The organism is Flavobacterium subsaxonicum WB 4.1-42 = DSM 21790 (genome assembly GCF_000422725.1).
GTDB classification, from domain to species: domain Bacteria; phylum Bacteroidota; class Bacteroidia; order Flavobacteriales; family Flavobacteriaceae; genus Flavobacterium; species Flavobacterium subsaxonicum.
Map to the genome: position 1 here is coordinate 57,672 of NZ_AUGP01000018.1, position 57,671 is coordinate 115,342.

Consider the following 57,671-nt stretch of genomic DNA (forward strand, 5'->3'; position numbering starts at 1 on the left):
AAACTGCAACTGAAACTACTACAGATACTGTAGTTACTGAAACTGTTGAAGCTCCTGTAGCTCCTGCAGCTGATACTGTAAGTACTACAACTACTGTAACAACAGACACTGTAACTGAGAAAAAATAATCTTTAAAAAATATTTATCATGAAAAAACTAATTGTATTAACAGCCCTTGTACTTACAGCAACTTTTAGCTTAACAAGCTGTGGTAAAAAAGAAGAAACTACAACTGAAACTACTACAGATACTGTAGTTACTGAAACTGTTGAAGCTCCTGTAGCTCCTGCAGATACTGTAGCTGCTCCTGCTGCAACAGATACTGTAGCTGTACAAAAATAATCAGTTATACTGTTATAATTTAGAAACCCTTTAGCGAAAGCTAAGGGGTTTTTTGCATTATATAACTTTTTTTGTTTTTTCTTAAAAAAAATAAAATTACTTGTTAAACCTTTTGCTTTAGTTGTAGTCTTAAATGCAATCAGTCGGCTAAAGGTGTTTTTCTTTAGGCCGTATAATAAACACACAATATGGGAATAGGTAATCAGCTATGGTCGCGCAGAAAATTTGTAACCACCCTAACCGGGGCAGGTGCAGTTATAGTATTAAATCCGCCCCTTATGTGGGCTTTTGAAAACGAAGACCCGCGGGTGGCTGCCATTGTAGCCAGAACAATGGGTATAGACACACACAATCATGTTGACGTTCCGCTTAACGCGGATGAGCTTCCCGGCCCAAAACTGGACCTGGCTGCGGAGATGAAAAAATCGGGCCTTTCGGCAATATGCGCCACCTTTGCGGTAGATTACCAAAAGCTGACCAATCCCGGCGATGCCTATAACCGCTTTATAAGCGGATTGGATGCTATGGATGCGGTGTTACAAAGCAATAATATTAAACGCTCTTTAAATTTAGCCGACGTAAAAGCGGCCAAAAAGAGCGGTACACCAACCATTATACAATCGGTAGAAGGATGCCACTTTTTAGAAGGGCAGGCAAGCAGGGTACAGGTTGCCTACAACCGTGGCCTGCGCCATTTAGGATTGCTGCACGATAATGATGCCTCGGTTCCCCTGGGCGATGTATATACCAATACCGCTAAGTATGGCGGGTTAACTGCATTGGGTGCTGATGTTATTAAAGAGTGTAACCGCCTGGGTATTTTAATAGACCTTGCCCATGCCAGTAACGATACCATTAACGCGGCATTAAAGGTAACCACCAAACCAGTGGTTATATCGCACACGGGCCTTGATACGCAATTGGGGCAAAACCCTTTTATGGCTAAAATGATGAAGCCAAGGCTTATTAGCAAAGAGCAGGCTAAAATTGTGGCCGGTGCCGGTGGTATTATTGGGGTGTGGACACATTTGGCCGAAACCCCGCTGGAATATGCCCAAAACGTGCGTGCTATGGTAGATGTTATTGGTATAGACCACGTAAGTATTGGTACCGATACAAAGCTAACCGCATCGTACAGGTCGCCTAACGATCAGGGCAGGAAGCCGGATGGCGATAAGCAGGGCCCTCCTCAAAATAAAGAAAAGGGTGGCCCCGAAGGTGGAAAGAAAGAAGAAGGCAAAGGCGGCGGCAGGGTTGGCGAACGTACCAACGAAGCGTGGAAAGACCAAAAGGTTGGCTTTTATTACGCCGTGGTAGATGCCCTGCTAAAAACAGGCTTTACCGAAGAGGATATTGCCAAATTTGGCGGCGGTAACTTTTGCCGCGTGTTTGATGCAGCTACTAAAGGATAACAAATTACAACAGAAAGCTTCAGTTTTTACTGAAGCTTTTTTATTACAGATCAGTAAGGGTTTTTGATTGGTATGCCAATTTTTTATTTATGTTTGCAGCAACCATCCAATTAGAATAATAGTTATGAAACCAAACAAATTATCAGACCTGACCCTTGAAGAATTAACCAAACAAAAAAAGCAGATGTCCGGAATTGTAGGCGCCACTATAGCGGTACTGCTTATTTTTCTTGGAGCCATGATTTTTTTAATTTACAGGAAACAAAACTTAACGTTGCTGGCTATTTTGCCTTCTGCCGGTTTAGCGCTGTTACCGGGCGTAATAAGGCTAAACCAGCTTAACGCCGAAATTAAAGCGCGCGGAGGTAAGTAATTCTACAGTTTGAGATTTTAAAAATCCTCCACAACTTCAAAACCCATCATTTCTCCCGTTAAGGGATGTGTAAATTCAAGAAAGGCGGCGTGTAAATGTAATCTTTCGGCAGTGGTTCCGTATAAGGCATCGCCAACAATAGGTGCGTTAAGCCCCAGTTCGTGGGCGGCATGCATGCGCAATTGGTGGGTGCGCCCGGTAAGTGGCCAAAAGTGTATTTTAGTAGTGTTCGCGTATTTTTCTATTACTTTCCATTTGGTAATTGCTTTTTTTCCGAAGTCGAAACACACCAGCTGCCTCGGCCTGTTGTCCAGGTCGCCACGCAGGGGGAGGGATATTTCGCCTTCCGTTGCTTCAATAACTTTAGAGAGCAACGCGGTGTAGCGTTTGGTTACCGTGCGCTTTATAAACTGCCGCTGAATATGCTTGTGCGCTTCTTTGGTTTTGGCGACCACCAGTAGCCCCGATGTTGGCATATCCAGCCTGTGTATAATAAGTGGCTCAACAGTACCCAATGTGGTCTGAAGCCTTGTATACACCGAGTCCTGTATTTGTATACCGGGAACTGATAGCAAATCGGCGGGTTTGTTAACCACCACAAAGCTATCGTCTTCATAAATAATTTCGAGTGTTTTGCCTTCGCCCGTGTTCTTTAAAAGCGGGTTATCGTCTAAGGCAATGCCTTCCAGCATATGTTCCAGTATGGGTTTGCATTTGCCGGTGCAGGCGGGGTAAAACTGTTTGTGTTTCCGTATTTCCGATTTTGGCGGTACACCCCACCAAAACTCGGCCATTGCCAATGGCTTGTAGCCGTGTAAAAAGGCTTGCTGCAACAGCTTGGGTGTGGCGCATTCTCCGGCGGCGGCGGGTGGCTTGCCAAAAACGGTATCGCTAAAAATAGCGTATAAGCTTTTCTTTTTACGGTCTTTGTTTAAAAACACATACTGCTCAAAAATTTGCTGCTGCAACGCCGCCGATTTTTCTTTGCGTTCTTTTTTTAAGGCTTCAATATCAGTATCAAATTGTGCCATTGCTACTTGCAGCCTGTCAATGTGCTGCTTCCATTTATCCAATAAAACAGCATACAGGTGCTTATCGTATAAACTATGGCGCACTAAATAGGCCTCAAAAAAAGCATAATCCAATTCGGTCAGGATGGTTTTTTGTTCGGTGCGAACGTGCTTCCGTATTTCTTTATTGCTTTTTAACTGGTTTTTAAGGGCTGCTATTTCTTGGGCCGACTGTACGGTTGCCTGTTTCAATTCCTGCTTAAGGCCTGCGTAAGTTTCGTTAGCCTCTATAATCTTAACCTGTTTGTTAATGGTGTTTAGTAGTTCCTGACCTTGTAAAAAGAAGCTATCTTCGGCCAGCATATCAAAAACCGGCGGCACAAACTTTTGATGCGTATTAGAGCCGGCCAACTTACCAGAAAAAGCCGACAGGTACCCTAATTTACCCTCGGTATCTTCAACAACCAAAACGCCAAACATTTTGCCAACACCCAATTCCTTATCCTTTTCGGTAAGCCCAAAATTATGGTCCAGGTCGGTTTGCGTTTGTAAATAGTGTTGCAATTCGGCCGTGGCAATTTTAGTCAGCGTGTGCGGTTCATAATAAAACGGAAACGTAAAACGCTGCGGCAACGCTATGCCGTTTATGGCATTTGCAGAAAAATAAGTAATGCTGTTTTGGTTGATATTCGCCAACGCTTTGAGGTATTGTTTTTTGTAATGCGAAAGTAGTAGATATTTATGTGTGCGTTAAGTGTAAGAGAAACAATTTATGTTATTTTAGCTGCAAACTATTAACAAATAAATTTGTGAAAAATAAATTACTTATTGTTTGCTGCCTATTTATGCAGTTTGCTTTTTGCCAGGAATCTACCTGGACGCTCGTACAGGCCGGAGAAGACATCTACAACGGGCAGCTAGAATCTCAGGATTGGCCAAACCGATGGGATTTAGAGTCGCTGGATATGAAACCTGTAGTTGGCGGTTTTCTTACCTGTGGGCATTATAATGATGAAATATTTGACTCTACAGATGGCAATGTATACGATCTTACAAATAAAAATGGTGCTTATCTTGCAAAATATAACTTTGATGGCGAGCTACAATGGTTGGTGCGCACAGAAAAAGCAGCCGATGAAGAACGGAATGTAATTATGTCTATCGCTACAGATTCTCAAAATAATATTTATATAATTGGCCATTCTGATGGCACCTTGTATGATACTAATGGTAACTCGCAAGCAGTATCGCCTCAATGGCCGTCAGGTAATTCGTCGTCTTTTCTAATGAAGTTCGATGAAAATGGCGGGTTTTTATGGAAAACGCTTATTTACAGTGTAGAGCCTAAACGTGTGGCTATAGATAAAGAAGACAATATTGTTGTTTGTGGCAGCTTTTGGGGGCAGAACGGAGCAGAACTATTTCATAATGACCAATATGCAGGAGAATATACAAATATTACTAACAATGATGTAAACTATTATATTGCTAAATATGCCCCTAACGGAATGCCTTTATGGGATGCTGGAGTTTACATTGATTCTGTTAATGCAGAATTTCTTGAGGGTATAACTTTTGATGGCGATAATAATATTTATCTTAATGGTATATTTGAAATGAACCTTAAAGTTTATGATGCAGATGAACAGGATTATATAGAAAAAGTCTGGTCTAACCAATATGGAGGAAGCATGTTTATTGCAAAATATACACCTGATGGCGATGGGCAATGGATTGTTAATAGTGATCAGACATTATTATCTAAAATAATTACCAATGATGATGGCAGCCACTTTGTTACAGGCAGTAACACTGTTAATTATAGTAGTGAGTCGCAAATTATGACTAATGCAGACGGTACGATAATTACCCAAAGCGCCTATGGTCCGTATTATTTTGCTAAAATAAGTACAGAGGGTAATTGGGAGTGGGTTACAGGCTCAACCGGCACTTATTCTGGCGGAGGTCAGGATATGGTTAAATATAACGACAAAATAAGTATAATTGGTGCTCTTCTAAGTAATGCGTTTAATACCCCTGCTACCGGAGCACTATATGGAACTACCGGTTTTAGCCCAATTACTATTAATGCTGACGATAGTTTTATAGCAACGTATAATCTTGATGGTAGCCTTGTTAGTATTAGTAAAAGCGGTAATAATGTACATAATTTGGTGGGAAGAAGAACATCAGGTTTTATAAGAGGGGAAGATGACGCTTTCTATGTTCAGAGAAACTTAGGTTTTTTAATAGATGGTGGCCCACACACTTTCTATGGGCAAACTATTGGTCCTATATCAGGAACAGATGCTACAATTACAAAATTTTATGAAGCCGACGGCGAAATGGTAATGTCTGCTAAAGAATCAAATGGCATTGGGGTAGTAACCCTTGCTCCTAACCCAACCGAAAAAGATTTTATTATTACCTTTAACAATACCTATGCACACGTAAATTTAATTATAACTGATATTTCCGGTAAAGCCATACTGCAAAAAGACTATAATAACGTTAGTCAGGTTCCTGCCGAAATTATTGGTTCTGCCGGAGTTTACTTTGTAAAAGTTATTGCCGATGATAATTTACAATGGTTTAAGATAATTAAAAGATAGCAACTCTAAACCCGTATAAAATACGGGTTTTTTTATGGATTGTCTTTTCTGTAAGGTAATATTTTCTGCTAAAAGTGTGCCAACGGTTGGGCTTTTTATCCTCATAAAAACATACATTTGTTAGTTATTGATTACCTATAAAAACATAATTGTATGGATTATGATAAATTTATTTTCTGCCTCGAAGCTGTAGACGATGTAGAAACAGAAACCACTACAGTAGTGGTTAAAAACTTAGAACAATTGGCGTTTGAGCAGGGTATAGACAGCATTTACAAAACCTGCGATACCATTGAGGGCCTGGAAGAAAGCCTGAATGCCTTGCTCTACGAAGATCATAATTTTAAGAATTATGAAATTATTTACCTGGTTATGCAGGGCGAAGAAAACAACATTGAGCTTAACGGATATTACTACAGCTTAGAAGAAATAGCCGAACTTTTTGAGGGCAGGATGAAGGGCAAGATTCTGCATTTTGCCAACGCAAAGGTGCTGGACTTAACCGAAGAAGAAGCGCAATATTTTTTAGATATTACCGGGGCAAGGGCTGTGTCGGGCTACGGACTGGCGTTTAACGAGGTTACCAGCAGTGGCCTTGATAAAGCTTTTTTTAGCCTGTGCCAGGACGAGGATGATGTGGTGGAAATTGTAGAAGAACTGCACGAAAAACATTATACCCTTTGCAAAATGCTGGATTTCAGGTTGTATTATTAGCCAATATAATTGTGTTAAAATAAATTTTGTTATACATAATTAAAACTTACATTGCGCTCTTAAATTAAATATTAAATGAAATCGTTACGACTATTTGTAGTGTTGCTTGTATTAGTAACCACTAATTTAAGGGCTCAAAGCGGAATTGTATTGTCTCATAGTATAGGTAATGACCTTTTGCCTGATGGTAAAATATTTGCCTGCTCAGGTGGTGGGTTACGATGGGCAAGAACCTTTGTGCTTGAAGATTTTGGAATTGAGCCTGATAAAGATTTTGTAATTACGTCAGGAGATATGGGAATTCATTCCGTTAGCAGTTTTGATACCAATATAAAATTTAATATTTACATTATTGACCAAAATTTTCCTGAATCTTTACCAAGTGCTACATTATTAGGTAGTAGTCAGGTATATCCACTTTATTATTCTTCGGGTTTACCCCAAATAAAAACAATAACATTTGATACGCCGGTAACCGTTCCTGCCGGTACAGAGATTATACTTGTAGAGGTGGAGCAGGTACAGCTTTATGGTAACAGTAGCCCCGCGATATTTGCTGCATCTACCGCCGAAGATAATGATGTTTCCTGGTTTAAAAGTTGCGTTGCACCCGGCTATATGGATACCGTTGATGTTAACTATCCTGATGCAAATTTTTATATTACTGTAACAGGAGATATTACTGCCAGTACAGAGAATTTTGTGTACAATTATATTGATGTATATCCTAATCCTGCAAGGGATAATATTAATATTAAAACTCATAAAAATCTGAAAAGTTATGAGATAACAAGTTTATTAGGGCAGGTATTTACAAAAGGAAGTTTTCAGTCTGGCCAATCGATAGACTTAGGAAATCTTAATACGGGAGTGTATCTTTTAAGTATGTACGCAGATGATGGGAGCACAATAAGCAGGAAAATTGTAAAGGAATAAAATTATGGAAACATCAGATCTTGATAAACTTATAGAGCGATCTTTAGCTATTCGCGATAAATACCACGAACTGGAACTGGAGCACCACGGCAGTAAATGGACGGTGGAAGAAGATGCCCTGGCTTTTTTAACCGATGCCGGCTTAGTGGGCCGCCTGACTATGAGCCAGCAGGGCCGCTGGCCGAAAGGGGAGGGCACTGTACCCGAACTTAAACACAAACTTGGCGAAAGCATGTGGTGGCTTATGGTTTTGGCCGATAGGATGGATATTGACCCAAAAGAGGCGCTGGAGGCGTTTTTAACCAAAACCGAAAAGTTATTCTAAATACAAAAAGCTTCAGCGTAAACTGAAGCTTTTGTTTTAGTATTCAATAGTATATCTAATTAAAAGACTGCCTGAACTCTAAAGGAGAGAGGCTGGTTTTTGTTTTAAACAGTTTGCTGAACGACTGCGAATGTTCGAAACCCAGCTCAAAAGCAATTTCGCCTACTGTCAGGTTGGTGGTAGACAGTTTTTCTTTGGCCTTTTCTATCAGCTTGTCGTGTATGTGTTGTTGCGTGCTCTGGCCGGTTAGCACCTTTAGCAGCGCACTTAAATAACCGGGAGAAGTGTTTAGCGTCTCGGCAATGTAGTGCACGGTTGGCAGGCCATTGGTGGCTAAGGCATCGCTGTTAAACGATTCGGTTAGCAGATTTTCCAGTTTGGTTAATATCTTATGGTTGGCCGCTTTACGGGTAATAAACTGGCGGTTGTAAAACCGTTCGGCATAGGTAAGCAACAGCTCAAACTGGGCAAGCATAACATCCTGGCTAAAGGTGTCTATGTTAGAGCGGTACTCCTGCTGAATGTTTTGCATAATGCCTGCCAGTATAGTCTCTTCTTTTTCTGAAACATGCAGCGCCTCATGCACCGAGTAATTAAAAAACTCGTACTTTTTTATGGTTTTAGCCATGTTGGTATTCCACAAAAAATCTGGGTGAATAAGCAGGAACCATCCTTCGTGCCGCGACTCACTGTTAGATGCTATAGAAAAAATCTGCCCCGGCGCTATAAAAAACAAGATGCCTTCATCAAAATCATATTCCTGCTGGCCGTACCTCATTTTGGCGTTTACACACCTTTTAAGCGCAATAGAATAAAAATCGAGCATCAGGCTTTTAGGCTCGTCATCGCCCAAAAATTTCATGCTCTCAAAATTTACCACACTAATTAACGGATGCTCGGGCTTGGGCAAACCCCTTAACTGGTGGTATTCGCTTATCGTTCTTATCCTGAGTGGTTGTGTGCCTGCCATAATTAAAGGTACTAATTTTGTTTAAAAGCTGTAGCAAATTCTTTAGCAAAATCGGCCAGTTTTACCTTGCCCATAACGGCAGGCCTGTTGCGTACATAATCTTCAGATAGTAAACCTGTATAAAGGCTACCATACATTTCTACCAGTCCGGCAGCAATTTGCGGTGCCATACCAATGCTTGTAAGGCCATTCAGCGTTTCTTCGTCCGATATTAAAACCCATTGTAAGTCGGGCTTGCCAATAGCAGCACCTAAAATAGCGGCACTCTCATGGCCGGTAAGTTCTTCGCTGGCTACGTAGCGCACTTTTCTGCCGTCAAAAGGCGTTACCAATTCTTCCGCTACAGCGGCAGCAATATCAATGGGCGAAACCCAGGGTATCATTCTGTCGGCACCATAATTTGCTGCAATAACACTTGCATTCTTAATCATATCGGTATAACCGTATAAATTGTAGTAAAACGATACCGGGCGCATGTGCGTAATGGCAACATAGGCCGGTAGTGCGTTGAGTATCTTCTCTACATTATGGGCTCCAAACAAAATACCCGACCCTTTTTCTAAATGCGCCCCAATGGTGCTAAGGTTAACCACACGCTTAACGCCCGACTGGCTAATGGCCTGTGCATAGTTAGTGCCAAGGCCGCGGTAATAAGCAAGCAGGTCCAGGCTGTGGTTAAAGTAATTGTTGGGCGGCACCATGGTGTAAACGGCATCGGCACCGGTAAAAGTTGCAGTTAAAAAATCAACATCTCGTAAAGAGCCAATGGCGGCGGTTGCGCCAAGGGCTTCAATATCTGCTTGCCTTTCTGCATTACTGCTAATAACAATAACGTTGTGGCCCTCGCTAATAAGTTGTTGCGTAAGGGGTTTGCTAATGTGGCCTATAGAGCCTGTAACTATAATTTTCATAATTCTGTTTATTTGATACTGCAAAGTTGCGCAACAATAAACAATCAGATGTAGGCTAAACTACTGTTGTTGTAGCCTAATATAATATTGGGTCAATATTGCTTATAGTTTAGCCTTAAGTACTTTAGCAGCCCTTGTATAGCCACCATCGGCGCCATCTACAAAATGAATGTGGCCATCGTCCAGGTTTCTGACATAGCACGACATTACCGATGCACTACTAATATTAAGGCCGTAGATAATTTCGCCATCGTTTTCCATTTGGTCTAATAATTCCTGTAAGGAAGCACGTTGTTGTGCGTTGCCCGATATTACCGTGTTTATTTTACCGTCGATTACAAGCGTGTCCGACATTTCTACCATGCTTTTAAGGTATTCTTTGCCGCCGCGGGTATTAAAATAAATGTGCCCGTACAGGCTAATAAACCAGGTGCGAACCAGTTCGAACCACTTTATTTTGCCCAGGCGGGCACGCATCTCTGTACTTAATTTATTAAAGGTGCTTTGAAATTTTAGTTTGGCTACCGATATAGGCTGGCGCTTTTCGGGCGTGCCATACAGGTCGTCCATCTTTTGGAGCACTTTTTTAAATGCCTCGGCCTGTCCGTTTACATTTCGTGCCACAACCAGCAGTGTAACAATTTCTTCCTTATCCTCAGGGGGTGCAATTTTATCCCAACGGCATTGCATGCCACTAAGGTCGAGTTCTTCATTATTGGGCTCATGGCCCGATAGCAGGTAGTTTTCGCCTTTAATGATCTGCTCGGCATAATTTAGTCCGTTACCCAAAACAATAGGAATAGAAAATGATACCGAACTGCTGAATTTTGCAATATGTATCTTATGGCCTTCGGTATAGATATCTTTAACGGATACGGTACCCGTTCGCAGGTCCAGATTAAAATTGTTTAGGGTGTTAATGCGATAAAGGGCAAGGGCCGGCATAACCTTAACTAATACCTCGGGCGGCACAATAAACGTGGCACCATCTCCGCCGAAAAAAAAGGGCACGGTAATATTCATGCCATAAGCAATATTAAGCACCGTAACAATACTGCCGGTGGCAATAAGGTTAACATCCTGATGGCGGCCTGTAAGTGTTGCCTGGGTAGAGCCGGTAATATCTGTAATAATAACATGCCAGTCCTGGGGCACGGCACTAAACAGGTTTTCTTTAATTAAAAGGTCGCTTAGCGGTAGGGTGCTTAGCGGCAGGTTAGCATAAAAATGTTCGTTATCAGTAATAGTTGGCATCTGTGCAGCTATGTTTTATCGCATATAAAAATAAGCAATTAGCAGTAACTTAATTCTTAAACAGCTGTTATTATTATGTTTAAGGTTACAATAGTATATAACAAAAAAGAGAGACCGCTAAGTCTCTCTTTTTTAGAAATAAGTGTGCGCTTAATTAAGCTGCAACTTCTTTAATAAATTCGCCATTACTTTTAAAGTAAGCAGCTACGTCTTTACCATCTTTGGTAAGTACTAATTTATATTGGCTACCGTCTTCGGCTACAAGGGCTTCCACTAACGAAAATCCTTCATATTTAGCAACGGCTGGTTTAAGTACGTCCATTGCAATTTCTGCCTGCGATATTTTTTTAAATGCTTTATCGTCCTGATTTGCTGCTGTTGCCGGTGCTGCCTGGTCTGTGCTCATGGCTTGTGCCGGAGCTGCCTGGTCTGTGCTCATGGCTTGTGCCGGAGCTGTAGTGGCAGTAGTTTGTGCAGCTGTATTAGTGGCCGGTGATTGAGTTGGTGTAGTTTGAGTTTGTTCTGGTGTCTGTGCAAATGATGCTATTGAAAGCATTAAAGCTGCTGATAAAAATAAATTTTTCATGATATTATATTTATTGTGTTTATACTAATACATACTGAAAGAACCGTACCATAACTACCAATGCCTACTTTCTATCCGTTATTTTGTTGTTTTACAGGTTTTTATGTTTTTTATCGGAAATTCCCAATTTGTAGAAGTCCACATTTTTTGGGGAATTATCCACAGTAAAATGGCATGTTTATGGGTAATTTAGATGGTATATAGACCTAAGATTATTTTGTGGGATATAAAATACCTATTAATGGGTATATTTTTGTGGTATCATTACTTATACATTTACATTGCTTTTAGTTTGCTGATTATAAGTATTTTAATATTTTTTTTTAACTTAAAACACCTTATTAGGTTTAAAAATAATTTTATGGAAAACCAGGAAAATACATTTCATGCCGGTATTTGTATGGCGGGGGCAGTATCGGCCGGGGCGTATACCGCCGGTGTTATGGACTATATACTCGAATCGCTGGAGCATTGGGAAAAAGCCAAGCAGCTACAGCGGGAAGGGAAGCTTACCGGCGTGCCCAAACATAATTTTATAATAGATGTGCTGGGCGGGGCTTCGGCCGGTGGAATGACGGCTGCTATTACCGCCGCTGCCGTACAGCAGGACTTTGAAGCCGTAACGCAGGATAATGTTGCTGATGCCGCCATAGCATCGGGCAATGCGCTGTACAACTCCTGGGTAAACTTAAAAGAAGATGCAGGCAGGGATATGATGGATTACATGCTCTCTACCGATGATATTTTAAACGATGCATTTAACAAGTCTAAAGAGGTTAGGGCGGGTTTTAATTCGGCTTTTGTAAAAGACCTTGCCAGTGCTGTTCTCGATAAAAGGGTTACAGAAAGGTACACGCGCCCTTATATTTCGGCCGACCTGGATATTTTTACAACCATTACCAACCTTAGGGGTTTTGCCTATAAGGTAATTTTTGATACCAGTACAGGAACCAGAGAGCATCGCATGAAAATGCACCGCGATTACGCCTTTTTTAAGCTAAGCGATACCAAGGCCGAAGAGCCGGTTACAAGAGATGTTGATATTAAAGAAACTACAGCTTCTACAGAATTGCCCAATGATGGCCGTATACCGGTAAACTTTGCTACCGGAGAAAACACTGATGTTTTAAAACAGGCCGCCATGTCTACAGGCGCGTTTCCGGTAGGGCTGGAGAGCAGAGACCTGAACAGGAAGAGCAAATACATTCAGCAAAATAAATATTTGAACCTTATTTTATCTGGGCAGAATTCTGATAAGATCCAGTACGATTTTCTGCCTGAAGGCGATGACTATCTATCTTTAAACGTAGATGGTGGTGTTATAAATAACGAACCTTACGAGATTACACAGCAACTGCTGGACGACAGGCAAAAAAATACTATTACTGATAATGCAGCCCGTTTGGCTTATACTCCTAAGACCAAAGCGTCGGAGTTTGACTCTGTCGTGCTTATGATAGATCCTTTTCCTAACGACGAAGAGGCAGAAGCCACTACTTTTGTACCCAAAAAGGCATGGATAAACGTACTGCCGTCTATACTTTCGGCCATGCGCGGCCAGCTGATGATGAAAGACGACCAGGTTAAAAGGGCTTACCTAAGCGATGATTATACGCGCTTTCTTATAATGCCGGTACGCGAAAAAGAAAAGTACACTATTGCATGCGGGTCGTTGGGTGGTTTTGGAGGGTTCTTCTCTAAAGATTTCCGTAAGCACGATTACTTTTTAGGCCGCCGTAACTGCCAGTATTTTTTAAAGAAACATTTTACAGCTCCGCAGTCAGCGGGTAACCCTATATTGAAATTTGGTTATGAGGGTGTTGATAAATGGGGTATTGTAAATGGATACCTGGCACTATTGCCCGATTTGCGTGTTGTTGGAGATGAGGTTAATGGCTATAGCCTAACCGAATCTAAAGAAGAGGTTTTATATCCATATCCTCAAATTAAGCTTAGCTATATTCTTGGCCTTAGAGATAAAATGGAAAAGCGTATTAAGTGTGTGCTGGATAATGTACAGAATTATGAGGGCAGGGTTGTGCGTAACCCTAATGGACCGCATCCATCCGGAAGTGCTATCCTGACAAGGATACGTAAAAAATCATGGTGGGGCAGAAGTGTTGGATATTTGAAAGGTAAGGGCACAGATGCTTACCTATGGCTTGGAAAAACACTCGGTAAAGGCCCCGCAGCCGAAATGCTTATAGATGCCATTATAATAGATATGGAAAAACGCGGTTTAATTAATGACGATCATCCAAAGGTGTAATGTCTTGTACTACATATAAACAAAAGGCTCCCAATAGTATTAGGAGCCTTTGTTTATATGTAGAAATGAAGGGTTATAGTAAATCAAGTGTGCGCTCTAAAGCCATACCTCTCGACCCTTTTATAAGTATATTTTTATTGATAAATTTTACATCGGCCAGGTAGTTTTTAAAATCATCAAATGTTTTGTAAAAAAACAAATGAGGCTGCTCGACCCTGTTGTTGTAAAAATCGTTACCAATAAAATAGGTTTCAATATCCGTTTCCGGAACAAGCAGGCCAACTACTTTGGCGTGCTCTTCAGGGCTTTCGGGGCCAAGCTCAAACATGTCGCCCAATATGGCTACTTTGCCGGTAGCGTCTAATTGGGCAAAATTAGCAACAGCTGCGGCTATGCTGCTTGGGTTGGCATTGTAGGCATCCAGTATTATTTTGTTACCGTTTTTTTCTAAAAGTTGCGAACGGTTGTTGGCCGGTATGTACGCTTCTATTGCCTCTTTAATACTGCTGTCTTCTACCTTAAAGTAGTTGCCAATAGCAATGGCGGCACTTATGTTGGTAGCATTGTAAATGCCAATAAGGTGCGATTGTATGGTTTGGTCGTTATAATACAGCCTAACCATAGGGTTGGCGGTTACATCGTCAATACGCACATCGCCATCATAACTGTCGGTTGCAAAGGTAAAGCGGGGCAGGTCTTTTGTTTTTTGATTTTGGGTATCATCATCAAGATTAACAAAAGCCATCTTGGTGTTTTGTTCAAGGTAGGTGTACAGTTCGCTTTTGCCTTTTATTACACCTTCAAAACCACCAAAACCTTCCAGGTGGGCCTTACCAAAATTGGTAATGTAGCCAAAGTTAGGCTCGGCAATGGTACATAAAAATTCTATTTCTTTTTGATGGTTGGCACCCATCTCTACAATGCCAATTTCTGTAGCGGTAGTAAAAGACAATAACGTAAGCGGAACCCCAATATGGTTGTTGAGGTTGCCAACGGTAGCTTTGGTATTATACTTTTTTGCGAGTACAACATTAATAAGTTCTTTGGTGGTGGTTTTGCCATTGCTGCCGGTTAGGGCTATTATTGGCAAACCCAATTGCCTGCGGTGGTATTGCGCAAGTTGCTGTAGTGCTTCAAGGCTGTTGTTTACCAAAAGCATTTTATCGCCGGTTTTATAGTCGGCATTGTCTATAACAACATATTTTGCACCTTTTGCAAGGGCTTCCTGTGCAAAAGTATTGGCATCAAAATTATCGCCTTTAAGGGCAACAAATAACGAGCCGGGTTCAATTTTACGGGTATCTGTAGCAATGCTGCTGCACTCTAAAAAATAATTGTAAAGTTGGTTGGTTTCCATACAAAAGGTAAAAGTATATAAAAAAATAAAAGCCCTAAATTAGGGCTTTTATTGATAATTTATATTGTAACAGAAATTTAATTTCTTGCAGTTTTTCTGCTGCTTTTTGGTCCTACTTTAGACATTGCACACCTAAAACCAATGTAGTCGGTTGCCATATCCTGAGGGAAGTACCTTCTTTGAGCCGGGTCTAACCAGTAAGCCCTGTCTCTCCAAGAGCCACCTTTAAATACCCTTACGTTATCGTTAATAAGCGTAGTTCTCTTAGCAGATTTATCGTACTCTCTTAGCATGTTACCAAGGCTGTCTTTAGCAACAAGGTGTTTAGGAGAGTCGTACATCCTTTCGGCATCTGTTAAACCGCTTGTTTCCTCATCGGTTGTACCAAAGTCGTAGTAACGGGTAGACTGCCTGTCGCCGTCTCTGTAGTTCCTGTTATCGCCTTTGTTGTAGTTTTGCCTAAGGTAGGTATCTTCTTTAGTAATTTGAGTTTGAGCAATTTGTCCAGGAAGGTTTCTGTACTGTATTCTACCATTACTTAAAGTATCGTACTCAATAGTTTCGGCAGTTACAAGCTCAGCACGTCCGTCTTCGCCAATTTTATTTTTCATGTAAACGTTACCCCTGTAGTAGTTAAAGTCGTTAGCTTCATCATCAACTATAGGGCGATAAACGTCGGCAACCCACTCAGCTACGTTACCGGCCATATCGTATAAACCAAAATCATTTGGTGGGTACGATTTAGCAGGGGCAGTAATATCAGCATTGTCATCAGACCATCCTGCAATTCCGCCGTAGTCACCTTTACCTTGTTTAAAGTTGGCTAACTGGTCGCCTTTAGTTTGTCTTTTACCGTTACGTGTGTACTGGCCTTTCCAAGGGTATTTTTTGTTACCTCTGTATAAGTTGTACTCACGGTTACCCACAAGGGCAACAGCAGCATATTCCCACTCAGCTTCGGTTGGAAGCCTGTATTCCGGTAAAATTAAGCCAGAAGTTCTTTGGGCATAAACGTTTTTAGCATCTTCTTTATTAGCAAGTTTATTTCTTGGGCCTTTAAGCACAATTTCTTCGTTACCACCGTAGCTTTTTGTAGGGCTTTCAAGGTAAGATTCTGTACTAAAAGTGCTTTCTGCAGTTACATCAGTAAGTTTAGCGTCCCTTTTAAGGTAGCCTTCCTGCTCAAGCGTATTTTCGTTAACACGGTCTGTTCTCCATTTACTAAATTCAACAGCCTGGATCCAGTTAACACCAACTACAGGGTAGTTAGCATAGCCCGGGTGCCTAAGGTAGTTGTTAGTCATGGTTTCGTTATATCCAAGAGCGCTTCTCCATACAAGAGTATCGGGTAGTGCGCCTACATAGATATTTTTGTAGTTTTCTTCTGTAGGAGGGAAAACTCTTTTAAGCCAGTCAAGGTACTCCATGTACATAACATTGGTAACCTCAGTTTCGTCCATAAAGAAAGACTGAACGTGCTGTTGTGTTGGAGTGTTGTTCCAATCGTGCATAACATCGTCCTGAACTTTACCCATGGTAAACGTTCCGCCTTCTACTTCAACCAGTCCAGGAGCAGTGGTTTGCGGTTTGTACCTGGAATTGTGCTGGAAACCACCTTTTCTGTCATTGATTTTCCATCCCGTAGCAGATGAGGTGTCGCCACCTGCACCTTTTTTGCTGCAGCCGGTAAAACCCACTGTTACCGCCATTGCAAGCAACACTCTTAAAGCCGTGATTTTGTTAACTTTCATCTTTCTGTAGGTAAATAAATTTCGTGGCGCAATATAATAATTAACCATTAAACTGCAACACGTTTTTAAAATTTTTAATAAAATTCCAAAATTATGTTAAATGTGTCTTTTAATAACGCTGTATTTAAAGTAATATTGCAACTTGTATCACAAAAAAAAATTACGCTCCTGTAATATATTGGCCGTATCTGCGTTGTTTGAATAATGAAAAATAGGTTACTTTTTTTTGCTTTGCTATGTTTTTTGGTGTCTTACGGGCAGCAAAGAACCGAGGTTGTTTTAAACTGGGTAGATAATGTATCTTCTGCTGTGGGTACATCTACCATTATTATGCCCCAGTTTACGGGCGGTAATATGGATTATAATGCCGATAAAAAACAACTGTTTTTTGTGTCTTCTGTTGCTGTTGGCGCTCCTGCCAATGCAAATTCGCTGCAATTATCTAACATAATATACGAGAGCATTACCCGCGAGCAGCTGGGCGGGCTGTCAATATCTGCCATACCGGCTACAGAAAGTGCCGTGCTTAGTTCTTATTTAGCGCGTGAGCAGTGGTATGTAAACCTAAAGTTATCTCCTATAATAAAAGATGGGGCTGGTTTTAAAAGAATCAAGTCGTTTTCTTACTCCTATATAACAGATGCATCCGGCAGTGCTTTGCGCGGTGCCTTAAATACCACTGCAGTTAGCAACTCTGTGCTGGCATCCGGAGACTGGTACCGTTTTTATGTAGAAAAATCGGGTGTTTATAAATTAACCCGCAGTTTTTTATCATCGCTGGGGCTGGATGTTAATACAGACCCCCGTAAAATAAAAATATATGGTAATGGCGGGCGTATGCTGCCGCTGCTTAATAGTACCGATTATCCTATGGACCTGGCCGAAAACGCGGTTAAGTTTGTGGGCGAAGAGGATGGTAAGTTTGATAACGCCGATTATATTTTGTTTTATGCAGAAGGTGTAGATAACTGGAATGCTGAGAGCCAGACAAACAATAACCTATTTGCCGATAAAACCTATTATTACGTAACCACGGTGGGTAATACAGGTAAAAGGATACAGCAGGCTATACAGCCAACGGGTACGCCCAATTTACAAACCGGTAATTTTGACGAATATCTTTTTCATGAAGAAGACCTTGTTAGTATTGCAAGGCTGGGCCGTAAATGGCACGGCGAGCAGTTTAATGTAGAGAATTTACAGGAATTTGACTTTAAATTTCCAGATGCCGAGGGGCCAATTACCGTAAAGGTTAGTGCGGCTGCCAATGCTACCACCGCAACATCTATGGAGGTTAAGGCTAACGATGCTACTGTGGGCTCGTTTTCTTTTCTGGCTAATGGTGATAGTGATATTGCTGCAAGAGATGGTGCCTTTACCGGTACATTTACCGGCAGTGGCGATATTACTATTGCGCTTAATTATAGCAATTCTGGCAATCCAAGTGCTAATGCGTGGCTGGATTATATAATATTAGAAGGTAAAAGAACATTAAAAGGCAACAGCAAGCAGTTTAGGTTTAGGCTTAATAGTGCCGATGACGACAACGGGGTTTTACAATATAATTTTACTAATGCATCCGGTATTGCCGAAGTTTGGGATATTACAGATATTTATAATACAACATCAATAACTAATACCGGCGGGCAGGCTAATTTTTCTTTTAAAGCCAACAGGGGCGAGATAAGGCAGTATATAAGTGTGGTGTCCGCCGATTATTATACGCCATTGCGCGATACAAAAACGCGTGTGGCCAACCAAAACTTAAAAGGCACCGTGTTTAATAATTCGCAGGGCGTATTTCAGGATGTAGATTATATAATTGTAACGCCCGAAATTCTTAACGCATCGGCCGAGACACTGGCTAATTTGCACCGCACCGGTTCGGGTTTAAATGTTAAAGTGGTAAACCTTGAGAGTATTTACCAGGAGTTTTCGTCGGGCAAGCAAGACGTTGGTGCTATACGAAATTTTGTAAAATACGTTTACAGCAATGCTTCTACTACGGCTAAACGAATAAAATACCTTAACCTTTTTGGCGATGCCTCTTTTGATTATAAAAACCGCATACCTAATAATACCAATGTAGTGCCTACTTTTCATGGGTTTGGCTCTGGTGTGCCCGACTATAGCGAGGTGTTAACGTTTGTTTCAGACGACTTTTACGGACTAATGGATCCTACCGAGGGGCCAATGACGTCTAACGACGGCCTTGATGTTGCGGTGGGCAGGATGCTGGTTAATGATAAAACCCAGGCAGACCAGATGGTTGCCAAGGTTGCCGAATATATGGGGCCTGAAGCTTACGGAAGGTGGCGTAATGAGTATATTATGATATCTGATGATGTTGATGCTACGAGCGATGATTTTGTGCCAACGTTAGAAGATGTTGCTCACGATGTAAATACCTACCGCCCTTTTATAAATGTAAGAAAGGTGTATACAGATGCCTTTGTGCAGCAATCAGCGGCAGGCGGGTTTAGGTATCCGGAGGCGCACGATGAGCTAATGCGGAATATAAATAATGGGGCATTGGTGGTTAATTATTTAGGGCATGGTGGCGAAAATGGTATGGCCGGCGAGCGTATTTTTGAAATAAGCGATGCTCAAAAGCTTACCAACAGGTATAAATACCCATTGTTTATAACGGCAACCTGCCAGCTTACCAAGTTTGATAATCCGTACAAAACAACGGCCGGCGAATATATTTACTGGAATACCAGTGGCGGTGCTATTGCCATGATTACTACTACAAGGTCTATTTTTATAAGTGTTGCGTTTAGTTTTAATAAAGACCTGTCCAGGCTGTTGTATAATTATACAGATAATACCGGGTTAGATTATCCTACAATGGCCGAGGCGTTAAGGCGAACCAAGCTGGTATCGTCTCAATATGTAAGGTGTGTGTCTTTTATTGGAGACCCTGCCCTTAAACTGGCTATACCTAAGCCAAAAATTGTGCTTACTACAATTAACGATGTGCCTGTTGCCCAGTCTACAGATGTGTTGCAGTCTTTATCTTATGTTAAGCTGGGTGGTCGCGTTACAGATGGTAATGGCAGCCAGCTTAGTAATTATAATGGCGAACTCGAGGTTAGCGTTTTTGATAAGCCTACGGCGCGTGTAACGTTAGGTAATGATGGAACTTCAAAAAATATAGGTACGCAGCTGAATCCTATTATGGTTCCGATAATTAATAATTTTAGTACCCTTGGCGAAACTATTTTTAGGGGCAACGTAAGTGTTACCAACGGGCAGTTTTCTTTTGGGTTTGTAGTGCCGCGCGATATACGTATACCGGTAAGCGAAGGGCGCGTTAGTTTTTACTCTAAACGCAATAATGTGCTCGAAGATCAAACCGGCCAGGATACCATTATTAAGATAGGTGGTGTAAATATTAACGCAGAGGTAGATAATATTGCGCCAACTGTAAAGTTATATATGAACGACGAATCGTTTGTGGCAGGTGGCATAACTAACGAGTCGCCTATATTGCTTGCTTTTCTGGCAGATGCCCACGGTATAAACACTGCCAGTGGTATTGGCCATGATATTATAGGGATACTGGATGGCGATGAAACCAATCCGTACCTTATGAACGACTATTACGAGGCATCGTTAGACGATTACACAACCGGTACGGTACGTTTTCCGTTTGTTAACCTTGCCGAAGGGCTGCATACCCTTACCTTTAAGGCGTGGGATGTTTATAATAATTTAGTAACAACCGAGATTCAGTTTGTGGTAGCCAGCAGCGATGAGCTTAAGCTGGAGCATGTGCTTAATTATCCTAACCCGTTTGTAAGTTATACCGAGTTTTGGTTTTCGCACAACAGGCCGTTCGAACTGCTTGATGTTCAGGTGCAAATATTTACGGTAACCGGTAAAATTGTAAAAACCATTAACCAGAGTGTTACTACAGATGGCTTTTTATGCCGCGATATTAAATGGGATGGACGAGACGATTTTGGCGACAAAATAGGCAAGGGAGTTTATGTTTATAAGCTCACTGTTAGGTCGTCTTCTACCAATAAAAGAGCAGAAAAGTATGAAAAACTTGTTTTGCTGTAAAAAATAGTATATTTGTGACCCTTAAATTATCAATAACAGAATGAAAAAAATACTTTTTATTGCCCTGTGTTTTGTAGGATTTCAATCGGCAAAAGCCCAGGATAACGATCGGGTAATAACTACGGGTGTACCGTTTTTACTTATCGCAGCAGATGCCAGGGCCGCCGGTATGGCAGATCAGGGTGTGGCTACATCTACAGATGTTTTCTCACAACAGTGGAATCCCGCAAAATATGCCTTCGCGCTTAAGTCGCAGGGCCTTTCTGCAAGTTATACGCCTTACCTTACCAGTATTGCTAACGATATTTCGCTTGGGCAGGTAACGTATTACAACAAATTCGACGAGCGTATGGCCTTTGCCGGTAGCCTTCGTTATTTTGGACTTGGTGATATTGAATTAAGAAACAGCCCGGATGATATTGGCGTAACCAGAAGGCCAAGTGAGCTTGCGGTAGATTTATCGTACTCGCTAAAGCTTGACGAACGCTTTTCGATGGCAGTTGCGGGTCGTTTTATCAGTTCTAACTTAAGGATTCCTGAAACATCGGGTGGAAGCTCTGATGCAAGTGCGGCTACATCATATGCGTTTGATATCGCAGCGTTCTACCAGTCTGAAGAAACAGCTTATGCTGATTTTGATGGTCGTTGGAGGGCAGGTTTCAATATGCAGAACTTAGGTCCTAAAATCAGTTATGATAATGATGATACAAGCGACAACTTTTTGCCATCTAACCTTAGGCTGGGTGCAGGTTTCGATTTTATTTTCGACGAATACAACACCGTTGGTGTAAACGTAGAGTTCGCAAAACTATTAGTGCCAACACCTCCGGCTACTATAGCGCCCGATGTTAACAACGATGGCGAGGTTACCGATGAAGAGCAGGCTGCTGCCACAGCAGAATACCAACAGAGGTTGCAGGATTATAACGATGTTAACTGGGTATCTGGTATCTTTAAATCGTTTGGCGATGCGCCCGATGGCCTTAAAGAAGAACTAAAAGAAATTACTTACTCTATTGGTGCAGAATATACGTATAACAACGCCTTTATGTTCCGTCTTGGTTATTTTAACGAAAATGAGCTAAAAGGAGCCCGTAAGTTTTTCTCTATGGGTGCAGGTTTTAAATACAATGTAATTAAAATAGATGTGTCTTACCTGTTCTCTGCTTCTAAAGTAAGAAACCCGTTAGAAAACACACTTCGTTTCTCGCTTACATTTAACTTTGGCGACGACTGGGACGAGTATTAGTAGGGTAGAACTTTTCCGGGTTAAATTAATCGGGGGTAGTATTACAACATAAAACAGTAAAGGAGATTTAGTTTTAAATCTCCTTTACTGTTTTATAACATTACGGTTTTAAAAATAAATAAAATACTTGGTTTAAATTTTTTAGTTATTAAATTGAAATAGTATTTTTGCATTTCGCAAATTAGTGTGAGGAAACTTTTTGCGTATCTCTAAATTTTTTATTTACACGAGCAACATAATTGAGCAATGAAAGAAATCACAAAAGAAGTCTACCTAAAATGGTATGAAGACATGCAGTTTTGGAGAAAGTTTGAAGATAAACTTGCAGCTTTATACATTCAGCAAAAAGTTAGGGGTTTCCTCCACTTATACAACGGCCAGGAAGCAGTACTTGCAGGAGCACTGCACGCTATGGACCTTTCTAAAGATAAAATGATAACTGCTTACCGTAATCACCCGCAACCAATTGGTATGGGTGTAGACCCTCGCCGCGTTATGGCAGAGCTTCTTGGTAAAGCAACCGGTACCTCTAAAGGTTTAGGTGGCTCTATGCACATATTTTCTAAAGAAAAAGGTTTTTATGGCGGCCACGGTATCGTTGGTGGTCAAATTCCTCTTGGAGCAGGTTTGGCTTTTGCCGATAAATATTTTGAAACCGGTGGTGTTACCCTTACTTATTTTGGTGATGGTGCTGCCCGCCAGGGATCGTTACACGAGGCATTTAACATGGCAATGCTATGGAAACTGCCTGTAGTATTTATTGTAGAGAATAACGGTTACGCAATGGGTACCTCTGTAGAGCGTACTGCTAACCACACCGATATCTGGAAACTGGGCCTTGGCTACGAAATGCCATGCGGGCCGGTAGATGGTATGAACCCCGTTAAAGTTGCCGAAGCTATGAGCGAAGCGATTGACAGGGCACGCCGCGGAGACGGGCCAACGTTTTTAGAAATGAAAACGTACCGTTACAGAGGCCACTCTATGAGTGATGCACAACATTACAGAACTAAAGACGAAGTAGAAGAGTACCGTAAAATAGATCCTATTACACAGGTGCTTGATATTATAAAAGAAAACAAATACGCTACAGACGAAGAAATTGAAACAATCGATGCAAGGGTTAAAGACCTTGTTGCAGAGTGCGAACAATTTGCAGAAGAGTCTCCGTACCCGGATCTTAGCGTTATGTACGACGTTGTTTACGATCAGGAAAATTATCCTTTTTTACCACATAAACTACAATAATAACCATGGCAAAAATTATTACCATGCCACGCCTTAGCGATACCATGACTGAGGGTACTGTGGCAACGTGGCTTAAAAAAGTAGGTGACACCATAAGAGAAGGTGATATACTTGCAGAAATTGAAACAGATAAAGCAACTATGGAGTTTGAGGCATTTGATGCCGGAACTTTATTATATATAGGAATCAAAGAGGGCGATACTGCCCCGGTAGATAGTGTTCTTGCTGTTATTGGTAAAGAAGGCGAAGACTACCAGGCGCTTCTTGACGGTAAAGGCGGATCATCTGAAGGTGCTTCTGATAAAAAAGAAGAAGCTCCTAAAGAAGAGAAAGCTGAAGCTAAAACCGAAGAAAAAGCGGCTGAACCTAAAGCTGAAGAAAAACCTACAGAAGATAAAAAAGCAGCCCCTGCGGCATTGCCTAAAGGTGTTGTTGTAGTTACTATGCCTCGCCTTAGCGATACAATGACCGAAGGTACTGTGGCTACATGGCTTAAAAAAGTAGGCGATGAGATTAAAGAAGGCGACATTCTTGCTGAGATAGAGACGGATAAAGCTACTATGGAGTTTGAATCGTTTAACGCCGGTACTTTATTGTCTATTGGTATTAAAGAAGGCGAGTCGGCCCCGGTTGATAGCGTTCTTGCCATTATAGGCCCTGCAGGTACAGATGTTAGCAATATTGGTAAAGGTGCTCCTGCTGCTGCCGAAAGCAAAAGCGAAGACAAACCTGCCGAAGCTAAAGCTGACGATAAAAAAGAAGAAACTAAAGAAGCTCCTAAAGCCCAGGAGGCTGCCCCGGCAGCATCTAACGATGGCGGCAGGGTGTTTGTTTCGCCACTTGCCCGTAAAATTGCCCAGGATAAAGGTGTTAGCCTTGACCAGGTAAAAGGATCTGGTGAGAACGGACGTATAGTTAAAAAAGACATCGAGAACTTTACACCGGCTGCCGCCGCTGCTCCTGCTAAAGAAGCTGCTGCATCTGCACCGGCTAAAGAGCAGGCTGCTGCTAAACCGGCTTATGTGCCAACTGGCGAAGTTGCTACAGAAGAGGTTAAAAACAACCAAATGCGTAAAGTTATTGCACGCCGTTTGGCCGAATCTAAATTTACTGCACCGGAGTACAGCTTAACGATAGAGCTTGATATGGACAATGCTATGGCAAGCCGTGGTGTTATAAATGCAGTGCCGGATACAAAAGTGTCGTTTAACGACCTTGTTATTAAGGCATGTGCTATGGCGCTTCGCAAGCACCCACAGGTTAATACCCAGTGGAAAGACGATGTTACCATTTACAACAAACACATAAGTATTGGTGTTGCCGTTGCTGTAGAAGATGGCCTTTTGGTGCCGGTACTTAAATTTACCGATAACATGAGCCTTTCTCAAATTGGCGGTGCTGTTAAAGACCTTGCCGGTAAAGCAAGAAACAAAAAACTTGCTCCTGCCGAAATGGAAGGCAGCACGTTTACAGTATCTAACTTAGGTATGTTTGGTATCCAGGAGTTTACTTCTATCATCAACCAGCCTAACTCGGCTATACTTTCGGTAGGTGCCATTGTACAAAAACCGGTTGTTAAAAACGGGCAAATTGTAGTGGGTAATACCATGATGGTTACTTTAACCTGCGACCACCGTACTATAGACGGCGCAACGGGTGCACAGTTCCTTCAAACACTTAAATTGTACATAGAAAACCCGGTTACTATGCTGGCATAAGCCACACTGCAACTGGTATAAAAATACCCGTCCTGATTTTTTCAGGACGGGTATTTTGTTTAAAATAAGTATGTTTGTAATTACAAACTACGTGGTATGGGCAGATTTAGAGAATTGTTTTTTGGCGAATTTAATAACCTAAGCAGGGCATTGCTAAAACCTGGGCGGGTAAAGAAATTACGTCTTTCATTTCCTGATAACCTGAATGATCATGGTGCTGAATTTTTAAAATTCACAAAGATACGATCGTTAAATATTCAGACGAACATTTATCATGCGCCTTATCTGCCAAAACAAATCGGGCAGTTAAAAACGCTTACAAAGTTAAGCATCCTCAACGTGCCTTTTGAGGAGTTTCCTGAATGGATACCGGGTTTAACCAATTTAGAATATTTAATGGTACGGGGTTGCGAAATTACAGAGATACCTCCCGGTATTAAAAACCTGCAAAAAATAAAAGTATTGCGTATAGAAAATTGCGAGGTTACCGCATTGCCTGTTCAGCTTGCAGCAATACCAAATCTAAAGTATTTATCGTTAACCGATACCAGGATTAAAAAGTTGGATGTTAGCAGCCTTCCACCCAATCTGGAAACGTTAGGCATTATTATGACATTAATTAATACCGATGAAAAGTTTAGGATAAAAGAACACAAACCTACATTAAAATTTGATTGAGTATTAAAACACAAAAGCCGGCAGAATATGCCGGCTTTTGTGTTTTAACGTATGTTGTGCCTTAACCGTTATAGCCAACGCGGTTGGCAATCTTGGCTACCTTCCAGTATCTGATAATGTCAGACATTAAGAGTTTGTACTCTGCATAGTCGTTAGGCTTTGTAAAATAACCCTGAATAGAAAGTCCGTAGGCTTTTTTCATCAGCTCCACATTATCTCCAGATGTGGTTAAAAAAATGTAGGGTATGCATTTATCATTTAAATCCTGGTCTTCAAATATTTGCTGCCTCAACTTAAAGCCATCCATGCCTGGCATATTAATATCAGAGATAATTAAAAAAGGCGACTCTGATGCAGCTCTCAGATAGCTTAGCACTTTAGAGCTGTCGTCGATCATCACAATTTTATTGTTATAGCCGTTATGCGCCAGTACCTCTACAATTATTTCATTCAAAAACTCCCTGTCTTCGTAATCATCTTCGATTATTATTATATCGCCATTTAAATTCATTCAGTATTGTTTTTTATTCACTGTAAAGATAATAATATTTTTTTATTTACTTATTATGCCCTGTTATGCAGCATAGGCAGCCCTTATAATTTGCCATAAACAAATAATATTCTGCGTAACTTTGCAAAGGTCAGTAGCGTTTAAATCATCAATAAAATAGTAATGGATTTATTTGGTAACGAGGTAACCAGCACCCATAATTTTTTGCCCAAAGACGGTACTGTAAATTATTACGGCAAGCTAATGCCGTTTGATAAAGCCAACCATTACTTAAAAGTGCTGCTTGAAACCATTGAGTGGAAAAACGACGAAGCCGTTATTTTTGGCAAGCACATTATTACCAAACGCAAAGTGGCCTGGTATGGCGAACTTCCGTTTGAGTATACTTACAGCAATACCACCAAACAGGCGCTACCCTGGACGCCCGAACTGTTAGAACTAAAAGCCATTATCGAAGCGCAAACCGGCGAGACATTTAACTCCTGCCTGCTTAACCTATACCACGACGGTACAGAGGGTATGGCGTGGCATAGCGATGGCGAAAAAGACCTTAAAAAGAATGGTGCTATAGGTTCGCTTAGTTTTGGTGCCGAACGCAAATTTGCATTTAAACATAAAGAAACTAAAGAGGTAGTTGCAATGGTGTTAGAGCACGGCAGCCTCCTGGTTATGAAAGACCAGACCCAAACCCACTGGCTGCACCGCCTGCCGCCCACAAAACTGGTTAACAAGCCAAGGGTAAACCTAACGTTTAGGACAATTGTTTAAAATGATGGCATCAGGATTATGAATCCTGCGCTCGTAAAAATAGATGTCTTACGCCCTGCCTCTTCATCTTCTAAAGTAAAACGGTCGTAGCCATTTTTTTATTACTTTAGCTAAGTAAACAAACCTTTATGAAAAGAACATTCCTTCTTCTGGTGGCTTTGGGCTGCTCGGCATTATCGTGTGCACAAAAAACGTCGGCTAAAAATTATAAGGTAGACGAAAAATCGGTGGCGGCAACGCTTAAGTTTTTGTCGGCAGACGAGTTAAAAGGCCGCGAAGCGGGGAGTAAAGGCCTGGAGCAGGCAGCACAATATTTAGAAGATGTTTTTGTAAAAAATGGGGTTAAGCCTTATTTTGCTACGTATAAAGATACGCTTACCAATTTCGAGAAACCTACTTACAATGTAATTGGTTACTTGGAGGGCACCGACCCAAAACTTAAAAATGAGTTTGTGGTTTTTGGTGCACATTACGACCATATTGGTACAGAGCTTAAGGCAGCTGTGGGGGCTGATAGTATTTACAACGGTGCTAACGATGATGCCAGTGGGGTAACTACGGTAAGCGAACTGGTAAACTATTTTGGCAAGACCAAAAACAACAAGCGCAGTATTTTGTTCTGCTATTTTTCGGGGGAAGAGAAAGGCCTTTTGGGTTCGCAAAGCCTTGCGGTAAAGCTAAAGGCGCAAAACTTTAACCTGTATGCAATGCTTAACTTTGAAATGGTGGGCGTAGCCATGAACCGCGATATTATGGCTTACCTTACCGGATACGGAATGAGCACCATGGGCGACAAGATTAACGAATATGCCGGTAAAAAACTTATTGGCTACCTTGATGTGGAGATGAAATACCAGCTGTTCCGCAGGTCAGACAACTACTCATTTTACAACGAATTCCAAAAACCATCGCAAACAATATGTACCTTTGACTTCGAAAATTTTGCCTACTACCACAAGGTAGAAGACGATTTTGAACACATGGATACCAAACACATGACGTTGTTTATACAGGAGATGATTCCGGTTACCGATAAAATGGTAAACTCCAAAACAAACGATATTGTAATGAAGAAAAAATAACAATGAAAAATATTATTATTACCGGTACCAGCAGGGGCATAGGCTATGAGCTTGCCCTTCAGTTTGCTGCTGCCGGGCACAACATACTGGCCATTTCGCGTAAAACGCCACAGGCACTTTTAGAAAATGCTAATATTACATGCCTGCAACTGGACCTTGCCGAAACCCAGAACGCCACCGCTGTAAAAGAGATTGTACAAAATACATGGCACAGTGTAGATATTGTTATACACAATGCCGGGGCTTTGATCTTAAAACCTTTCGGCGAAATTTCTGCCGAAGAATTTGAATACATCTATAAAGTAAACGTATTTGGTGTAGCGGCTTTAAACAGGGCTGTGCTGCCGTTTATGGCTAAGGGCAGCCACGTGGTTACCATAAGCAGTATGGGCGGCGTACAGGGCACCATGAAGTTTGGCGGGCTATCGGCCTATAGCTCCAGCAAAGGGGCGGTAATTACCTTATCAGAACTTTTGGCCGAAGAATACAAAGAGCAGGGTATTGCCTTTAATGTGCTGGCTTTGGGCGCTGTTAATACAGAGATGCTCCAGGAGGCTTTTCCGGGGTATGAGGCTCCGCTTTCGCCTAAGCAAATGGCCGACTATATTTATAATTTTGCCTTAACCGGCAATACTTACTACAACGGTAAGGTGCTACAGGTAAGCAGCACTACGCCATAAATTTTTATAAGTTTGACAGACGTATTAGCACGCTATTTGCCCGAACATGCTGTTGCGCCACTCTTTGAGCTCATAAAGCTGTACGGCGTACACCTAAAAATTGTAAACGACCGCGTTACCCGCCATGGCGATTATCATCGCGATGCCAGCGGGTACCACCGTATTACGGTAAATGCCAGCCTAAACCAATACCGTTTTTTAATTACGCTGGTGCACGAAATTGCCCACCTTGCCGCTTTCGAAAAATTTGGACGCAATATTAAACCCCACGGCGACGAGTGGAAACTTACTTTTCAAAGACTTATGGTACCCTTTATACGGCCCGAGATTTTTCCCGGGCATTTGCTGCCGTTGCTGGCAAGGCATTTCAGGAATCCTAAAGCCAGTAGCGATACCGATGCTACACTGTCTTTGGCGTTAAAGCAGTTTGACGAAAAAACGGATAAAAATTATATTTTCGAAGTTCCGTATGGGGCGTTATTCCGCATACACAACGGCAAGGTCTTTAAAAAAGGGGCACAACGCATAAAACGTTTTGAATGCCAGGAAATAAGTAGCGGCAGGGTGTACCTTTTTAACCCTAATGCCGAGGTAGAATTATTGCCGTAAAATTTGTAATACTTCTTTATTTTAAGATTTTGATTAACAACAACGCAACCTTTTAAGTTTTTTTGCGTCTCCTATATATATGTGGTGTATAAGATGTTAGAAATATCGTTTTCGTAAGTAGGGTATTGGCAGTTATAACTGTTATGTTAAATTTAAGAAAGTTTTTCTTACCCAACTTAAACCACTATATTTATTGCAAAATCTCCCCTATATGAAACAAACTTTACACGCCAAAACGTTTTTTACACTATTGTTTTTCCTGCTCTTTACAGCAACCTCTTTTGCGCAGCTGGCTAACTTTACCCTTACGGCCACCCCAACCCCGCAAACCTGCCTTGGCAATGGTACCCTTACATTTACAGTTACAGGCACCACACCGGGTGCAAGTATAGATTATAACGTGTATTTACTGCCCAATACCACCGTTCCTGTGGCTACCACAACCACCAATAATGTTGTGGGCTTAGTTGCCGGTAACTACCAGGTTGTGGCAACACAATCTTTAGGGGGGCAAACCAATACAAGTACAGCTACTGCAACTATTATAAACAATGTAGTGCTGCTTACTTTTACGCCGGTGCCCACCCATGTGCGTTGTGGTAACGATGGTAAAATAACCGTAAACGTGTTAACGGGCACCGCTGTTTCTTACGAAATTAACGCCGGCCCCGTAACCGCACCCGCACAGGCATCTAACGTATTTAATAACCTGCCAACAGGCCTTTACCAGGTTAGGGTTTTTGATAACTGTGGCGAAGCCGTTGTAGTTAGTGTAACGCTTATACAATTAACCACCAACATTAATATAGATCCTGTAATCTTTCCGGGTGGCGAGCTGCCATCGTGTACTACCATAAATATTCAGCACCATTACTATTGCCTGCCAAGCCAGGATATATTTTTTCCGCTAACGTTTCAGTACACAGTAACACCTCCGGGTGGTGGCACACCAATTATAGTAACACAAACCGTTACAGCCGGTGGAGACGATAACCAAATTGTAAGTACAATACCTTTTTACCATAACCAGCAGTATACCTACAATTTAAAAATTACCGATGCCTGCGGCAACGTCTATACAAAAAACAATAATATTGTAAACCAAAAATTAACGGTGGCGGCTATACCCGCCTACCCAAATTGCGATGACCAGTATTTTCAAGTAATACCTAACAATTATTTTGGGGCATTTACGCTAAACTTTACATCGGCACCGGAAGGTTTTGTGCCTGCCGATTTTAACGATGACTATCCTAATTATGCTAACGGAGATGAAGAGATATTTTTTGGCGGTGCCGGCAATGCTGTACCCAGCGGAAGTTATACTGTTGGCATAACCGATAGCTGTGGGCATACCGCTACATTTACTTTTGAAGTAGATCCGCCGGATGTAAACCCCATTATAACCGTTGTTGCACTTTGTGGCAGTACCACCGGTACTGTAACCATTTTGGTGCCGGGCAGGTTTATAGAAGCTATAGAAATTACGGCAGGCCCTCCGGGTTTTACAGTACCGCAGGATGTGCTTGCTTTTGTTAATGCCTTTGGTGCTTTTGAAATGGCTAACCTGCCACTGGGTACCTATGTTTTTGAATTTACAGATAGCTGTGGCGATGAGTATACCGAGACTATTATTGTACAGCCCGGTAACGGAGGCCCTAATGTTAACGTGGCACAGCACCCTGGCTGTGCAGAGGGAGAAGGATCGGTACGCCTTTCGGCGGAAGCCAGCTTTGAAACCGTAATTATAACACAAACCACAGCGCCGGATTTTAACCAGCAGCTTCCGTTAGATGTATCGGCAAACATTGCTGCTAACGGTGCTTTTTATATGAATTCTTTACCCGCAGGTACCTATACTTTTTTTACTGTAGACGAATGTGGTACCACGCGTACCAAAGATGTAGTTATAGAAGGTTACCACGAACAAATTAATAACTTTACCATAGAACCGCATTGCGGCTCTTTTTACCTTAATGCACAACATTTGTCTAACGGCTACCTTGAGGCGTTTTTTCTTCAAAAATATAATACGGTTACCGGTACATGGGGGCATCCCTACACAGGAGTTGCTTATACAGAGGGTACGTTGCCTGCACTGGCTAACTCGCTTACCATACTTAATAACCAGCTAAATTTAGACATACAGTCTACAGGCCAGTTCAGGGTATTAAAAGTATATTATGTATATAGCAACGGTGTAATAACGGTTAGCCGCTGTATAAAAGAAGTGTATAATTTCGAATTTCTTGGCCTGCCTGTAATTACAAATGTATACGGTTTTCCGTGTACTAATGGCCTTACAGAGGTTATTGTAGAGGTTTTTGGCGTACCGCCGTTTAATTACTCTATTACTACTAAAGATGGCCTTCCGTTTCCTGTAGATAATGGCAGCTCTAACCTTTTTGCCGGCCTTGCCGAAGGTTTATATAATTTCTCGGTTACAGACGATTGCGGCAATATAGTAAACCAGGTGGTAGATATTAGCGAGCTGGACGAATTTGGAATTGAGCAAACCGGCACCTGCGAGGGCGACCCTATAACGCTTGCCATACCAGAGTTCTCGTTTGTTTCGTACCAATGGTATGCACAGGATAACCCCGGTGTAATTTTAAGCACTACAGGTACGTTAACCTTCCCGGCGTATAATTCGGCTACAGATGCCGGTAACTACGTTTTGGTTATAACGTCTACTAATCCTAACTCATGCCTTAACCAGACCCTTATTTATCCGCTATTGCCAAACATACTGCCCAATGCAGGTACAGGCACGGCTGCATCATTTTGTAACGATGGGTCGGTTATAGATCTTTCTACCTACCTTACTGCACCTTTTGATGCCGGCGGTATATGGCAAAATGTTAGCAGTGTTGGTACCCTTACCGGCAGTATGCTAAATACGAGCGGTGTGGCAGCGGGCACTTACGAATTTAAATACATCGTTAGCGGTACCTGTAACCTTTCAGACGATACTACCGTAACAATAACCATAAAAAACATTCCTTCTGCCCCGGTTGTAACACAGGTGGCAAGCTTGTGCGAAGGTGGCAACATACAGCTAATTGCTACAGCGCCAAATGGTGCTATTTACCAGTGGACGGGTCCTAACGGCTTTACATCGTCATTTGCCAGCCCGGTTATAAATAACGCAGGCGTAGCGGCATCGGGCACATATTCGGTTATGGTAACGATAGATGGCTGCCCGTCGCCTTTAGCGTCGGTTGCAGTAAACGTTAAGCCGATACCGCAATTTACATTACAGGGTGCTGCGCAGCTTTGTAATGGGCAGTCTACCGTGCTATCGGTTGTACCTGTTAACTTTACACCAAATCCGTCAATAGTATACACGTGGTATCATAACAGCATTGTACAGCCCGATGCTACCAACGGCGATGTAGAAATATCTGAAACCGGCGTTTATCTTGTTATTGTAAATAACGATGGCTGCACGGCTGCCCAGCAAATAATAGTTTCGCCTAACGATAATGCTTTTGATATAACTGTTGAAGGTGGCTGCGTTAATTACGAATATATTATTAGTGTTACCAACCAGGACGAACTTGGCGATACTGCCCAGTACAGCTGGACAGGCCCCAATAACTTTACATTTAACGGGCCTGAGGCTACCATTACTAATTTTACTACGGGAGATTATATTGTAACAGTTGTAAATGCCGATGGCTGTATAGCCACTGCAACGCTGCCTATAGAAAATACAAGTTGTATTATACCAAAAGGTATATCGCCTAATGCAGATGGCCTTAACGATAGCTTTGATCTTTCTAACCTTGATGTTAGGCACTTAAAGATATTTAATCGCTATGGTTTAAAGGTTTATGAAAAAGCAATGTACCTAAACGAATGGTATGGCCAGTCGGACAAAGGCGACCTGGTTACCGGTACGTATTATTATGTAATAACCCTCTCTGCCGGTAAAGAAGTTACCGGGTGGATATACCTGCAGCGAGAACTGAATTAAGCCCTACACACTATGAAAAAATTATTGTTTCGGTTATGCACAATCCTGTTATTGTGCATAGCCCAAAGCTCTTATGCCCAGTTGGCACCGTTTACTATTGGCGTTACTGCTACACATCAAACCTGTTTAGGCAATGGTTCGTTAAGCTTTACAGTTAACGGCACAACCCCCGGCGCATCTATAGAGTTTGAAGTTTACTTACTGCCCAATACTACTACGCCTGTTACAACTGTTACGGTAAATAATGCCCAAAACCTTGTTGCGGGTAATTATATGGTACTGGCAACCCAAACCTTAAACAATACGTTTAATACTGCCACAGGCAATGCTACCATTATAGATAACATAGTGCCGTTAAGCTATACAGCGGAAGGCACGCTTTGTGGCACTACTGGCACAATAACGGTTAATGTACTATCTGGTACTGCCATTGGCTACGAAATTATTGCCGGCCCTGTACTGGTGGGGCAGCAGGCCTCTAATGTTTTTACCGGCCTGCCGGCAGGGCAGTATCAGGTAAGGGTTTATGATGCCTGTGGCGATGCCTTTGTTACCACAGTGCAATTGCAGACAGCCCTTACGGGTATAGATTTTTTTGGGCAGGAATTTCCGTACGGGCAATTGCCATCGTGCAATACTATAACGGTAAAGCATAGTTTTAGTGCAGTGTTAAACGGAGCACAAATTTTGTGGCCGCTAAATTTCGAGTTTATTGTGCACCCACCCGGCGGGGGTGCTAATGTGGTGGTTACACAACAGGTAGAAATGGGCACTGTGCCACAAATAAACTTACTGTTTACTGAACTGCCTTTTTATAACGATCAGGAATATTCTTATGATGTGGTTATAACCGATGCCTGCGGCAATGAGTTTGCCTATAACGAATTTATAATAAACCGTAAGTTTGATTTTGTGGCAGGGTTAGAAACCGATAGCTGTAATAATTTTTATTTTGGTTTTATAATGGCTAATTACCGTTTGCCGGGTAGTATAGCCTTTACCAACGCGCCTGCCGGTTTTAACCCGGGGGCATACAATACATCGTATCCTGCAATTACTACAGAGGCTCTTATGTATGGGTCAGACAGCAACCCGCTGCCTTACGGCGATTATACCATACAAATTACCGATGCCTGCGGGCGCACAGCTACGCACGATATACAAATTCTGGGCGAAGGCATACCACTGGCCACCGGTAGTGTAGAGCAGGCAACCTGCCAGGGCGTAATATATATAAAAACTGCTTTTAATCGTAATATAGTTTCGGTGCATATTGTGGCGGCTCCTGCCGGATATGCTGTTCCGCAGGATGTATCGTCTTACATAGATGGTTTTGAATTTTTAATTGGCAATATGCCCTTGGGAGATTACGTTCTTGAGCTTGTAGACGAATGCGGAAATTCTCATACTATTCCTGTTAGTATAATTGCCCCGCCTGTAAATTATAATGTTTTTTCGGGGCAGGCCCCGGGATGCAATGTGGGCGAGGGCAGTGTTGTGTTATTTATTACAGGCAATGTATTAGATACGGCATCTATTACGGTAGCGCCGGATGACTTTGGGCAATTGCCTTTTGATGCCTCTGCGGGTATTAGTGAGGATGGCAGCGCTGTTTACCTTAATTCGTTACCCGCCGGAACCTATACTTTTGAGATGACAGATACCTGCGGAAATTTAAGAACCACCACTTTGGAGATTGAAGGGTATGAGATTTTTAATAACAATACCCAGATAATACCCAATTGCGGATCTTTTGATATCGATCTTGAATTTAGCGATAATACGCAGAGCTTACCGGTAACATTTTGGCTGCAAAAATTTAATGAGGTAACCCAGCAGTGGGAAAACCCTTTAACGGGGCAGCCCTTTCCGGGGTTTTTTAGTCCGCAAAATTCGTATCAGCTATTTAATAATCAGTATAATGCCAACAACCCGTTTACAGGCACATTCAGGATCGTTAAGGCTTTTTATGTGCTGCCTAATGGTACTAATTATACTGCTGCGTATTGCACTAACCAAATATATACTTTTACCTATACCGGCAAGCCTCAAATTACGGCTGCCTATGCCTTTCCGTGCGATAACGGCCTTGCCGAGGTAATTATAGAGGCTACAGGCAAAGCACCGTTGCAATACAGTATTACTACAAAAAACGGACAGCCCTTTGTGGTTAATAATGCCGGATCTAATGTGTTTTTAGCGTTAGAAGAGGCTGTTTATAATTTTCAGGTTACAGATGCCTGCAGTAACGTAATTAATATACTGTATGATATTACAACACTAAACCCCTTGGAAATAGAGGGAGATGGCTTTTGTACCGGCGGAATTAGCTATTTAACGGTGCCGCAATATACTTTTTTAACCTACCAGTGGTGGAAGGAAGGTAACCCGGGTACTATATTAAGTACCACTAATACGCTGGATTTTCCTGCTTTTATCCCTCAGGACGATGCCGGTACCTATATGCTGCACATTGTATCTACCACACCGGGCTCTTGTATAGATATGGTACTGCAGTATACAACACCATTACAGGTGCCACAGGCGGGTAATGATGCTACTATTGCCTTTTGCAACCCTGATTTAAGTATCGACCTTTCGGCGTACTTATCGGGCACGTATGATGCCGGTGGCACATGGCAAAATGTAAGCAACGCAGGCACGCTTACAGGCAGTGTATTTGGCACAGCAGCGGTTCCGTCCGGTACCTATGTTTTTAAATATATTGTAAACCGTTGCGATGGTACCGACACCGCACTGATAACGCTGGAAATTGGTAACATTCCGTTTGAGGTTGCAATAGAGGGCAGCTGCACCGGGACCGACTTTGTTTTAGGCATTACTAACCTTGCCTCTTTAACCAATGTTAAAACTATAGTGTGGTCTGGCCCTGCCGGATACAGCTATACCGGTACCGAAGCTGCTATTACAGGCCTTGCTCCGGGCGATTATAAGGTAACCGTTACTAATACAGATGGATGTAAGGGTACGGCAACGCTAAATGTGCCCAATACCGGCTGCACCATAAGCAAAGGTATATCGCCTAACGGAGATGGCCTTAACGACAATTTAAACCTTGCCGGGCTTAACGTTAAATACTTAAAAATATTTAACCGCTATGGCCTGCAGGTGTACGAAAAAGAAAATTACATAGACGAATGGTACGGCCAGTCTAATAAAGGCGACCTTGTTACCGGTACCTATTTTTATGCCATTACCCTTTTAGATGGCAAACAGGTAACGGGCTGGGTATACCTGCAACGCGATATGCACTAACTTACACTACTACTTTTATAGAGAAAGGAGCTTGGGGAAACCCGGGCTCTTTTTGATTTTGGATGTTTTGGCTTTCGTTGAAAGGCAGTCGTAACCTCACCCCAACCCCTCTTTAAAGGATAGGGACAGCTTCACTTAACCGTTTTGGATTGTGTTAAAATATCAGACGATTTCGCAAACTGTACCCGTTACAGGCTCCCCTCTTCTTCGGAGAGGGGTTTGGGGGAGAGGACTAACGGCAATTTTATTATAGAAATCAGTATAACACTATCTCGTTTGCCGCCGCGGTTGTGGCACAACTCGCTGTGCTCTCTTTTCAGGAGCCGATAGCTATCGGGAGGAAGAGAGGACTATTTTACCGGCAGGGCATAAAAAAAGCTTAGGGGTTACCTAAGCTTTATCGTTATTATGGTTGTGGTGGTTGTGATTCTCTTCCTCTTCGGCAAGCAGGCTTTCGCGTACTTTTTTAAACAGGTCAGACGAATACACAAACTCTACGATCGATTTATTCCTGGTTTCCAGTATCTGCTCGTTATCGCCTTCCCACTCTTTAAGTCCGTTTTTTAAGAAGACGATCTTTTCGCCAATCTGTAAAACCGAGTTCATATCGTGGGTGTTGATAACCGTAGTAATGTTATACTCTTTTGTAATTTCCTGCACCAGCTCATCAATAACAATCGATGTTTCTGGGTCAAGGCCGGAGTTGGGCTCATCGCAAAACAAATACTTGGGGTTGTTTACAATGGCACGGGCAATGGCTACCCTTTTTTGCATACCGCCCGATATTTCGTTAGGAAATTTGCGGTTGGCATCTTTAAGGTTAACGCGGTCTAACACCTCGTTTACACGCGATTTTATCTCTTTAGTGCGGTTGTTGGTAAACATACGCAGCGGAAACGCCACATTTTCTTCAACCGTCATCGAGTCAAACAGGGCGCTACCCTGAAAAACCATTCCAATTTCGGTTCGCAATGCCCTTTTTTCATCGGGCGACAGTTGGTCGTATATCCTTCCGTCAAACGAAATGGTACCTGCATCTGGGGTATGTATGCCCAAAAGTGTTTTAAGCATAACGGTTTTACCGCTACCGCTTCGCCCAATAATAAGGTTGGTTTTACCGGACTCAAAAGTGGCCGAAATACCCTTAAGTACTTTACTGTCGCCAAATGATTTTTCAATGTCTTTAATTTCTATCATTAGCTTAGTAGTATTTGGGTTAATAGATAATCGATTAAGATAATTACCACACAGCACCAAACAAATGATGTTGTACTGGCTTTACCTACTTCGAGTGCGCCACCCTTCATGTAAAAGCCATGAAACGATGGTATGGTTGCCAAAACAAACCCAAAAAGGAATGTTTTAATAAATGCGTATGCTATGTGGAACGGTATAAAGCCCGACTGTATACCGGTAATAAATTCGTCGCTCGAAATAAAGCCGCCGTAAACACCGGCTAACCATCCCCCAATGATACCTAAAAATATAGATACCGATATTACGAAAGGGTACAATAACAAAGCAATGATTTTAGGGAAAACAAGGTAGTTAAGCGAGTTAACACCCATAACCTCTAACGCGTCTATTTGCTCTGTAACCCTCATAGTACCAATACTCGATGTTATGTAAGAACCGGCACGACCCGCCATAATAATAGAAATAAAGGTAGGGGAGAACTCTAATATAACCGATTGCCTTGTTGCAAATGCAATAAGCGATTTTGGTATAAGCGGGTTGGTAAGGTTAAGTGCTGTTTGTATGGCAACAACACCTCCTATAAAGAAAGAAATAAAGGCTACTATAGCCATAGATCCTACAATAAGGTCGTCCATTTCCTTAAATATTAAGGGCTTCATAACCACCCATTTGGTTGGTTTGTTAAAAACCTCCTTTAACATAAGGAAATATTTGCCTATCTGGTTTAATATCTTGATCATTTATTAGCGGGGAAAATATTGGCTAATGTACCGATTTGTATTCGGTTTACATTATTAGTTAATAGTTTTTTAATACTTTTCTGCTTAAAAAATCTTGGCTTTCATCTTCTTCCAACGGTAGGCTTTAATAAATTTAGCCTGCTCTGCGGTTACCAAAAGCGGCCTTTTTTCGGCTTTAGCCTTTAAAAAACCTTTAATGTAATCTATAAAAAGCAGCGGCTTGTTTTTGCGCATGGCAAGCTTGGCGCCTGCAATGGTAGTAATTAGCAGCCCATAGCCCAGGGTGTAAAAGGCCTCGCCCTGTTTGTAGCGCGCCGCTTTGTTGTAGTTGGCCCCGGTAGGCTTAAGGTGCTTTACCTTTAGGCGCTCTATGGTAACCACCTGCCAACCGTAAAATTTGGCCAGGAGCTCATCGGCCGTATCCCAGCCCATAGCGGTGCGCAGGCCGCCCATTTGCATAAACAGTGCCTTGCGGTAGGCTTTAAACGCCCCACGTATGTGGTCCTTATCAGTAAGGCTCTCAATAACCCAGTCGCCATTCTTTTCAATATAGGCAAAACCACCCACCATACCTATCTTCTCATCTTTTTTAAACTCGTTTAAAACGGTCTCAAAATAATCAGGGGGTAGTATCAGGTCGGCATCCAGTTTAACTATAATGTCGTAATCTTCGTCAATAGTGGCATAGCCGGCAGTAAAAGCCTGTATAACCTTGCTGCCGGGCATGTGTACGGCATCGCTTTGCTTGTTTACAAGGCTTATCCACGGGTATTTGTGGCTAAAGGCAGTAACTATTGCAGCAGTGCCATCGGTACTGTTATCGTTAACCACAACCGCTCTTGCGGGCAGTAGGGTTTGTGCCGCAAGCGACTCCAGAGTTACGCCCATAAAGGCTTCTTCGTTGTGCGCGGGTATAATGGCGTAGTATTTCATGTTTTTGTGTAGAAGTGCATGCAAATATCTTTATTTTTGCGTTACCGGAAAAGCGAAACCTTGGATAAGACTGTTTTTGTAATTATTGTAACCTACAACGGCGCCCGCTGGATAGATAAGAACATCACTTCGCTGCTGCGTTCCACCTATCCTGTGCGCATTATTGCGGTAGATAATAACAGTACCGATAATTCGGTCGCGCTCCTAAAAAAGTACCCCGAAGTGGAGCTTATCCAGAGCCCCGAAAATTTGGGTTTTGGCAAGGCAAATAATATTGGTATGAAGTGCGCTTTAGAGCTTGGTGCCGATTATCTTTTTTTGCTAAACCAGGATGCGTGGATTTTTGACAAAACTATCGAAAGTCTGACTCTAAAAGTGAAATATCAACCCCTTTTTGGCATTATTAGCCCTATGCATTATGCCGCAAATGAGTTAGATCTGGATGCTGCTTTTGCCACCTATTACAGCCGAAAAACAGACGAAAAGAATAACGTTGCCACTGTGCCGTTTGTAAATGCTGCCGCCTGGCTGGTTAGCCGCGCCTGTATTGAAAAGGTAGGCTACTTTGAACCGCTTTTTGGCCACTACGGCGAAGATAGAAACTACTGTGACAGAGTGCTTTATCATAATTTTTTGATTGGCATTGATGCCGATGCTAAAATTGTGCACGACCGCACCATTACCCGAAATTTTAATAAAGACCTGATACAGAGTAGATTTAAGATACTCTCAACACTTATAAATCCGAACCACAGCTTTGCAAAAGCCTGGTTTTTAGGCTTGAAGGATGTTGCAGGCCTGCCCAAATACTTTACTAAATTTTATGGGATACGGAAGGTTATGAGTTTGTTTTTTAGTCTGTTATGTTATTATATTGCTGCGATTTTTAAGATTGGGAAGCTAATAAACGCCCGTAAAAACGCCCAATAATGGAAAAGGAGAAAGTAGCCCCGTTGCAACAGGTTGTGCTTTATGCTATTATAAATTATGCGGGTACTGCTATTGGTATAATCTCGGCGTTGTTTATTTATCCGCTGGATTTCAGGTTTTTAGGTACGGTTAGGTTTGTAGATAACATATCGCAACTGCTGTTTCCTATCATGGTGCTGGGCGCGAGCCATGCCCTTATAAAATTTTATCCGGCGCTGGATGAGCGCCACCGCAAGCAGCTGTTTAACTATAGTTTGCTGTCGGTCAGTGTTATAAGCCTGCTGGTGTTGGGCGGAATCTTTGGATTTTCTGCAATGGCTGATTATAAGGACAGTATGTTGCTGTACTTTGCGTTTCCGGTAGCGGTGGCCCTTGCATTTGTAGAGCTGTTTAAAAAGCAGGCGCAGGATTTACAGAAAATTGCGGTGCCCACCCTGTACGAAAAGATCTTCCCTAAAATAGCATTACCTGCCATTTTCTTGTTGTTGATAGGTGGTTTTGTGTCTGAATATCAGTCGTTGGCGTTGTATGCTGCCAGCTATGTGCTTATTTTTATACTTACGGGTATCTACCTTTTTAAGCGCTTTAGCCCCGGTTTTAACTACCGTTTTAAAACACTTTTTGGTACTATATCTCGTAAAGACTACTTTAGGTACAGCCTGTACTCATTTGCGGGTTCATTGGGGTCACTACTCGCCTTTAGGATAGATGGTATTATTATCTATAACCTTATCTCTGAGGAGGCTAACGGTATTTTTAGTACAGCTGTAACACTGGCTTCTACCTTGCAGATACCCGCTGTGGGCATGTTTGCTTTGTATGCGCCCATTATTTCTACCTATCTTAAAAACAATAACTTACCCGATCTTAACATCAAATATAAAGAAATTGCCCGCCTGCTCTTTTTTATAGGTGCGGTACTATACAGTTGTATTTTTCTTGGGATAGAAGACCTCTTCCGCATCCTGCCTGCTTATGAGAAGCTAAAAGACACCATCCCAATTATTATTGTGCTGGGCTTTAGTGTATTAATAAATATGGCTACGGGCTTTAATGGCGAAATTATTACCTATTCTAAGTACTATCGCTTTAATCTGGTGGCTATTTTGGTGCTGATATTGCTTAATGTATCGCTTAACCTCTACTTTATTTATTATACCAACACGGGGATTATGGGTGTTGCTTATGCCTCGTTTTTTAGCATGACGTTATTTAACATCTCTAAACTGGTGTTTATCTATAAGAAATTCAGATTATTACCTTTTGATAAAAGCTTTGCCAAGCTTGCAGTGGTGTTTGTATCATCGGGCATCGCAATCTATTTTTTACCGAATTTTGAGTCGCACATCATTAACCTTATCTATAAAACGGGATTGTCTATCCTTATAAATGTTGTTGTGGTTTATAAGCTAAGGCTTGTTTATCAGGTTAATATCTGGGCTGATAAGGTGTTTGCTAAGATTGGCCGGTAATTTAATCGTTTTTAGCTCCGGAGCTCTATTACTCTTGCTTTCAAATTGCTATAAATATGCCGCCCTTTCAGGGCTTTAGCATACGTCAACAAAAAAGCTCCATTATTTCTAATGGAGCTTTTTGTATAAATGGGTGTAGTAAACTTATATTTTGTACACTATAGCATTGATATTCATACCGGCACCAACCGATGCAAACAGTACAATATCGCCTTTGGTAAGCACCTGGTCGTCTAACTGGCCTTTAAGCATAAGGTCGTACAGGGTAGGTATGGTAGCCACACTGCTGTTGCCCAGTTTATGAATGCTCATAGGCATAACACGCTCAGGGGTAACCATATCATGAAGTTTGTAAAAACGGTTCACAATAGCCTCGTCCATCTTTTCGTTGGCCTGGTGTATTAGTATCTTGGTAACATCTTTAATATCTATACCGCTGGTTTCAAGGCACTCTTTCATGGCTTGCGGTACGCGGTTAAGCGCGAATTCGTATATCTTACGTCCGTACATTTTTATGTAACGGATGTCTTCATCATGGTCTTTGTTGTACGAGTTGCCAAAAAACAGTAGATAAGCCTCATCATACGTGTACGATGCTGTTTCGTGGGCCAGTATGCCACCTTCGTCATCCGTGCCTTCAATAATACTGGCGCCGGCACCATCGCTATAGATCATGCTATCCCTGTCGTGCGGGTCTACCACGCGCGATAAAGTCTCAGCACCTATAACAAGGCAGCGTTTAGCCATACCCGATTTTATGTACGATTGTGCCTGTATAACACCCTCAAGCCAGCCCGGGCAGCCAAACAAAATATCGTAAGCTACACATTTTGGGTTCTTTATCCTAAGGCTGTGCTTAACCCTGGCAGCAAGGCTGGGTACCAGGTCGCCTTGTATAGCACCTGCTTTTACATTGCCAAAATTGTGTGCAAAAATTATATAATCAAGTGTTTCCGGATCGATGTTGGCATCTTCTATAGCCCTTTGCGCTGCAAAAAAGGCAATGTCTGATGTTACAAGATCGCTCTCTACATAACGGCGTTCGTCTATACCTGTAATTTGCCTGAATTTATCTGCAACCACCTCGTTAGAATACGTAAGGGGTGCACCTTTCTCGTCTAAAAAAACATGTTGGGCAAAATCAGCATTCGCAACTATACGGTTAGGGATGTAGCTCCCTGATCCGGTGATTTTAATATTCATTTCTCAGAATCTGGATTTGTTTATTTACAGGCTAAATTAATTATAAATAACGTTAAAACAATGCAAAAGTACTATGCTTGCATATAAATTATAATTTGCTCAAATATAAAACATTTGTTCTAATAATATAGCAAAATTATGATGGGTATATTTTTATTTTCATAACTGTAGCGATAGATTGGGCACGCGTCTTAATTTTTTCGGAATTACTGCCTGCAAACAAGGCGTCGGTTGTGTTAAAAAAATGACCCAACCATACATCAAAATGCGCGTTGGTTAGCTTTTCTTTCCCGTTAAGCTCAAGGTGCAGTTGCATAACATTGGTTTTGTAGCCGCCGGTAGCAAAAAGCACCTGCTCCCAAAAACTGACAATATGGGGCAAATGCGCGGCGATATCTGTTTTGGCAACATCGGTAAAAATATAGTTTATGGCAGGGTCGGCCAGGAGCCTGTTATAAAACTCGCTCATAAGCAATTCGAGATCGGCCCTGTTTTCAATGTCTTTCATAATTCAAAATTTATTATTTGTCCTCACCCCAAACCCTCTCCGAATGGAGGGCAGCTACACTCTTACGCTTAGCGTTATCAATAAAGCGAACAATATCCATCGTGACTCCCCTCTCCATTATACAAAGGCTTGGGATAAGGATGTATAAAAAAAGCTGCCCGAAGGCAGCTTTCAAATTAGTTTTCCATGTAAGCCTCAATTGGCGCACAAGAGCAGATAAGGTTACGATCGCCGTAAGCGTCGTCTACCCTGCGTACTCCAGGCCAGAATTTATTTTCGTGAAGATAATCCAGTGGGAATGCCGCTTTTTCGCGGGTGTAAGGTAATACCCAATTATCTGTAGTTAGCATGGCCAGTGTGTGCGGAGAATTTTTTAGCACGTTGTTTTTGTCATCGGCACTTGCCTCATCAATTTCTTTACGGATAGATATCATCGCATCGCAAAAACGGTCAAGTTCCTCAAGGTTTTCACTTTCGGTAGGCTCGATCATTAATGTACCCGCAACGGGGAATGATACTGTTGGCGCGTGGAAACCGTAGTCCATTAAACGCTTGGCAATATCAGTAACCTCGATACCATTCGCTTTAAACGGACGGCATTCTAATATCATTTCGTGGGCAGCACGGTTCATTTCGCCCGTGTATAGCGTGTCGTAATGACCTGCAAGCCTTTCTTTAATATAGTTAGCATTAAGTATAGCGTGGTGTGTAGAGCTGGTTAAGCCTTCTTCGCCAAGCATGGTAATATAACCGTAAGAGATTAGGCAAACTAATGCCGAACCCCAAGGGGCAGCAGAAATTGCTGTAATAGCGCTGTCGCCACCTGTAGTTATCACCGGGTTGGTAGGTAAAAAAGGTACAAGGTGTTTAGCCACGCAAATAGGGCCAACGCCAGGGCCACCACCACCGTGAGGTATAGCAAAGGTTTTGTGCAGGTTAAGGTGGCAAACATCGGCACCAATGTGGCCCGGGTTGGTTAAACCAACCTGTGCGTTCATGTTAGCACCGTCCATATAAACCTGTCCGCCATTTTCGTGTATAATTTTAATAACCTCTATAATAGAAGCCTCGTATACACCGTGGGTAGAAGGGTAGGTAACCATAAGGCAGGCAAGGTTATCTTTATGTAAGATAGCTTTAGCCCTTAGGTCTTCTACATCAATATTTCCGTTTTCGGATGTTTTGGTAACCACAACCTCCATACCGGCCATGTGGGCAGTAGCAGGGTTAGTGCCGTGGGCCGAAGCCGGGATAAGTGCAATGTTACGGTGCTCCTGGCCAATAGATTTTTGGTAAGCACGTATAACCATAAGGCCGGCGTATTCGCCTTGTGCACCACTGTTTGGCTGTAGCGTAGTACCGGCAAAACCCGTAATAACGTTAAGTTGCTCTTCTAATTTTTTAAGCATTATCTGGTAACCTTCCGCCTGCTCAATTGGAGCAAATGGGTGAATGCTGTTCCAGTTAGGGTAGCTTAGCGGCAGCATCTCTGCCGCAGCGTTAAGCTTCATGGTGCACGATCCAAGCGATATCATAGAATGATTAAGGGCAAGGTCTAAACGTTCCAGTTTTTTAATGTAACGCATTAAAGCGGTTTCGCTGTGGTGCTTGTTAAACACATCGTGCTTAAGGAAATCTGATGTCCTGACCAAATTTTCAGGCAGGGCAACCGTTTCGGTAAGCGAGGTAACTTTTTCTGCAGATTTGCCGGTGGCCTCTGCAAAAACAGCAAGAATATCGTTAATATCTTTTATAGACGTGGTCTCGTTAAAAGAGATAGAAACCGTATCGGCATCTACGTAGTAAAAGTTAATTTCTTTAGCTTCGGCAGCAGCCTTAACTTTAGCAGCATCGGCTTTAACTAAAATCGTATCGAAGAACGATGTATTGGTTTGGTAAACGCCCAATTTGTTAAGCGCATCGGCCGTAGTAACGGCGCTTGCGTGTACTTTATCGGCAATGTACTGTAAGCCTTTAGGGCCGTGGTATACTGCATACATACCTGCCATTACAGCAAGCAATACCTGAGCCGTACAAATGTTAGAAGTAGCTTTTTCGCGTTTAATGTGCTGCTCGCGGGTTTGTAACGCCATGCGTAGCGCACGGTTACCGTTAACATCTATAGTAACGCCAATAATCCTGCCCGGCATAGAGCGCTTGTACTCTTCTTTAGTAGCAAAGAAAGCAGCGTGAGGCCCGCCGTAGCCCATTGGTATACCAAAACGCTGGGTAGTACCTACCACAACATCGGCACCCAATTCGCCCGGAGACGTTAGCTTAACAAGGCTTAAAATATCGGCGGCAACAGCAATTTTAATATCTTTTGCTTTTGCATTGGTTATAAACGATGCATAATCGTGCACCTGGCCAAATTTGCCCGGGTACTGAAGTATAGCACCAAAAAATTCGTCAGAAAAATCAAACTCCTCATGGTTGCCTATAACAAGCTCAACACCAATTGGCGTAGAACGTGTTTGAAGAACCGACAGGGTTTGCGGCAGTATCTCTTCAGATACAAAGAATTTAGCTACTTTGTTTTTCTTTTGGTCGCGGGTACGAACATCAAACAAAAGTGCCATAGCCTCTGCAGCCGATGTACCTTCATCCAGCAACGATGCATTGGCAATTTCCATACCTGTAAGCTCAATAACCGTAGTCTGGTAGTTAAGCAGGGCTTCTAAACGGCCTTGTGCAATCTCTGCCTGGTAAGGCGTGTAGGCAGTGTACCATCCCGGGTTTTCGAAAATGTTACGCTGTATAGGTGCCGGTACAATAGCAGGGTGGTAGCCCAAACCAATGTACGACTTGTATATTTTGTTTTTGTTGCCTAACTGTGCTATGTGGTTAAGATACTCATATTCAGTTAACGCAGGCTCAAGGTTTAAAGGGGCCTTAAGTCGGATGTCATCCGGTAGTGTTTCATATATCAATTGGTCGATAGAATCTACACCAATTGTTTTAAACATATGTTGGAGGTCATTCTCCCTCGGGCCAATATGCCTTAAAGCGAAAGCATCTGTTTTCATGTGTGTTGTGCTGTTGTTTTTTAAAGGCACAAAATTAGTTATTTATATTCAAATTAAAATGTTTTTTAGGGGGCGATTTTGTGAATTTTTCAACGCAAATCAGTTGCTATTAGCATATTGATCAATTTTGTAAGATAGCGGCGGTTAAACACGCGGTTTGCTGCTTTTTTTATTGTTTTACAAGCTCTTTTAACGCTTTATCTGCAGTGCTGTATTCAAACAAAAAACCGCTTTGGGTTAGGCGTTTGGGTATAACGTTACGGCTTTTAAGCACCAGCTCGGGTTCGGTGCCAATAATTGCAGCGCCAAACGTTAACAACCCTATTGGGATGTTGATGCCAATTGGTATCTTAACCGCCTGCCTCAGTGCCTTCATAAAGTCGGCGTTGCGAATAGGGGCAGGCGACACCACATTAACCGCACCCTCCATTTTATGGCTGATGATAAACGCCACGGCGCGGGCAAAATCTTCTTCATGAATCCAGCTTACAAACTGGTTGCCGCTGCCCTGGCTTCCGCCGAAGCCTAACTGGGCCAGCCTTTTAAGCGGAACAAATGCCCCGCCATCTTTACCCAGAACTATAGAGGTGCGCAATGCAGTTTGAAGCGTATTTGGCGTATCGGCCTCAAAAAAGGCGCGTTCCCACATTTTGGCAACATTCATCGAAAAGTCGTGGCCAATTTCTCCGGTAGCCTCATCCATCTGCTTATCGGTAGAGTGCCTGTAAATGGTTGCGGTACTTGAGTTTAGCCAATGCTTGGGTGGATTGCTGCACGCATTTATGGCTTTGCCTATAATTACGGTGCTGTCAACCCGCGATGCCATGATCTCGTTCTTATTGGTCTCGGTATACCTACAGTCTACCGACTTACCCGCCAGGTTTATCAACACATCGGCACCCTCCAGTTCGGCTTCCCACCCGGTAAGGGTTTTGGCATCCCAGTTAATGTACCTAACCCCATTCTTGGTAGCCGACTTGCCACGGGTTAGTACCACTATATCATCAATACTATCTTTAAAATGGTTTATAAGTACGTTACCCAGAAAACCGGTTCCGGCAGCTATGATTATTTTTTTCATGATGTTAGTTTTGAGAATATACCAATCGGTATAAAGTTTGTTTGGTATGTTAGAGGCCTATTTTTAAAGACTTAAGATGAGTGCCAATGCAATTATACGATACAGAACCCATGTTAAGCATAAGTAGTGTGGTAATTCCAGAATTTTAACCCTCCTGTAATGTTCTGTAAACATTAAGGCAGCGGTAAGGCCAAACCAACCCAATACTATTATTTGATGGAACGCTATAAATTGGGCAAGCAACAGCATTGGCACCAGCAACAACGACCCCATTATCGATACCGTGATTAAATTGCCAAAGTAATTTATTGATATTTTGGTGTCTTTTTTAATGAAGAACATTCCCTGAAATGCTACCTGGCCGGCAGCAAGCAACAACTCGCGGTTAAAACTGCCCGCGGGCAGCATAGTAATTAACCCGGAATAGTTATAAAGTGCAAAGGCTGTAACCAATGTGGCAAAAATAATATAGGCAATGCGGTAGCTGTAATTAAAATCGGGGACGCATTGCAGCGTAGCATTACTCTTTTTATTTGGTATGATTACTTTACGGTTGTACGATATAAACGAGTATAGTTTTTTAAGCATATAATGTACTGACTTAGTAGTGCCTATTTTTTCTATTATGGGAAAAGAGTTTCCTATAACTTTTAAAAGGCTGTCTATGCCATAAGTTACCGTTTTATTGTGGTTGTCTACAAGGGCAATTTCGTTAGCTGCGCGTTGCACATCTACATACAGCATTTCGCTATTGGTTAACTGGGCATAGGGCTTACGACCGTTGGCGTCCAGCATTCCGGTTTTTATAAAGCCGGTGGTATACACGCTGCATAGCGGGCAGGCATCATCATACAAAAGTGTTTGGTTGGCAAGGGTTTTCATGATTCATGTTGGTTAAAATGTTGATTACTACGATAGGTTACATACACAAAATAGGCCGCAATACACATGGGTACCGGGAAAGCAATCACATTGGTAAGCCCCATATACAAAATATCGCTATAAATAGGATTTTGCAAAATTAATACTAAACAAATAAGATCTGATATTGCCAAAAGCCAATATATAATTAGTAGCCATTGTAAAGATGGGGTTAGTACTTTATAGAACTTTACAGTGATTATTAATGCGATGATAAGCTGCACAGGCCCTAAAATTAATTGGAATAACATGCCTACACTGGGAGATAGGTATAACAGCACATTAAGGCTAAAAGCTATAGAATTTATTATGTGTAATATTCGTATCATCGTTTTATAAGTAAATATTTAGTAATAGAGAAAGTAGTATAGCCAGAATAAAAGGCAATGAACATTGGGAAGACAAACAATACAGAGCAAATAATTATGCCCGGGAGTATCATAAAAAGATTATTTGAATATTTAAAGTCGTAATTTTTTGCTATTGCTGCTCCTATACAAAGAGCTACAATTAAAATAAATGCAGTGAGCACCATAAGCCAGTATTTTTTTAGCATTGCCCTGTGTTTATTGTCCAGTTGGGTTTTATACTTACTGGTTATAATGCTTGCTATTATTAATTGTATAATAGCTAAAGGTATTTGTAATAGCATCCCGAAATAAGGAATAATATATACTACGGTTGTTAAACCCAATGCGACTACGTTTATTTGATGGATACGTTTCATAGCTTCTCCAGCTTTGCTTTAATAAATAGTAAAACAGACATATAGGTTGCTAAAATTGGTGGCATGTACACAACGTTTTCCCAATTGGTTATTATCCAAAGTATAAAGAATAGTGCTACTCCCAGTAAGTAAATAAGGTATATAGGTTTGCCATTAGTTTCTATGCATAGGCCAATACCCACAACTATATGAAAAGCACCGGTAACCATTGTAAGCAGCGCTCCTATCATCCAGACAGACGATGCAAATAGCCACCCTGCAAGCAGCAGGATAGGCGGTATGCCGGTTATAAAATAGTTCATTCGGTTAATGTTTTTCATATTTATTGTTTTAAACTTTCAGAAAAAAATGAAACATTTTTATGCTTTTATATCTGTGAATTAGTTAGGTTAATTAAACTTTAGGCTGGAGTGTTTTTTCTTTTTGCCTTTCAATATAAATAATATAGGTAAGGTACAGGGCCAATGCAGGTGGCAGTGCAAAGATGTAAAAATTGGTGCCTAAAAATTCCCACAGTATAAAGAACAAGCCCGTTATAGCAAAGTAAATGTATAATAAATTACTGCTGTGCTTAGAGAGCATAAACAGTGCAATAATTACCTGTACAGCACCCGTAACAATCGAGGCAAGTGCGGCGTGAATTAAATACTCTTCATCCGTAAGGCCTAAAAGGCCGAATAAGATAGGGCCAATAACTACAATAAAATTAATAATGCTCGCTGCTTTCATGGTTGGGAGGTCTTTAAACTTTCAAAAATAATTGAAATATACAGATAAATTTTTTTACTTCATAATTTTAACCACCAGCCTTGCCAGCCAGTTGTCTTTAAATTCGGTTACTTTTTCCAGCATATTATCGGCTTTAAGTACAAAGTCGTACAGCTTGGTGGTTTGCTCTGTAAAATGTTTGGCTTCTGCCGATGTGCCCCCAACCGATGTAGATACTTCTTTTAGCACCTTAAGTGCCGGTTTAATTTCGCGTTTGCTGCGTTCCTGGGCAATTTTAACGGCCAGTTCGTCCAGGTCTTTTTCCGATGTAAAAAACTCACGTCGTTCGCCGGGCTTATACTCTTTGTAAATAATACCCCAATCCATTAAAGCCCTAAGGTTCATGCTGGCATTGCCGCGCGATATTTGCAGCTCTTCCATAATGTCTTCCATGCTCAGTGGCTCGGGTGCTATCATAAGCAGGGCGTGTATCTGGGCCATCGTTTTATTTATGCCCCATTGCGAACCCAGTGCCCCCCAAGTTTGTACAAACTTATTTTTTGCTTCGCTAAATTCCATACATCAAATGTATAACATCTTATTGAACTTTCAAAAATAAATGAAACTTATTTTTACTGGAATTTTGTAATTACCCTAAAAACCATAATTCTTGGCGGTTTTTTAATAAGCAGTTCATAATGGAATGGTAGTAGCTTTGTTAAAAGATAATCAGTTAGTGTAATTAAGCACTGCATACGGCCTTTAATGCTAAGAGTAATAAGTGTTGTTTTTGTATATAGTTTGCCACCTAAGAAGTTTTCTTGGGTGGTTTTTTTCTCAACTACTGTAATAGTACAGATTAAGACAGATGGTAAGGTGAAAGGACTTAAAAGTCAAAACATGTCGCTTTAATATGCTGATTTTAAGATTTTTATAAATACTATGTCGCTGTATTTACTTTATAATGTCACTTTTTTCTCAACGTTAATATTTTAGCAACTATGCCCTTGTGCAATTTTTTTATCTAACGTTGCGCTTTATTATAATTCTTTAGATTTTAAATTATAACCTAAATATTAGTACTGCTATTAATTTCTCAGGTTTAAAAAATAATAAGCAGTAAAACAATAATGTAAATAGTAGTGTTTTTCTTTCCCGAGATTATCACTTTGTAGGGCTTGTTGTTCTATAAAAGTGCTTTATTTACAAATTAGTTGGTTGAAAAAATGCTGCCGGGCAACCGGCAGCATTTTAATTTTTATAAGTTCGGTAAGTTATATCCAGCCGTTTACAATTGATTTTTTGATCATTTCTGACACCGACTTAGAGTTAGTTTTTTCCAGCAGGTGCTTTCGGTGCGAGTCTACAGTATATTTAGAAATGTTGAGGCGGCAGCTTATCTCTTTACTTATAAGGCCTTCGAGCATTAGTTTGAGCACCTGCTTTTCTCTTGGCGATAAAATACCTTTAGAAGGCTTGTAGACCGATTTTACCACAACATCAAAAAAGCTGGGGCCATCATCGAGCGCCACAAAAGAGAGCATGGGCCGGTTGTCTTTTTTAAGGTGGGTAATGTTGGCATTTACACCAAAGGTAAGTATGGTGTTGCTGGCCTTATTGTAGCCTACTACTATCATTTGATTGAGTATACGCACATAGTGCCCCTTGGCATGCAGCACCCTGAAATCGTATTGCAACTTGTAATTAAAACGTTCGCGGTAATGCATAGGCCTGAAAAAGTCGGCAATGGCTACCTCAAAATTAAGAATGTGGGCTTTGTCTTCTTCATGTATCAGGTCGAACATTAGTGGGAAATCAAAATCATCGGCATCATAGCCCAGCACGTTTTTTACTTCGGGGCTAATCATTTCAAAGCGCGATTCTTTAATGTTAAGTATCCAGTAAAAGCTTGGCCCGGGCTGAAAACTCAGTAAATACCTTTTGTGGGCTTCGATCTCTATGGCATGGTCTTCCCAGTTATCATTAGATACTTTTTCGTGAATTAATTGTAGTTGTTGGATGTAAGGTGCTTTCATAAGTCTTTAAGTTAAATTACTGAATTTAAGTCAAGTACTTTGTGAAAGGTATGGAAATTTCTTAATAAATTGTTGTGAAATGTAATGTTTTTATGTTAAGTATTATGCATGCCGTCTAATTGCTTAGTAATGCAAAATTATACTCAAAAAAGAACCCCGAAATTGAAAAGTTTCGGGGTTAAATATATCTAAGAATCTAATTGTCAGAATATCTGATAGTCTACAAAAGCCCAGCCCTTTTTAGTAGTGCTTCGGGTTTAGGCTCCTGGCCCCTAAAGCGTTTGTACAGTAGCATAGGATGTTCTGTGCCGCCTTTAGAAAGTATATTTTCTTTAAACTTAGTAGCAGTCTCTTTATCAAAAATGCCCTTTTCCTGAAAAAATTCAAACGCATCGGCATCCAGCACCTCAGCCCATTTATAGCTGTAATAACCTGATGAATAGCCACCCTGGAATATATGCGAAAATGCCGTGCTCATAGCATTTTCTTTAACTTCCGGATACAGTTGCGTAGCAGCAAATTGTTCGGTCTCAAAAGCCTTAACATCGGTAATGCCACTTGGATCGGCGCTATGCCAGCCCATGTCCAACAATCCAAAACTTAGCTGGCGCATGGTAGCAATACCCTCCTGAAAGCTTGCGCTCTCTTTAATTTTGGTAATATATTCCATTGGTATAACCTCGCCGGTTTGGTAATGATGGGCAAACAGGGCCAGGGCTTCCGGCTCGTAGCACCAGTTTTCCATAACCTGGCTTGGCAGCTCTACAAAGTCCCAATACACGCTGGTGCCGCTCAGGCTCGGGTAAATAGTATCGGCAAGCATGCCGTGCAGGGCGTGGCCAAACTCATGGAAAAGCGTAGTAACCTCGTTAAACGTAAGCAACGATGGCTTAGTTTCTGTAGGTTTGGTAAAGTTGCATACAATAGATACGTGTGGCCTCTCGTTAACGCCGCTTAAAACGTACTGCGATTTAAACGATGTCATCCATGCGCCATTGCGCTTGCCCTTACGGGGAAAGAAATCGGCGTAGAAAATAGCAACCAGGTCGCCGTTTTCGCCTACTACCTCATAGGTGGTAACATCTTTATGGTATTTATCAATATCCTGAACCTCTTTAAACGTTAGCCCATACAATTTACCGGCAATAACAAACGCACCGTTAAGCACGTTTTCCAGTTTAAAGTACGGTTTAAGTTTCTCGTCGTCCAGGTTAAATAATTTCTGTTTTAGTTTTTCAGAATAGTAGGCGCCGTCCCATTTTTCTAAATGGTCCAGGCCGTCAAGTTCTTTTGCAAACGCAGTAAGCTCGGCAAATTCTTTTTGGGCAGCCGGTTTGGCTTTTGCCAGAAGATCGTTTAAAAAAGTTTTTACTTTCTCCGGACTTTCGGCCATGCGCTCTTCTAATACAAAGTTGGCATGCGAATCATAACCCAATAACTTAGCGCGGTCGTAACGCAGTTTAGCTATTTGTAAAACTATCTGTTGGTTATCGTGCTCATTGCCCTGAAATGCCTTGGCACCAAAAGCAATGGCCATTTCTTTACGAAGTTCGCGGTTATCGGCATACGTTAAAAACGGAACGTAGCTTGGGTAATCCAATGTAAACACCCAACCTTCTTTTTCCAGGCTGGCAGCTAATTCTTTAGCGGCCTCAACAGTTCCTTCAGGCAGGCCTGATAAATCAGCCTCGTTAGTAATGTGCAATTGGTAGGCATGAGTTTCGGCCAGAACATTCTCGCCAAACTCCAGGCTTAGCCTGCTAAGCTCTTTATCAATATCGCGCAGCATGGTTTTTTTATCCTCTGGCAGGTTGGCACCGTTACGGCTAAAGCTTTTGTACTGCTTGTCTAAAAGCGTAGTTTGCTCAGGCGTTAAATTAAGCGTGTCTTTTGTATTGTAGACTGCTTTAACACGTTCAAATAAGTCTTTGTTAAGACGAATATCGTTGCCAAAATCAGATAGCAGCGGAGAAACCTCCTGGGCTATCTTCTGGATATCATCGTTAGTTTCCGCCGAATGCAGGTTAAAGAAAATACTCGAAACGCGCTCCAGCATATCGCCGCTAAAGGTCATTGCTTCTATAGTATTTTCAAAAGTAGGAGCCTCGGGGTTGACCACAATAGCATCAACTTCTGTACGGGCTTTTTCTATACCGGCTGTAAAAGCAGGCATAAAATCTTCGGTTTTTATTCCGCTAAAAGGCGCGGTATCGTGTTTGGTTGTAAATTTTTGTGTGAGTAGGTTCATGGTAGTGTTTTTAGATACGGCCATAGTATTTACGTATCTCTTTAGTAATAGATTTAAAACTGCTGCGGTTGTCAAAAACCGTTACAACTTCAATTTCGTCATTTTTAATTCTGTATAAAAATGACGTTTGCTTAGTAACAATGCAAAGGTAAAGATTAAAAAAATCAGTTGATTTTATGCAACTATACGGATAAAGTGAAACCTGGTCAAGTTTCTCGTCAAGAATCTGCTTAAAATTATCCTTAACCTTTACAGACCATTCTTCAATTAAATAGTTTAGTAATTGTATAAGCTTTTTTTCGGCAAGTGGAGAAAAATAAAAATTATATCTCAAGGCAATCTTTTCTTAAGATCCTCCCAAGAAATACGTTCTCCCCTGTCAAGCTGTTCAATTCCATATTGAATTTCCAGCTTTTGGTCTTCGGTAAATTCATCGTAAAAATCTTTCTTCTCTTTAGTAAGAAGTTTGCGTACTTTTTCAATCAATTTAGAATCTTCTAAATCAAGTATCATTTTTGCTAATTCTATTTTAGACGCCTGAATATCCATTGCGAGCTTTTTATCAAAGTTACAAAATTTAAAAACGCAAAACAGGGAATTTTATTCCCTGCTCCTTAAACCTTCACTTGCCTTATTAACCGCTTCTTTAAGGCTTAGTTTATAAGCAATAATTTTTGCCTGTACCAGTTTATCGTGGCTGCCCAGTATTTGAGCGGCAAGTATACCGGCATTTTTAGCGCCGTTAAGGGCTACCGTTGCAACGGGTACCCCACCAGGCATTTGCAGTATAGAGAGTACGCTATCCCACCCATCTATAGAGTTGCTTGATTTTACAGGCACCCCAATAACCGGTAGCGGAGACATACTGGCTACCATGCCCGGTAAATGGGCTGCGCCGCCTGCGCCCGCAATTATTACATTAATACCGCGGGTGTGGGCGGTGGTACTGTATTCGAACAACTTCTCTGGTGTGCGGTGTGCCGAAACAATATCTACCTCGGTTGCTATGCCAAACTCTTTTAATATATCTATGGCATCCTGCATTACCGGCATATCCGATATGCTGCCCATTATAATTCCTATTTTCATTTCTTTATATTATTTAGTTGTTGGTTGATGGTTGTTGGGAGCTTCGCATAACCGAATCAACAAATTACCAAATCCACGCATTATTTTATAGATTCTTCGACTTCGCTGCACTGCGCACAGAATGACAGGGCCTGTAAACTGATCACTGTAAACTGCGACTGCTTACTGGCTTATTACGCGTATAGTGCTTTTAACTTCCTGTGCTACTCGTCGTGCCTCGGCAATGTCTTGGTTTACTATGGTAACATGCCCCATTTTTCTAAAAGGCCTTGTTTCTTTTTTGCCGTATATGTGTGGTGTAACACCATCCTGACCTAATATTTTCTCGATGTTCTCGTAAATAACGTTGCCGCTGTAGCCTTCTTCGCCTACAAGGTTTACCATAATACCGGCCACTTTACTATCGGTATTACCCAATGGCAAATCTAAAATGGCGCGCAGATGCTGCTCAAATTGCGATGTATAACTGGCCTCTATAGAATAGTGTCCGCTATTGTGCGGCCTTGGGGCAACCTCGTTAACCAATATCCGATCGTCTTCGGTCTGGAACATCTCTACAGCAAGTAGACCAACATGGTTAAAATGCTCCGACACTTTAAGGGCAATGGCACGGGCGTTTTCGGCCACGGCATCGTCTATACGAGCCGGGCAAATAACATACTCTACCTGGTTGGCCTCCGGGTGAAATTCCATTTCAACCACAGGGTAGGTTTTAATCTCTCCGCTTGGAGTGCGGGTAACTATAACGGCAAGCTCGTTCTTAAACGGAATCATAGTCTCTGCAATGCACTGCACATCTGGCAGGCCATTAAAGCTATCGCTGTTGCGAATAACCTTTACGCCATTGCCATCATAACCGCCTTCGGTGCTTTTCCAGACAAAAGGCAGGGCAATCTCGTTATTAGCTACAGCAGTTTTAAGGGCGGTTACATTTTCGAACCTTTTGTAAGCTGCAGTAGGTATATTATTGGTGGTATAAAAATCTTTTTGTGTGCCTTTGTTCTGTATAAGTCGCAATGTTTTTGGCGATGGGTACACTTTAATACCTTCGCTTTCCAGTTTTTCCAGAGCCTCTATGTTTACAAGCTCAATCTCAAAAGTAAGCACATCTACCTGTTTGCCAAAGTTGTAAACAGTATCAAAATCCATAAGGCTGCCCTTAAAAAATTTGTTGCTGCCTATTTTGCAGGGCGCTTCATCGCTGGGGTCCAGCACATAGGTTTGTATGTCGAATTTACGGGTTTCGGTAAGCAGCATTTTGCCAAGCTGGCCGCCGCCTAAAATTCCGAGCTTAAAATCAGAAGAAAAATAGTTCATTATAATAGCGTGTTTGCAGCGCCAAAGATACTTAAAATTATTGTTTTGTTTGCGGGCGATACACTAACGAAAGTACACCGGTTGTATAAGTTTTGCTTTTTACTAATTCCATATCCAGCCATTCTTTATCGTTGGGTAAAAAACGCATCCCGTTACCTACAAATGCCGGGGCTAAAGTTAAATGGTATTCGTCAAATAAATTTTGCGCCGCCAATGCCCTGCATAAAGTAAGGCTGCCCCATACTATAATATCTTTACCGGGTTGTTCTTTTAGTTGTTTTACATAAGCAACTGCATCATGGTTTACTATGGTTGCAGGCTGCCATTTGCCCCAGGGGGCATCTTTAAGCTTTGTTGAAAAAACTATTTTAGGGGTACTGTTAAGGGCGGGGGCTACGGCTTCTTTTTCAGGGTCGGCATCGGGCCAGTACTCTAAAAACATTTTATAAGTGTTTGCGCCTAACAATATGGTGTCTATATTTTTCATCAGCTGATCTTCTTCCCAACCGGTATTGTATTTTGGGTATTCAAAAAAATTTGTAGTGCCGTTACTGTCTGATGCAAAACCATCTGCCGAAATCCACTGCTGTGCAATAAGCTTTCTCATAACTCTTTATGTTAAAATTACTTCGGTTAAATTTAGCAAATCATATAATATACCTTATTTAAAGGTTAGTGAAAGTTTTGCCTGGGAATAGAATAATTTCTGTAGTACTTTTCACTTAAATTTAGCATTTAGGGCAAGGGCTTATGTAAATTTATATTTGTATTTTAGAGGTTCGATAAACTTTAGGCGCATGTTGCCTGACTAAAATTCCCCAAACAATGAGATTATCTGTAGAAA

Annotated in this window: 50 protein-coding genes (2 of these 50 cut by a window edge); 23 read left to right on the top strand and 27 right to left on the bottom strand. The window is 41.7% G+C overall.

Translation table 11 applies throughout. The features are described 5' to 3' along the window. From G509_RS0106355 to G509_RS0106370, 4 genes are all read left to right on the top strand, one after another. Positions 1 to 128, top strand: the 3' portion of a protein-coding gene (locus tag G509_RS0106355; protein WP_026990745.1) for a hypothetical protein. Its footprint begins 76 nt before the window's first position; only the last 128 of its 204 coding nucleotides appear in the window; its start codon lies off the left edge, out of view; the stop codon is at positions 126 to 128. A gap of 19 nt (positions 129 to 147) precedes the next feature. Continuing rightward, positions 148 to 342 carry a hypothetical protein gene (locus G509_RS0106360; RefSeq protein ID WP_026990746.1) on the top strand — a complete coding sequence of 65 codons (195 nt, stop codon included), beginning with the start codon at positions 148 to 150 and terminating at the stop codon, positions 340 to 342. A 188-nt stretch (positions 343 to 530) separates the two neighbouring features. Further along, on the top strand, positions 531 to 1,754 hold the full coding sequence (locus G509_RS0106365) for a dipeptidase (protein ID WP_026990747.1): 1,224 nt from the start codon (positions 531 to 533) through the stop codon (positions 1,752 to 1,754). Between the two features lie 124 nt (positions 1,755 to 1,878). Next, a complete protein-coding gene (locus G509_RS0106370) occupies positions 1,879 to 2,127 on the top strand; it encodes a hypothetical protein (RefSeq protein ID WP_026990748.1) in 249 nt (82 codons plus the stop codon). A 17-nt stretch (positions 2,128 to 2,144) separates the two neighbouring features. Here G509_RS0106370 and G509_RS0106375 read toward each other — a convergent pair whose 3' ends face one another. Further along, positions 2,145 to 3,833: an RluA family pseudouridine synthase gene (locus tag G509_RS0106375; RefSeq protein ID WP_117590878.1), complete on the bottom strand. Its 1,689-nt coding sequence runs from the start codon at positions 3,831 to 3,833 to the stop codon at positions 2,145 to 2,147. A 113-nt stretch (positions 3,834 to 3,946) separates the two neighbouring features. Here G509_RS0106375 and G509_RS0106380 point away from each other — a divergent pair, with 113 nt between their 5' ends. From G509_RS0106380 to G509_RS0106400, 4 genes are all read left to right on the top strand, one after another. After that, the gene (locus G509_RS0106380; protein ID WP_131450725.1) at positions 3,947 to 5,749 is read left to right on the top strand and encodes a T9SS type A sorting domain-containing protein; all 1,803 of its coding nucleotides are present in this window, start codon (positions 3,947 to 3,949) and stop codon (positions 5,747 to 5,749) included. A 153-nt stretch (positions 5,750 to 5,902) separates the two neighbouring features. Further along, positions 5,903 to 6,463 (top strand): DUF6642 family protein, encoded by a 561-nt coding sequence (locus tag G509_RS0106390; protein ID WP_026990751.1) that lies wholly within the window; start codon positions 5,903 to 5,905, stop codon positions 6,461 to 6,463. A gap of 75 nt (positions 6,464 to 6,538) precedes the next feature. Next, complete coding sequence (locus G509_RS0106395; RefSeq protein ID WP_026990752.1) at positions 6,539 to 7,399, top strand: T9SS type A sorting domain-containing protein; 861 nt, start codon at positions 6,539 to 6,541, stop codon at positions 7,397 to 7,399. A gap of 4 nt (positions 7,400 to 7,403) precedes the next feature. Further along, entirely contained in the window at positions 7,404 to 7,724 is a 321-nt protein-coding gene (locus tag G509_RS0106400; protein WP_026990753.1) for a nucleoside triphosphate pyrophosphohydrolase family protein, read from the top strand. Between the two features lie 55 nt (positions 7,725 to 7,779). Here G509_RS0106400 and G509_RS0106405 read toward each other — a convergent pair whose 3' ends face one another. From G509_RS0106405 to G509_RS0106420, 4 genes are all read right to left on the bottom strand, one after another. Further along, on the bottom strand, positions 7,780 to 8,694 hold the full coding sequence (locus tag G509_RS0106405) for a helix-turn-helix domain-containing protein (RefSeq protein WP_026990754.1): 915 nt from the start codon (positions 8,692 to 8,694) through the stop codon (positions 7,780 to 7,782). Positions 8,695 to 8,705: 11 nt separating this feature from the next. Continuing rightward, the gene (locus tag G509_RS0106410) at positions 8,706 to 9,605 is read right to left on the bottom strand and encodes an NmrA family NAD(P)-binding protein (RefSeq protein ID WP_026990755.1); all 900 of its coding nucleotides are present in this window, start codon (positions 9,603 to 9,605) and stop codon (positions 8,706 to 8,708) included. Between the two features lie 102 nt (positions 9,606 to 9,707). Continuing rightward, positions 9,708 to 10,859: a DUF3095 domain-containing protein gene (locus tag G509_RS0106415; RefSeq protein ID WP_035738629.1), complete on the bottom strand. Its 1,152-nt coding sequence runs from the start codon at positions 10,857 to 10,859 to the stop codon at positions 9,708 to 9,710. A 154-nt stretch (positions 10,860 to 11,013) separates the two neighbouring features. After that, positions 11,014 to 11,445, bottom strand: a complete 432-nt coding sequence (locus tag G509_RS0106420; RefSeq protein ID WP_026990757.1) for a hypothetical protein — start codon at positions 11,443 to 11,445, stop codon at positions 11,014 to 11,016. Positions 11,446 to 11,806: 361 nt separating this feature from the next. Between G509_RS0106420 and G509_RS0106425 the strand changes: the two genes are divergently transcribed. Next, positions 11,807 to 13,714 (top strand): patatin-like phospholipase family protein, encoded by a 1,908-nt coding sequence (locus G509_RS0106425; RefSeq protein ID WP_161627170.1) that lies wholly within the window; start codon positions 11,807 to 11,809, stop codon positions 13,712 to 13,714. Positions 13,715 to 13,787: 73 nt separating this feature from the next. Here the strand turns inward: G509_RS0106425 and G509_RS0106430 are convergent, their stop codons facing one another. Together G509_RS0106430 and gldJ are read right to left on the bottom strand one after the other, a co-directional pair. Continuing rightward, the gene (locus G509_RS0106430; protein WP_026990759.1) at positions 13,788 to 15,071 is read right to left on the bottom strand and encodes a UDP-N-acetylmuramoyl-tripeptide--D-alanyl-D-alanine ligase; all 1,284 of its coding nucleotides are present in this window, start codon (positions 15,069 to 15,071) and stop codon (positions 13,788 to 13,790) included. Positions 15,072 to 15,148: 77 nt separating this feature from the next. Further along, positions 15,149 to 16,822, bottom strand: coding sequence for a gliding motility lipoprotein GldJ (gene gldJ / locus G509_RS0106435; RefSeq protein ID WP_026990760.1), 1,674 nt, complete (start codon positions 16,820 to 16,822; stop codon positions 15,149 to 15,151). A 204-nt stretch (positions 16,823 to 17,026) separates the two neighbouring features. Between gldJ and porU the strand changes: the two genes are divergently transcribed. The 5 genes from porU to G509_RS0106465 all read left to right on the top strand — a co-directional run bounded on the left by porU (position 17,027) and on the right by G509_RS0106465 (position 25,786). Continuing rightward, positions 17,027 to 20,893, top strand: a complete 3,867-nt coding sequence (gene porU / locus G509_RS0106440) for a type IX secretion system sortase PorU (protein WP_026990761.1) — start codon at positions 17,027 to 17,029, stop codon at positions 20,891 to 20,893. Between the two features lie 40 nt (positions 20,894 to 20,933). Further along, complete coding sequence (porV, locus tag G509_RS0106445; protein WP_026990762.1) at positions 20,934 to 22,142, top strand: type IX secretion system outer membrane channel protein PorV; 1,209 nt, start codon at positions 20,934 to 20,936, stop codon at positions 22,140 to 22,142. A gap of 246 nt (positions 22,143 to 22,388) precedes the next feature. Further along, positions 22,389 to 23,390, top strand: a complete 1,002-nt coding sequence (gene pdhA / locus G509_RS0106455) for a pyruvate dehydrogenase (acetyl-transferring) E1 component subunit alpha (RefSeq protein WP_026990763.1) — start codon at positions 22,389 to 22,391, stop codon at positions 23,388 to 23,390. A 5-nt stretch (positions 23,391 to 23,395) separates the two neighbouring features. After that, entirely contained in the window at positions 23,396 to 25,108 is a 1,713-nt protein-coding gene (locus tag G509_RS0106460) for a pyruvate dehydrogenase complex dihydrolipoamide acetyltransferase (RefSeq protein WP_026990764.1), read from the top strand. Between the two features lie 96 nt (positions 25,109 to 25,204). Further along, on the top strand, positions 25,205 to 25,786 hold the full coding sequence (locus G509_RS0106465) for a leucine-rich repeat domain-containing protein (RefSeq protein ID WP_026990765.1): 582 nt from the start codon (positions 25,205 to 25,207) through the stop codon (positions 25,784 to 25,786). 61 nt (positions 25,787 to 25,847) lie between these two features. Here G509_RS0106465 and G509_RS0106470 read toward each other — a convergent pair whose 3' ends face one another. Then, positions 25,848 to 26,297, bottom strand: coding sequence for a response regulator (locus G509_RS0106470; protein WP_026990766.1), 450 nt, complete (start codon positions 26,295 to 26,297; stop codon positions 25,848 to 25,850). A gap of 162 nt (positions 26,298 to 26,459) precedes the next feature. Between G509_RS0106470 and G509_RS0106475 the strand changes: the two genes are divergently transcribed. From G509_RS0106475 to G509_RS23710, 6 genes are all read left to right on the top strand, one after another. After that, positions 26,460 to 27,065, top strand: a complete 606-nt coding sequence (locus G509_RS0106475) for an alpha-ketoglutarate-dependent dioxygenase AlkB family protein (protein WP_026990767.1) — start codon at positions 26,460 to 26,462, stop codon at positions 27,063 to 27,065. A 128-nt stretch (positions 27,066 to 27,193) separates the two neighbouring features. Next, entirely contained in the window at positions 27,194 to 28,147 is a 954-nt protein-coding gene (locus G509_RS0106480; protein WP_026990768.1) for a M28 family peptidase, read from the top strand. A 2-nt stretch (positions 28,148 to 28,149) separates the two neighbouring features. Beyond that, positions 28,150 to 28,827: an SDR family NAD(P)-dependent oxidoreductase gene (locus G509_RS0106485; RefSeq protein ID WP_026990769.1), complete on the top strand. Its 678-nt coding sequence runs from the start codon at positions 28,150 to 28,152 to the stop codon at positions 28,825 to 28,827. 12 nt (positions 28,828 to 28,839) lie between these two features. Beyond that, the gene (locus G509_RS0106490) at positions 28,840 to 29,436 is read left to right on the top strand and encodes a SprT-like domain-containing protein (protein WP_026990770.1); all 597 of its coding nucleotides are present in this window, start codon (positions 28,840 to 28,842) and stop codon (positions 29,434 to 29,436) included. A 211-nt stretch (positions 29,437 to 29,647) separates the two neighbouring features. Next, the gene (locus tag G509_RS0106495; protein WP_026990771.1) at positions 29,648 to 33,415 is read left to right on the top strand and encodes a T9SS type B sorting domain-containing protein; all 3,768 of its coding nucleotides are present in this window, start codon (positions 29,648 to 29,650) and stop codon (positions 33,413 to 33,415) included. A gap of 12 nt (positions 33,416 to 33,427) precedes the next feature. After that, a complete protein-coding gene (locus G509_RS23710; protein WP_081663256.1) occupies positions 33,428 to 36,691 on the top strand; it encodes a T9SS type B sorting domain-containing protein in 3,264 nt (1,087 codons plus the stop codon). Between the two features lie 390 nt (positions 36,692 to 37,081). Here the strand turns inward: G509_RS23710 and G509_RS0106505 are convergent, their stop codons facing one another. The 3 genes from G509_RS0106505 to G509_RS0106515 all read right to left on the bottom strand — a co-directional run bounded on the left by G509_RS0106505 (position 37,082) and on the right by G509_RS0106515 (position 39,561). Further along, a complete protein-coding gene (locus G509_RS0106505; RefSeq protein ID WP_026990773.1) occupies positions 37,082 to 37,888 on the bottom strand; it encodes an ABC transporter ATP-binding protein in 807 nt (268 codons plus the stop codon). Next, entirely contained in the window at positions 37,888 to 38,628 is a 741-nt protein-coding gene (locus tag G509_RS0106510; protein WP_026990774.1) for an MlaE family ABC transporter permease, read from the bottom strand. Before G509_RS0106510 ends, G509_RS0106505 begins: the two co-directional genes overlap by 1 nt. A gap of 84 nt (positions 38,629 to 38,712) precedes the next feature. Beyond that, positions 38,713 to 39,561, bottom strand: coding sequence for a glycosyltransferase family 2 protein (locus G509_RS0106515; RefSeq protein ID WP_026990775.1), 849 nt, complete (start codon positions 39,559 to 39,561; stop codon positions 38,713 to 38,715). Between the two features lie 60 nt (positions 39,562 to 39,621). Here G509_RS0106515 and G509_RS0106520 point away from each other — a divergent pair, with 60 nt between their 5' ends. Beyond that, positions 39,622 to 40,491: a glycosyltransferase family 2 protein gene (locus tag G509_RS0106520; protein WP_026990776.1), complete on the top strand. Its 870-nt coding sequence runs from the start codon at positions 39,622 to 39,624 to the stop codon at positions 40,489 to 40,491. Then, positions 40,491 to 41,963 (top strand): oligosaccharide flippase family protein, encoded by a 1,473-nt coding sequence (locus tag G509_RS0106525; RefSeq protein ID WP_026990777.1) that lies wholly within the window; start codon positions 40,491 to 40,493, stop codon positions 41,961 to 41,963. The genes G509_RS0106520 and G509_RS0106525 overlap by 1 nt, the downstream gene beginning before the upstream one ends. Before the next feature lie 144 nt (positions 41,964 to 42,107). Here the strand turns inward: G509_RS0106525 and G509_RS0106530 are convergent, their stop codons facing one another. The 16 genes from G509_RS0106530 to G509_RS0106615 all read right to left on the bottom strand — a co-directional run bounded on the left by G509_RS0106530 (position 42,108) and on the right by G509_RS0106615 (position 57,434). Then, the gene (locus tag G509_RS0106530; protein ID WP_026990778.1) at positions 42,108 to 43,166 is read right to left on the bottom strand and encodes a 3-oxoacyl-ACP synthase III family protein; all 1,059 of its coding nucleotides are present in this window, start codon (positions 43,164 to 43,166) and stop codon (positions 42,108 to 42,110) included. Positions 43,167 to 43,302: 136 nt separating this feature from the next. Continuing rightward, positions 43,303 to 43,674, bottom strand: a complete 372-nt coding sequence (locus tag G509_RS0106535) for a group III truncated hemoglobin (protein ID WP_026990779.1) — start codon at positions 43,672 to 43,674, stop codon at positions 43,303 to 43,305. 176 nt (positions 43,675 to 43,850) lie between these two features. Further along, positions 43,851 to 46,700, bottom strand: coding sequence for an aminomethyl-transferring glycine dehydrogenase (gcvP, locus tag G509_RS0106545; protein WP_026990780.1), 2,850 nt, complete (start codon positions 46,698 to 46,700; stop codon positions 43,851 to 43,853). A 169-nt stretch (positions 46,701 to 46,869) separates the two neighbouring features. Then, entirely contained in the window at positions 46,870 to 47,781 is a 912-nt protein-coding gene (locus G509_RS0106550; protein ID WP_026990781.1) for a TIGR01777 family oxidoreductase, read from the bottom strand. A gap of 63 nt (positions 47,782 to 47,844) precedes the next feature. After that, positions 47,845 to 48,663, bottom strand: a complete 819-nt coding sequence (locus G509_RS0106555) for a hypothetical protein (protein WP_026990782.1) — start codon at positions 48,661 to 48,663, stop codon at positions 47,845 to 47,847. A gap of 364 nt (positions 48,664 to 49,027) precedes the next feature. Further along, positions 49,028 to 49,429 (bottom strand): hypothetical protein, encoded by a 402-nt coding sequence (locus tag G509_RS23635; protein WP_026990784.1) that lies wholly within the window; start codon positions 49,427 to 49,429, stop codon positions 49,028 to 49,030. Further along, the gene (locus G509_RS0106570) at positions 49,426 to 49,749 is read right to left on the bottom strand and encodes a hypothetical protein (RefSeq protein WP_026990785.1); all 324 of its coding nucleotides are present in this window, start codon (positions 49,747 to 49,749) and stop codon (positions 49,426 to 49,428) included. The genes G509_RS23635 and G509_RS0106570 overlap by 4 nt, the downstream gene beginning before the upstream one ends. 73 nt (positions 49,750 to 49,822) lie before the next feature. After that, entirely contained in the window at positions 49,823 to 50,158 is a 336-nt protein-coding gene (locus G509_RS0106575) for a hypothetical protein (protein WP_026990786.1), read from the bottom strand. A gap of 54 nt (positions 50,159 to 50,212) precedes the next feature. Continuing rightward, positions 50,213 to 50,716 carry a GbsR/MarR family transcriptional regulator gene (locus G509_RS0106580; RefSeq protein WP_026990787.1) on the bottom strand — a complete coding sequence of 168 codons (504 nt, stop codon included), beginning with the start codon at positions 50,714 to 50,716 and terminating at the stop codon, positions 50,213 to 50,215. 695 nt (positions 50,717 to 51,411) lie between these two features. After that, positions 51,412 to 52,173, bottom strand: coding sequence for a LuxR C-terminal-related transcriptional regulator (locus G509_RS0106585; RefSeq protein ID WP_051199987.1), 762 nt, complete (start codon positions 52,171 to 52,173; stop codon positions 51,412 to 51,414). A 220-nt stretch (positions 52,174 to 52,393) separates the two neighbouring features. Further along, on the bottom strand, positions 52,394 to 54,421 hold the full coding sequence (locus tag G509_RS0106590; RefSeq protein ID WP_026990789.1) for a M3 family metallopeptidase: 2,028 nt from the start codon (positions 54,419 to 54,421) through the stop codon (positions 52,394 to 52,396). 10 nt (positions 54,422 to 54,431) lie between these two features. Then, positions 54,432 to 54,755, bottom strand: a complete 324-nt coding sequence (locus tag G509_RS0106595; protein WP_026990790.1) for a type II toxin-antitoxin system RelE/ParE family toxin — start codon at positions 54,753 to 54,755, stop codon at positions 54,432 to 54,434. After that, positions 54,752 to 54,970, bottom strand: coding sequence for a hypothetical protein (locus tag G509_RS0106600; protein WP_026990791.1), 219 nt, complete (start codon positions 54,968 to 54,970; stop codon positions 54,752 to 54,754). Before G509_RS0106600 ends, G509_RS0106595 begins: the two co-directional genes overlap by 4 nt. Before the next feature lie 51 nt (positions 54,971 to 55,021). Continuing rightward, the gene (gene purE, locus G509_RS0106605) at positions 55,022 to 55,510 is read right to left on the bottom strand and encodes a 5-(carboxyamino)imidazole ribonucleotide mutase (RefSeq protein ID WP_026990792.1); all 489 of its coding nucleotides are present in this window, start codon (positions 55,508 to 55,510) and stop codon (positions 55,022 to 55,024) included. A 162-nt stretch (positions 55,511 to 55,672) separates the two neighbouring features. Further along, the gene (locus G509_RS0106610) at positions 55,673 to 56,827 is read right to left on the bottom strand and encodes a 5-(carboxyamino)imidazole ribonucleotide synthase (RefSeq protein ID WP_026990793.1); all 1,155 of its coding nucleotides are present in this window, start codon (positions 56,825 to 56,827) and stop codon (positions 55,673 to 55,675) included. 37 nt (positions 56,828 to 56,864) lie between these two features. Beyond that, positions 56,865 to 57,434, bottom strand: a complete 570-nt coding sequence (locus tag G509_RS0106615) for a dihydrofolate reductase family protein (RefSeq protein ID WP_026990794.1) — start codon at positions 57,432 to 57,434, stop codon at positions 56,865 to 56,867. 218 nt (positions 57,435 to 57,652) lie between these two features. Here G509_RS0106615 and G509_RS0106620 point away from each other — a divergent pair, with 218 nt between their 5' ends. Next, positions 57,653 to 57,671, top strand: the start of a protein-coding gene (locus tag G509_RS0106620; RefSeq protein WP_026990795.1) for a glycoside hydrolase family 130 protein. 1,445 nt of this gene lie beyond the right edge of the window; only the first 19 of its 1,464 coding nucleotides appear in the window; its start codon is at positions 57,653 to 57,655; the stop codon falls past the right edge of the window.

What these genes read in the sequence shown, in the direction of transcription:
- G509_RS0106360 (WP_026990746.1), top strand. Translation starts at nt 148, where the DNA reads ATGAAAAAACTAATTGTATTAACAGCCCTTGTACTTACAGCAACTTTT.
- G509_RS0106365 (WP_026990747.1), top strand. Translation starts at nt 531, where the DNA reads ATGGGAATAGGTAATCAGCTATGGTCGCGCAGAAAATTTGTAACCACC.
- G509_RS0106370 (WP_026990748.1), top strand. Translation starts at nt 1,879, where the DNA reads ATGAAACCAAACAAATTATCAGACCTGACCCTTGAAGAATTAACCAAA.
- G509_RS0106390 (WP_026990751.1), top strand. Translation starts at nt 5,903, where the DNA reads ATGGATTATGATAAATTTATTTTCTGCCTCGAAGCTGTAGACGATGTA.
- G509_RS0106395 (WP_026990752.1), top strand. Translation starts at nt 6,539, where the DNA reads ATGAAATCGTTACGACTATTTGTAGTGTTGCTTGTATTAGTAACCACT.
- G509_RS0106400 (WP_026990753.1), top strand. Translation starts at nt 7,404, where the DNA reads ATGGAAACATCAGATCTTGATAAACTTATAGAGCGATCTTTAGCTATT.
- G509_RS0106405 (WP_026990754.1), bottom strand. Translation starts at nt 8,694, where the DNA reads ATGGCAGGCACACAACCACTCAGGATAAGAACGATAAGCGAATACCAC.
- G509_RS0106410 (WP_026990755.1), bottom strand. Translation starts at nt 9,605, where the DNA reads ATGAAAATTATAGTTACAGGCTCTATAGGCCACATTAGCAAACCCCTT.
- G509_RS0106415 (WP_035738629.1), bottom strand. Translation starts at nt 10,859, where the DNA reads ATGCCAACTATTACTGATAACGAACATTTTTATGCTAACCTGCCGCTA.
- G509_RS0106420 (WP_026990757.1), bottom strand. Translation starts at nt 11,445, where the DNA reads ATGAAAAATTTATTTTTATCAGCAGCTTTAATGCTTTCAATAGCATCA.
- G509_RS0106425 (WP_161627170.1), top strand. Translation starts at nt 11,807, where the DNA reads ATGGAAAACCAGGAAAATACATTTCATGCCGGTATTTGTATGGCGGGG.
- G509_RS0106430 (WP_026990759.1), bottom strand. Translation starts at nt 15,071, where the DNA reads ATGGAAACCAACCAACTTTACAATTATTTTTTAGAGTGCAGCAGCATT.
- gldJ (WP_026990760.1), bottom strand. Translation starts at nt 16,822, where the DNA reads ATGAAAGTTAACAAAATCACGGCTTTAAGAGTGTTGCTTGCAATGGCG.
- porU (WP_026990761.1), top strand. Translation starts at nt 17,027, where the DNA reads ATGAAAAATAGGTTACTTTTTTTTGCTTTGCTATGTTTTTTGGTGTCT.
- porV (WP_026990762.1), top strand. Translation starts at nt 20,934, where the DNA reads ATGAAAAAAATACTTTTTATTGCCCTGTGTTTTGTAGGATTTCAATCG.
- pdhA (WP_026990763.1), top strand. Translation starts at nt 22,389, where the DNA reads ATGAAAGAAATCACAAAAGAAGTCTACCTAAAATGGTATGAAGACATG.
- G509_RS0106460 (WP_026990764.1), top strand. Translation starts at nt 23,396, where the DNA reads ATGGCAAAAATTATTACCATGCCACGCCTTAGCGATACCATGACTGAG.
- G509_RS0106465 (WP_026990765.1), top strand. Translation starts at nt 25,205, where the DNA reads ATGGGCAGATTTAGAGAATTGTTTTTTGGCGAATTTAATAACCTAAGC.
- G509_RS0106470 (WP_026990766.1), bottom strand. Translation starts at nt 26,297, where the DNA reads ATGAATTTAAATGGCGATATAATAATAATCGAAGATGATTACGAAGAC.
- G509_RS0106475 (WP_026990767.1), top strand. Translation starts at nt 26,460, where the DNA reads ATGGATTTATTTGGTAACGAGGTAACCAGCACCCATAATTTTTTGCCC.
- G509_RS0106480 (WP_026990768.1), top strand. Translation starts at nt 27,194, where the DNA reads ATGAAAAGAACATTCCTTCTTCTGGTGGCTTTGGGCTGCTCGGCATTA.
- G509_RS0106485 (WP_026990769.1), top strand. Translation starts at nt 28,150, where the DNA reads ATGAAAAATATTATTATTACCGGTACCAGCAGGGGCATAGGCTATGAG.
- G509_RS0106495 (WP_026990771.1), top strand. Translation starts at nt 29,648, where the DNA reads ATGAAACAAACTTTACACGCCAAAACGTTTTTTACACTATTGTTTTTC.
- G509_RS23710 (WP_081663256.1), top strand. Translation starts at nt 33,428, where the DNA reads ATGAAAAAATTATTGTTTCGGTTATGCACAATCCTGTTATTGTGCATA.
- G509_RS0106505 (WP_026990773.1), bottom strand. Translation starts at nt 37,888, where the DNA reads ATGATAGAAATTAAAGACATTGAAAAATCATTTGGCGACAGTAAAGTA.
- G509_RS0106510 (WP_026990774.1), bottom strand. Translation starts at nt 38,628, where the DNA reads ATGATCAAGATATTAAACCAGATAGGCAAATATTTCCTTATGTTAAAG.
- G509_RS0106515 (WP_026990775.1), bottom strand. Translation starts at nt 39,561, where the DNA reads ATGAAATACTACGCCATTATACCCGCGCACAACGAAGAAGCCTTTATG.
- G509_RS0106525 (WP_026990777.1), top strand. Translation starts at nt 40,491, where the DNA reads ATGGAAAAGGAGAAAGTAGCCCCGTTGCAACAGGTTGTGCTTTATGCT.
- G509_RS0106530 (WP_026990778.1), bottom strand. Translation starts at nt 43,166, where the DNA reads ATGAATATTAAAATCACCGGATCAGGGAGCTACATCCCTAACCGTATA.
- G509_RS0106535 (WP_026990779.1), bottom strand. Translation starts at nt 43,674, where the DNA reads ATGAAAGACATTGAAAACAGGGCCGATCTCGAATTGCTTATGAGCGAG.
- gcvP (WP_026990780.1), bottom strand. Translation starts at nt 46,700, where the DNA reads ATGAAAACAGATGCTTTCGCTTTAAGGCATATTGGCCCGAGGGAGAAT.
- G509_RS0106550 (WP_026990781.1), bottom strand. Translation starts at nt 47,781, where the DNA reads ATGAAAAAAATAATCATAGCTGCCGGAACCGGTTTTCTGGGTAACGTA.
- G509_RS0106555 (WP_026990782.1), bottom strand. Translation starts at nt 48,663, where the DNA reads ATGAAAACCCTTGCCAACCAAACACTTTTGTATGATGATGCCTGCCCG.
- G509_RS23635 (WP_026990784.1), bottom strand. Translation starts at nt 49,429, where the DNA reads ATGAAACGTATCCATCAAATAAACGTAGTCGCATTGGGTTTAACAACC.
- G509_RS0106570 (WP_026990785.1), bottom strand. Translation starts at nt 49,749, where the DNA reads ATGAAAAACATTAACCGAATGAACTATTTTATAACCGGCATACCGCCT.
- G509_RS0106575 (WP_026990786.1), bottom strand. Translation starts at nt 50,158, where the DNA reads ATGAAAGCAGCGAGCATTATTAATTTTATTGTAGTTATTGGCCCTATC.
- G509_RS0106580 (WP_026990787.1), bottom strand. Translation starts at nt 50,716, where the DNA reads ATGGAATTTAGCGAAGCAAAAAATAAGTTTGTACAAACTTGGGGGGCA.
- G509_RS0106585 (WP_051199987.1), bottom strand. Translation starts at nt 52,173, where the DNA reads ATGAAAGCACCTTACATCCAACAACTACAATTAATTCACGAAAAAGTA.
- G509_RS0106590 (WP_026990789.1), bottom strand. Translation starts at nt 54,421, where the DNA reads ATGAACCTACTCACACAAAAATTTACAACCAAACACGATACCGCGCCT.
- G509_RS0106600 (WP_026990791.1), bottom strand. Translation starts at nt 54,970, where the DNA reads ATGGATATTCAGGCGTCTAAAATAGAATTAGCAAAAATGATACTTGAT.
- purE (WP_026990792.1), bottom strand. Translation starts at nt 55,510, where the DNA reads ATGAAAATAGGAATTATAATGGGCAGCATATCGGATATGCCGGTAATG.
- G509_RS0106610 (WP_026990793.1), bottom strand. Translation starts at nt 56,827, where the DNA reads ATGAACTATTTTTCTTCTGATTTTAAGCTCGGAATTTTAGGCGGCGGC.
- G509_RS0106615 (WP_026990794.1), bottom strand. Translation starts at nt 57,434, where the DNA reads ATGAGAAAGCTTATTGCACAGCAGTGGATTTCGGCAGATGGTTTTGCA.